This window comes from Hymenobacter monticola (genome assembly GCF_022811645.1).
GTDB lineage: Bacteria > Bacteroidota > Bacteroidia > Cytophagales > Hymenobacteraceae > Hymenobacter > Hymenobacter monticola.
On the sequence record NZ_CP094534.1, the window covers coordinates 2,811,359 to 2,869,029 of the forward strand.

General features: G+C 60.0%; 43 protein-coding genes and 1 tRNA gene (2 of these 44 running past the window's edge). 26 read left to right on the forward strand and 18 right to left on the reverse strand.

Features of this window, described 5'->3' with window-relative positions; translation table 11 throughout:
- The 6 genes from MTP16_RS11760 to MTP16_RS11785 form a co-directional block, all read right to left on the reverse strand.
- On the reverse strand, nucleotides 1-39 hold the 5' portion of the coding sequence (locus tag MTP16_RS11760) for an STAS domain-containing protein (RefSeq protein WP_243508662.1). It extends 372 nt beyond the left edge of the window; the window shows 39 of its 411 coding nt (coding positions 1-39); its start codon is at nucleotides 37-39; its stop codon lies beyond the left edge, outside the window.
- An 8-nt stretch (nucleotides 40-47) separates the two neighbouring features.
- Nucleotides 48-2,339 (reverse strand): xanthine dehydrogenase molybdopterin binding subunit, encoded by a 2,292-nt coding sequence (locus MTP16_RS11765; protein ID WP_243508664.1) that lies wholly within the window; start codon nucleotides 2,337-2,339, stop codon nucleotides 48-50.
- A 149-nt stretch (nucleotides 2,340-2,488) separates the two neighbouring features.
- Complete coding sequence (locus MTP16_RS11770; RefSeq protein WP_243508667.1) at nucleotides 2,489-3,226, reverse strand: Hint domain-containing protein; 738 nt, start codon at nucleotides 3,224-3,226, stop codon at nucleotides 2,489-2,491.
- A gap of 9 nt (nucleotides 3,227-3,235) precedes the next feature.
- On the reverse strand, nucleotides 3,236-4,777 hold the full coding sequence (locus tag MTP16_RS11775) for an FAD binding domain-containing protein (protein ID WP_243508669.1): 1,542 nt from the start codon (nucleotides 4,775-4,777) through the stop codon (nucleotides 3,236-3,238).
- A 132-nt stretch (nucleotides 4,778-4,909) separates the two neighbouring features.
- Nucleotides 4,910-5,386, reverse strand: a complete 477-nt coding sequence (locus tag MTP16_RS11780) for a nucleoside deaminase (RefSeq protein ID WP_243508671.1) — start codon at nucleotides 5,384-5,386, stop codon at nucleotides 4,910-4,912.
- Nucleotides 5,387-5,586: 200 nt separating this feature from the next.
- Entirely contained in the window at nucleotides 5,587-6,510 is a 924-nt protein-coding gene (locus tag MTP16_RS11785) for a hypothetical protein (RefSeq protein ID WP_243508673.1), read from the reverse strand.
- A gap of 124 nt (nucleotides 6,511-6,634) precedes the next feature.
- Here MTP16_RS11785 and MTP16_RS11790 point away from each other — a divergent pair, with 124 nt between their 5' ends.
- The 6 genes from MTP16_RS11790 to MTP16_RS11815 all read left to right on the forward strand — a co-directional run bounded on the left by MTP16_RS11790 (nucleotide 6,635) and on the right by MTP16_RS11815 (nucleotide 16,635).
- Nucleotides 6,635-7,129, forward strand: coding sequence for a redoxin domain-containing protein (locus MTP16_RS11790; RefSeq protein WP_243508676.1), 495 nt, complete (start codon nucleotides 6,635-6,637; stop codon nucleotides 7,127-7,129).
- Nucleotides 7,130-7,270: 141 nt separating this feature from the next.
- Entirely contained in the window at nucleotides 7,271-8,839 is a 1,569-nt protein-coding gene (locus tag MTP16_RS11795; protein ID WP_243508678.1) for a T9SS type A sorting domain-containing protein, read from the forward strand.
- Between the two features lie 103 nt (nucleotides 8,840-8,942).
- Nucleotides 8,943-10,052, forward strand: coding sequence for a glycosyltransferase family protein (locus tag MTP16_RS11800; RefSeq protein WP_243508681.1), 1,110 nt, complete (start codon nucleotides 8,943-8,945; stop codon nucleotides 10,050-10,052).
- A 175-nt stretch (nucleotides 10,053-10,227) separates the two neighbouring features.
- Nucleotides 10,228-12,282, forward strand: coding sequence for a peptidylprolyl isomerase (locus tag MTP16_RS11805; RefSeq protein WP_243508682.1), 2,055 nt, complete (start codon nucleotides 10,228-10,230; stop codon nucleotides 12,280-12,282).
- Between the two features lie 92 nt (nucleotides 12,283-12,374).
- A complete protein-coding gene (locus MTP16_RS11810; RefSeq protein ID WP_243508684.1) occupies nucleotides 12,375-13,190 on the forward strand; it encodes a mechanosensitive ion channel family protein in 816 nt (271 codons plus the stop codon).
- A 208-nt stretch (nucleotides 13,191-13,398) separates the two neighbouring features.
- Nucleotides 13,399-16,635: a PAS domain-containing hybrid sensor histidine kinase/response regulator gene (locus MTP16_RS11815; protein ID WP_243508686.1), complete on the forward strand. Its 3,237-nt coding sequence runs from the start codon at nucleotides 13,399-13,401 to the stop codon at nucleotides 16,633-16,635.
- Nucleotides 16,636-16,764: 129 nt separating this feature from the next.
- On the opposite strand, the gene MTP16_RS11820 is transcribed toward MTP16_RS11815, so the two are convergent.
- Entirely contained in the window at nucleotides 16,765-17,106 is a 342-nt protein-coding gene (locus MTP16_RS11820) for a cupin domain-containing protein (protein WP_243508688.1), read from the reverse strand.
- A 168-nt stretch (nucleotides 17,107-17,274) separates the two neighbouring features.
- Here MTP16_RS11820 and MTP16_RS11825 point away from each other — a divergent pair, with 168 nt between their 5' ends.
- From MTP16_RS11825 to MTP16_RS11835, 3 genes are all read left to right on the forward strand, one after another.
- Complete coding sequence (locus tag MTP16_RS11825; RefSeq protein WP_243508690.1) at nucleotides 17,275-18,108, forward strand: serine O-acetyltransferase; 834 nt, start codon at nucleotides 17,275-17,277, stop codon at nucleotides 18,106-18,108.
- Nucleotides 18,109-18,192: 84 nt separating this feature from the next.
- A complete protein-coding gene (gene cysK / locus MTP16_RS11830) occupies nucleotides 18,193-19,113 on the forward strand; it encodes a cysteine synthase A (protein ID WP_243508692.1) in 921 nt (306 codons plus the stop codon).
- A gap of 225 nt (nucleotides 19,114-19,338) precedes the next feature.
- The gene (locus tag MTP16_RS11835) at nucleotides 19,339-21,840 is read left to right on the forward strand and encodes a GEVED domain-containing protein (RefSeq protein ID WP_243508694.1); all 2,502 of its coding nucleotides are present in this window, start codon (nucleotides 19,339-19,341) and stop codon (nucleotides 21,838-21,840) included.
- Between the two features lie 181 nt (nucleotides 21,841-22,021).
- Here MTP16_RS11835 and MTP16_RS11840 read toward each other — a convergent pair whose 3' ends face one another.
- The 5 genes from MTP16_RS11840 to MTP16_RS11860 all read right to left on the reverse strand — a co-directional run bounded on the left by MTP16_RS11840 (nucleotide 22,022) and on the right by MTP16_RS11860 (nucleotide 29,435).
- Nucleotides 22,022-23,959: a peptide-N-glycosidase F-related protein gene (locus MTP16_RS11840; protein ID WP_243508696.1), complete on the reverse strand. Its 1,938-nt coding sequence runs from the start codon at nucleotides 23,957-23,959 to the stop codon at nucleotides 22,022-22,024.
- A 311-nt stretch (nucleotides 23,960-24,270) separates the two neighbouring features.
- A tRNA-Ala gene (locus MTP16_RS11845) sits at nucleotides 24,271-24,344 on the reverse strand.
- Nucleotides 24,345-24,609: 265 nt separating this feature from the next.
- Entirely contained in the window at nucleotides 24,610-25,155 is a 546-nt protein-coding gene (locus MTP16_RS11850; RefSeq protein ID WP_243508699.1) for a hypothetical protein, read from the reverse strand.
- Nucleotides 25,156-25,194: 39 nt separating this feature from the next.
- Entirely contained in the window at nucleotides 25,195-28,665 is a 3,471-nt protein-coding gene (locus MTP16_RS11855) for a TonB-dependent receptor (RefSeq protein ID WP_243508702.1), read from the reverse strand.
- Between the two features lie 164 nt (nucleotides 28,666-28,829).
- Nucleotides 28,830-29,435 (reverse strand): C40 family peptidase, encoded by a 606-nt coding sequence (locus MTP16_RS11860; RefSeq protein WP_243508705.1) that lies wholly within the window; start codon nucleotides 29,433-29,435, stop codon nucleotides 28,830-28,832.
- A 74-nt stretch (nucleotides 29,436-29,509) separates the two neighbouring features.
- Here MTP16_RS11860 and MTP16_RS11865 point away from each other — a divergent pair, with 74 nt between their 5' ends.
- Nucleotides 29,510-30,931 (forward strand): FAD-binding oxidoreductase, encoded by a 1,422-nt coding sequence (locus MTP16_RS11865; protein ID WP_243508708.1) that lies wholly within the window; start codon nucleotides 29,510-29,512, stop codon nucleotides 30,929-30,931.
- Between the two features lie 82 nt (nucleotides 30,932-31,013).
- On the opposite strand, the gene MTP16_RS11870 is transcribed toward MTP16_RS11865, so the two are convergent.
- Both MTP16_RS11870 and MTP16_RS11875 read right to left on the reverse strand, forming a co-directional pair.
- On the reverse strand, nucleotides 31,014-32,669 hold the full coding sequence (locus MTP16_RS11870) for an amidase (protein ID WP_243508712.1): 1,656 nt from the start codon (nucleotides 32,667-32,669) through the stop codon (nucleotides 31,014-31,016).
- 161 nt (nucleotides 32,670-32,830) lie between these two features.
- Nucleotides 32,831-33,325 (reverse strand): acyl-CoA-binding protein, encoded by a 495-nt coding sequence (locus tag MTP16_RS11875; protein ID WP_243508716.1) that lies wholly within the window; start codon nucleotides 33,323-33,325, stop codon nucleotides 32,831-32,833.
- Nucleotides 33,326-33,536: 211 nt separating this feature from the next.
- Here MTP16_RS11875 and asnB point away from each other — a divergent pair, with 211 nt between their 5' ends.
- The 13 genes from asnB (at nucleotide 33,537) to MTP16_RS11940 (ending at nucleotide 49,011) form a co-directional block, all read left to right on the forward strand.
- Nucleotides 33,537-35,441: an asparagine synthase (glutamine-hydrolyzing) gene (asnB, locus tag MTP16_RS11880; protein WP_243508719.1), complete on the forward strand. Its 1,905-nt coding sequence runs from the start codon at nucleotides 33,537-33,539 to the stop codon at nucleotides 35,439-35,441.
- 28 nt (nucleotides 35,442-35,469) lie between these two features.
- The gene (locus MTP16_RS11885; RefSeq protein WP_243508722.1) at nucleotides 35,470-37,020 is read left to right on the forward strand and encodes an ArnT family glycosyltransferase; all 1,551 of its coding nucleotides are present in this window, start codon (nucleotides 35,470-35,472) and stop codon (nucleotides 37,018-37,020) included.
- Nucleotides 37,021-37,193: 173 nt separating this feature from the next.
- Complete coding sequence (locus MTP16_RS11890) at nucleotides 37,194-38,537, forward strand: UDP-glucose dehydrogenase family protein (RefSeq protein ID WP_243508726.1); 1,344 nt, start codon at nucleotides 37,194-37,196, stop codon at nucleotides 38,535-38,537.
- A gap of 134 nt (nucleotides 38,538-38,671) precedes the next feature.
- Nucleotides 38,672-39,631 carry a UDP-glucuronic acid decarboxylase family protein gene (locus MTP16_RS11895; RefSeq protein WP_243508728.1) on the forward strand — a complete coding sequence of 320 codons (960 nt, stop codon included), beginning with the start codon at nucleotides 38,672-38,674 and terminating at the stop codon, nucleotides 39,629-39,631.
- A gap of 3 nt (nucleotides 39,632-39,634) precedes the next feature.
- A complete protein-coding gene (locus MTP16_RS11900) occupies nucleotides 39,635-40,042 on the forward strand; it encodes a sugar 3,4-ketoisomerase (protein WP_243508730.1) in 408 nt (135 codons plus the stop codon).
- 41 nt (nucleotides 40,043-40,083) lie between these two features.
- Nucleotides 40,084-40,986 carry a GNAT family protein gene (locus MTP16_RS11905; protein ID WP_243508731.1) on the forward strand — a complete coding sequence of 301 codons (903 nt, stop codon included), beginning with the start codon at nucleotides 40,084-40,086 and terminating at the stop codon, nucleotides 40,984-40,986.
- Between the two features lie 70 nt (nucleotides 40,987-41,056).
- The gene (locus MTP16_RS11910; protein WP_243508733.1) at nucleotides 41,057-41,995 is read left to right on the forward strand and encodes a glycosyltransferase family 2 protein; all 939 of its coding nucleotides are present in this window, start codon (nucleotides 41,057-41,059) and stop codon (nucleotides 41,993-41,995) included.
- Nucleotides 41,996-42,117: 122 nt separating this feature from the next.
- The gene (locus MTP16_RS11915; RefSeq protein WP_243508736.1) at nucleotides 42,118-44,061 is read left to right on the forward strand and encodes a hypothetical protein; all 1,944 of its coding nucleotides are present in this window, start codon (nucleotides 42,118-42,120) and stop codon (nucleotides 44,059-44,061) included.
- 198 nt (nucleotides 44,062-44,259) lie between these two features.
- On the forward strand, nucleotides 44,260-45,363 hold the full coding sequence (locus tag MTP16_RS11920) for a DegT/DnrJ/EryC1/StrS family aminotransferase (RefSeq protein ID WP_243508738.1): 1,104 nt from the start codon (nucleotides 44,260-44,262) through the stop codon (nucleotides 45,361-45,363).
- A 163-nt stretch (nucleotides 45,364-45,526) separates the two neighbouring features.
- The gene (locus tag MTP16_RS11925; RefSeq protein WP_243508740.1) at nucleotides 45,527-45,943 is read left to right on the forward strand and encodes a sugar 3,4-ketoisomerase; all 417 of its coding nucleotides are present in this window, start codon (nucleotides 45,527-45,529) and stop codon (nucleotides 45,941-45,943) included.
- Complete coding sequence (locus MTP16_RS11930) at nucleotides 45,940-47,148, forward strand: formyltransferase family protein (RefSeq protein WP_243508742.1); 1,209 nt, start codon at nucleotides 45,940-45,942, stop codon at nucleotides 47,146-47,148. The genes MTP16_RS11925 and MTP16_RS11930 overlap by 4 nt, the downstream gene beginning before the upstream one ends.
- A 25-nt stretch (nucleotides 47,149-47,173) precedes the next feature.
- Nucleotides 47,174-48,121, forward strand: coding sequence for a glycosyltransferase (locus MTP16_RS11935; RefSeq protein WP_243508743.1), 948 nt, complete (start codon nucleotides 47,174-47,176; stop codon nucleotides 48,119-48,121).
- A gap of 50 nt (nucleotides 48,122-48,171) precedes the next feature.
- Nucleotides 48,172-49,011, forward strand: coding sequence for a DUF5672 family protein (locus MTP16_RS11940; RefSeq protein WP_243508745.1), 840 nt, complete (start codon nucleotides 48,172-48,174; stop codon nucleotides 49,009-49,011).
- 792 nt (nucleotides 49,012-49,803) lie between these two features.
- Here the strand turns inward: MTP16_RS11940 and MTP16_RS11945 are convergent.
- The 3 genes from MTP16_RS11945 to MTP16_RS11955 form a co-directional block, all read right to left on the reverse strand.
- Nucleotides 49,804-50,832 carry a hypothetical protein gene (locus MTP16_RS11945; RefSeq protein ID WP_243508748.1) on the reverse strand — a complete coding sequence of 343 codons (1,029 nt, stop codon included), beginning with the start codon at nucleotides 50,830-50,832 and terminating at the stop codon, nucleotides 49,804-49,806.
- A gap of 192 nt (nucleotides 50,833-51,024) precedes the next feature.
- On the reverse strand, nucleotides 51,025-52,299 hold the full coding sequence (locus tag MTP16_RS11950; RefSeq protein ID WP_243508750.1) for an MBOAT family O-acyltransferase: 1,275 nt from the start codon (nucleotides 52,297-52,299) through the stop codon (nucleotides 51,025-51,027).
- A 51-nt stretch (nucleotides 52,300-52,350) separates the two neighbouring features.
- Nucleotides 52,351-53,409: a hypothetical protein gene (locus tag MTP16_RS11955; protein WP_243508752.1), complete on the reverse strand. Its 1,059-nt coding sequence runs from the start codon at nucleotides 53,407-53,409 to the stop codon at nucleotides 52,351-52,353.
- Between the two features lie 227 nt (nucleotides 53,410-53,636).
- Between MTP16_RS11955 and MTP16_RS11960 the strand changes: the two genes are divergently transcribed.
- The 3 genes from MTP16_RS11960 (at nucleotide 53,637) to fcl (ending at nucleotide 56,739) form a co-directional block, all read left to right on the forward strand.
- Entirely contained in the window at nucleotides 53,637-54,641 is a 1,005-nt protein-coding gene (locus MTP16_RS11960) for an STELLO glycosyltransferase family protein (RefSeq protein WP_243508754.1), read from the forward strand.
- A gap of 121 nt (nucleotides 54,642-54,762) precedes the next feature.
- Complete coding sequence (locus MTP16_RS11965; RefSeq protein WP_243508756.1) at nucleotides 54,763-55,737, forward strand: glycosyltransferase family 2 protein; 975 nt, start codon at nucleotides 54,763-54,765, stop codon at nucleotides 55,735-55,737.
- A gap of 48 nt (nucleotides 55,738-55,785) precedes the next feature.
- On the forward strand, nucleotides 55,786-56,739 hold the full coding sequence (gene fcl / locus MTP16_RS11970) for a GDP-L-fucose synthase (protein WP_243508757.1): 954 nt from the start codon (nucleotides 55,786-55,788) through the stop codon (nucleotides 56,737-56,739).
- Between the two features lie 192 nt (nucleotides 56,740-56,931).
- On the opposite strand, the gene MTP16_RS11975 is transcribed toward fcl, so the two are convergent.
- Nucleotides 56,932-57,671 (reverse strand): IS5 family transposase gene (locus MTP16_RS11975; protein ID WP_243508759.1). Its coding sequence is split into 2 segments (ribosomal slippage): nucleotides 56,932-57,353 and nucleotides 57,353-57,671, totalling 756 coding nucleotides (it continues 15 nt past the right edge of the window); the frame shifts between segments, so codons are not numbered across the junction.

Consider the following 57,671-nt stretch of genomic DNA (forward strand, 5'->3'; position numbering starts at 1 on the left):
GGGCGAAGGCAGCAGCCACTCTGTTAACCAGTGCCACATTAGGCTGGTTAATTAACAGATGCCACCGCAGGCGTGGGTTTGTGAGAAAACTCCGGATACAAGCTTACCAGCACCTTTTCCGGGGTGAGGGGCGCGGAAAACGGCAGCGCGGTGTGGCCCTGGAAGGCCCGCACCGCGTCGCGCAGGGCGAAGTAGGTGCCGATGCCGTACATGAGCGGCGGCTCGCCCACGGCCTTGGAGCGCAGGATGGCGTTGGGGTGTCCCGGCGTGTCGAGGAAATGCACGTCGAGCACCTTGGGCGCGGCGTAGATGTCGGGTATCTTGTAGCTGTTCAGGGAGTTGCTGAGCAGGCGGCCTTCGACGTTGTAGGCCACTTCCTCCATCGTCATCCAGCCGATGCCCTGCACCGCGCCGCCCTCAATCTGGCCGCGGTCGATGATTTCGTTGAAGCTCTGGCCGAAATCGTGGGCAATTTGCAGGGCGTCCACGGTGTAGGTGCCGCGCAGGCAGTCGACGGTGACGGTGGTGAGGGCCGTGCCGTACACGTGGTAGGCGAAGGGGTGGCCCTGGTTCACGGTGGCGTCGAAATGCAGGCCGGGCGTGGCGTAGTGGGCGTTTTCGGTGAGGGCCACGCGCTTCCAGAAGGCCGATGATACCAGCTTTTCCCAGTTGGTTTCGGCGGGCACGCCGGCCGCCAACACCTGCTCGTCGCGGATTTCGAGGCCCTCGTAGTTGAGCGTGTACTCGGTGCTGGCGTGCTGGAGCAGGCGCTCGCGCAGGGCGCGGCAGGCCATTTCGGTGGCCTTGCCGTTGAGGTCGGCGGTGGCGCTGGCGGCGCTGGGGGAGGTGTTGGCCACGCGCGTCGTGTTGGTGGTTTCCACCTTGATGCGGTTCACCGAAATGCCCAGCGTGCGGGCCGCCACCAGCGCAATCTTGGTGTTCACGCCCTGGCCCATTTCCACCGCGCCCGTGCTGATGCCCACCGAGCCGTCGGAGTAGATGTGCACCAACGCCCGCGTCTGGTTCATGGGTGTTTTGGTGAAGCTGATGCCGAAGCAGATGGGCATCACCGCGAAGCCTTTTTTGCGGAGCTTGTGGGTGTGGTTGAACTGCGCGACTTCGGCCCGAATGGCCGCCAGGTCGAACGTGCGGGCGGCCGTGTCCCAGGCCTGCTCGGCGTGGCAGCCCTCGGCCGCCTGCCGGTACGAAAACTGGTCGCCCTCGCGCAGCAGGTTTTTGCGCTGCAGCTCGTGGGTGGGCACGCCCAGCTCCTCGGCCGCTTTGGCCAGGGCCGACTCAATCACGAACATGCCCTGCGGCCCGCCAAAGCCCCGGAAGGCCGTGTTGGGCGGCAGGTTGGTGCGGCACGAAAAGGCCGTGGCCGTCACATTGGGCACGAAATAAGCGTTGGTGGCGTGGAAGAGCGTGCGCTCCATCACGGCCGGCGAGAGGTCGGCCGCCGCGCCCGCGTTCTGGAAAAACTGCACCTCGTAGGCCACGATTTTCAGGTCGTGGTCGAAGCCGATTTTGAAATCGGACGAGTAGGGGTGGCGCTTGCCGGTCATGCGCATGTCGGCCATGCGGTCGAGCACCAGCTTCACCGGCTTTTTGGTGATGAAGGCGCCCAGCGCGGCCAGAGCGCCCCAAGGCGTGGCCTGGTCTTCCTTGCCGCCGAAACCGCCGCCGAGGCGCGTCACGTCCACTTCTACCTGGTGCATGCCCAGGCCCAGCACCACGGCCGTGTGGCGCTGCACGGCCGTGGGGCCCTGCGTGGAGGAAATCATGCGCACGCCGCCCATCTCCGTCGGGAAAGCGTAGGCGCCCTGCGTTTCGATGTACAAATGCTCCTGCCCGCCGTTCTCGGCCACCCCCTCGAACACGTGCGCGCACGCCGCCCAGGCCGCCGCCGAATCACCGAGGCGGAAGGTGCGCGGCGGCACGATGAACTCGCCCTGCGCGGCGGCCACGCGCGGGTCGGTGATGATGGGCAGCGGGTCGATTTCGGCCTTGATGAGCTTGAGGGCGGCGTGGGCCTGCGCCTCGGTGCGGGCCAGCACCAGCGCCACCGGCTGCCCCCGGAAATGCACGTGCCCCTCGGCCAGCAGCGGCTCATCGGGCACGATGCCACCAATCTGGTTTTCGCCGGGAATGTCGGCCGCCGTGAGCACGCGCGCCACACCCGGTGCCGCCAGCGCCGCGCTGAAATCGAGGCGGCAGAGCACGCCGTGGGCCATCGGGCTTTCAAACACGGCCGCGTACAGGGTGCCTTGCTGCACGGGCACGTCGTCGAGGTACTGCGATTCGCCGCGCACGTGGCGGTGGGGGTCGAGGTGGTTCATGGTCGTTCTGGCGGGACCTCACCCCCTGACCCCCCCTCCAAAAAAGAGGGGGCACCGGTTCGTGAGGACTATTCTAATTATTGGGCTTCCTAAATAAAGAACACTGAATTCGGAGCAAACCCGGTGCCCCCTCCTTTTTGGAGAGGGGGTCAGGGGGTGAGGTTGACGCGGAGGGCGACCTTGCTTTTATCTCCTTCGACTCCTACAGCCAGTCCGTTTGCGAAAAATAGGCTGCCCCGGCTCAACCGGGTGATGGTATAAGTGGTGACTCCGCACGCTGTCAGCGCGGTGACATTGCGTAGAGTTGCTGGGATAAGCCGGCCCGACCCGCTGAAAGCCAAGCAGCTGTCGCCGGGGCGCAGAAGCAGAGCCGCCCCGTAGGCGTACCGCGCCATGGTCAATTCCGGCGCCAACGAAGCCCAGCCACCGTTGTTCACCCAAAACGGATGGTCAGCCGTTGCCGTCACGGTTCGGCCATCGGCGAATGCGAGGCGGCGTAGCGAGTCGTGAACGACGGTGGCAAGGGCTTCCACCTGCACGGTGTCAAGGACGTCCGTTGCCGGGTTCCAACTCAGCACCGCTTGCCCCACGCGCAACTCCTTGATGGTGCACGTGGTGCCACCAGGCAAGCTGATGCGGGTATCGGCTGGAAAACAGCATCCTCCTATCCGCAATTCTGCACGGCTCTTTTTAGCCAATCGAAGGGGCGTCACTTTTTCAACTGCCTTTCCAATGGGGCGGGTACGCCGGTTTACCCAGCGGCCAAATTTTCCTGGAGGCTGATTAGCTGCGGCGGCTACTTCAGCCTCGCACGGCGCAACAGCGGCCTGCAATGATTCCTGTAGCAGTGAGCTGCTCAGCGCAAGGGGTATAAGTAATGATTTCACAGCCATAAATTACAACAATTCATCCACCGCCAGCTCCGGCGCAAACTGTAGGAAATGCGCCCACAGCAGCTGCCGCAGCAAGAGCCGCTTGTAGTCGCTGGTGCCGCGCACATCGGAAATCGGGCTGATTTCGGCTTGCATCACTTCGTTGGCCGCCGCCACGGTTTCGGCCGTCAGCTCGCGGCCTTGCAGGAAGGCGCTGGTGCGGGCCAGGTACAGCGGCACCGGCCCCACGCCGCCAGCCGATACGCGGGCGGCTTGGATGAGGCCGTTTTCGACCCGCAGCCAGGCGGCGGAATTCACGCTGGCAATATCGAGGTGGGTGCGCTTGGATACTTTTTCGAAGTGGAAGAAGTCGCCGGCCAGCGGGGCGGGGAAGCTGATTTCCGTCACCTGCTCGTCGGCCGCTTTCGCCAGCTTTTTGTAGCCGAGGTATAGGTCGGGCAGGGCCAACTCGCGGGTGGCGCCGGCGGCATCAAGTAGCATGATGGACGCGCCCAGCGCCAGGAACATAATAGTGAGGTCGCCAATGGGCGAGCCGTTAATGAAGTTGCCGGCCACGGTGCCCATGTTGCGGATGGGCGTGCTCGATACCAGTTTAAGATAATGCGGCAGGTTGGGCAACAGGCCGCGCATCATGTCCGATTCGAGCAGCTGGCTGGCGGTGGTGGCGGCGCCCAGCACCACGCGGCCCGTGGTTTCGTGGCGGATGCCGCGCCGGCCGGGCTGGTCGAAAATCAATCGCACGCCGGGCTGCTCACGCAGCTCTTCGAGGCGCTGCACCAGCAGGTCGGTGCCGCCGCCCAGCAGCGCGTGGGCAAATGGTTTGGTGGTGCCTTCGTGGCCGTGGTCATTCTGATTTTGGGCGTGGCCGTTGGGCGAGGTCGACACCGCGCCGCCGTTGATGTGGGCTGTGGCCGAAGCTGCTGTTGCTGCTGAAGCTTCCGGCGCATTGGCTTCAGCGGGCCGCAGCCGGGCCAGCTTGGCCGGAACATCAGCAAAGTAGCCGGGGACGAACTGCTTCTCGCTGAGCCAGGCCAGGGCGTTTCCCATCGGGCGCTGCGCCAATTCAGCCGTGAGCTTAGCGGCGGCGCGCTCCAAAGATTTGTAGCCTGTGCAGCGGCAGATGTTGCCATCGATGGCCGCGATGGTGCTTTTCTCGGTGGCGGGCGCACTGCTCAGGCTGTGGCCCGTCAGCGACATCACGAAGCCCACCGTGCAAAAGCCGCACTGCGAGCCGCCTTCGTCCACTATGGCCTGTTGCACGGGCGTGAGCTGGTTGCCGGCCGCGTTGATGCCTTCTACTGTCACAATGTGCTTGCCTTGGGCATTGCCCAGCGGCGTGAGGCAGCTGGTCATGCTCTGGTAGTTCACGGTCTGGCCATCGGGGGCCAACTCGCCCACCAGCACGGTGCAGGCGCCGCAGTCGCCCTCGCGGCAGCCGATTTTGGTGCCCTTGAGCTGCTCGTGGTAGCGCACGAAATCGAGTAGCGCGCTGGCCGGGGCCTCGCTGGTGCGAATGGGCTGGTCGTTGAGGTAGAATTCAATCATGGTTGATGCTTTGGTACGTCTGTCATCCTGAGCGTAGCGAAGGACCTTATCACGGCCGCGCCAGTGGAATTACTGCAAATTGTGCTGGCGTGATAAGGTCCTTCGCTGCGCTCAGGATGACAGACGTTCTTGTTAGTACTCCGTCTTGCCTGCCAGTTCCGTCCACGCTTTAAAGCCAGCTAGAGCCTCGTCGCGCAACAGCTGCGTCATGGGCAGCTTGCGGCTGTCCATGGGCTGGTCCAACTCTTCGTAGATGAACTGGTCGTCGAAGCCAATGGCAGCCGCGTCGGCTTTCGTGTTGCCGTAGAACACGCGGCGGGGGCGGGCCCAGTAGATGGCGCCCAGGCACATGGGGCAGGGCTCGCAGCTGGTGTAGAGGTCGCAGTCGTCGAGCTGGAAAGTGCCGAGCTCCTTGCAGGCCTTGCGAATGGCGTCGACCTCGGCGTGGCAGGTAGGGTCGTGGGTGCTCGTTACCTGGTTGAAGCCGCGGGCAATGATGCGCCCGTCCTTCACCACTACCGCGCCGAAAGGGCCGCCGTGCCCGGCCTGCATTTTCTCAATGGACAGGCGAATGGCTTCGCGCATGAATTCGGGGTTGGGAGCTTCCATAGGGTGGGAGAGTGGCGCGGCCGAAGCGGCTTAAAGTTTTGAAAAACGGGCAACAAAGAAAGCCATAGAATAGCAGATTCGCAGCGACTGACCTGGCCAGCCCAAAGTGTGTAGCGCTAACACGCAAAAGGCCGGGGCGGTGCCACGCTTCTAAAAGTCGTGGCACCGCCCCGGTCTATTCTGTTTTCTTACCCCATTACTTATTTATTGAAGTTGGGAATGCGGAGTTGTAAGCCCAGCGAAGGCACTACCGTCACCCCGCTCAGCGAAGTGGTCTGGCCATTGAGCAGGGCAAAGTCGCCGTAGTTCTGGTAGAAGAGCGACACAGCCGGAATCACGTAGAAATACCGGTAGCCGAGTTTGAGGTTGACGAAGCCGCCGAAAGAAGAGAAGCTGCGGCGCTGCAGCGGCAGCTCCGGCACTTTCACCGAGCCGGTGTAGATTTTGTCGGGTGCGAAGCCGTAGCTCACCCAGCTGTGGGCGTACACCAGGCCGTAGCTGATGGCGCCAATTTCTTCTTCGGCCCCGAAGGAGTTGCTGAACGTGAGCGGGATGAGCAGGTCGTTGCGGGTGGCCCGGAAGTTCAGCAGCGAGTTGATGTCGGACAGGAAAGGGATGCTGGGCAGCTTGGCGCGCTGGGTGGCAAACTGCAGGCCCAGGCTGGCGTAGGTGGTGCCGGTGGTGGCGCCGGCGCCGGGGTTTTCGGGGGTGCCGGTGGGGCCCAGCAGCTGGTAAGCGGCATCGAAAACGTGTGAGCCGAAGGCGTACTTGTAGCCCGCGTCGAGGCGGGGCACGATGCCGTAGCGCACGTTCAGGTCGGCGGTGGGCTGCACGGGGTCGAGCACGTAGGCCAGGGCGGCGGCCTGCAGCTGGGTGGTGGCGTCGGTGTAGTCGACTTTTTGCTGCGTAACAGCTTGGGCGGCGGCCTCCTTCACGGCGCTGCCCACCTTGCTGAGCGAAGCACTGGCCACGTTGAAGCCCTGGTTGTAGCCCACCCGAAACTCGCCCTGCGGCGTGACTTTGCCGGTGGCCACAATGGCGCGCGGGGCGGTGCAGGAGGTGGCCAAGAGCAGGGCCGAAGCGGCCAATACGCCAGCAGGAGTGAGGAGAAAAGAGGTTTTCATAGAAGGCAACATTAGCGGAAATGCGCTAAAAACGAAAATCAGGCCGAAAACGCCGGAACCCGGCACCGGGCCGCTGTGTCTGGTTAGCATCCTGGCTTTCACGGCTGTTGTCCTATCTTCGCGTATGCCGCTGCTTTACTTGCTATTCAGTTATTTAAGCGCCTGGCTGTTGGGGCCGACGCCGCGGGCCACGGTGTACGTTTTTCTGGCCGATACCTGCCCCATCAGCCAGGCCGCTACGCTGCCTTTGCGCGAACTGCACGGGCAGTACGCGGCGCAGGGCATCCGGTTCGTGGGCGTGTTTCCGGCGGCCGACGCCACACCGGGTGCGCTGGCTGCCTTCGGCAAAACCTACCAAATTCCCTTCCCCCTGCAAGCCGACCCTGGCCATCAGCTGACTAAAAAACTGCACGCTCACGTGACGCCCGAAGCCGTGGTGCTGGCCCCCGACGGCAAAACCACGCTCTACCAGGGCCGCCTCAACGACGCCTACGCCGGGCTGGGCCAGCACCGCCCCACCACGCGCCACCACGAGCTGGCCGATGCCCTGGCCGCCGTGGTGGCCGGCCGCCCGGTGGCCGTGCCCCGCACCGAGCCGGTGGGCTGTTTTATTGAGTAGATTTGAAGATGATAAAAGGTTAATAAAAAGGCCGTCATGCAGAGTGCAGCGAAGCATCTTTACTGCGCTACCAAATCAAATTACTATTGCGGTAAAGATGCTTCGCTGCGCTCTGCATGACGTTCAAAATCGATTTTTAATATGAAATACCTCTTCTCCTTTTTTCTCCTCGCTGCCCTGCTGGCCGGGCCCCGCGCCCAGGCCCAGACCGGGGCGCAGGTCACGTTCAGCCAGCACATTGCGCCGCTGGTGTACCAGCACTGCACGCCCTGCCACCGCACGGGCGAAGTGGCACCGTTTCCGCTTACCAACTACGCCGAGGTCAGCAGCCACGGCCAGACCATCAAGTACGTGACGGGCACCAAATACATGCCGCCGTGGAAGCCCGACGCCAACTACCGCCACTACCTGGACGAAAACACCCTCACCGCTATCGAAATCCAGCAAATCCGGGATTGGGTGGACAACGGCATGCCGCAGGGCAATGCCGCCCAGACGCCGCCGGTGCCTACTTTCCCCAGCGGCTCGCAGCTGGGCACGCCCGATTTGGTGGTTCCGATGGCGCAGAAGTTCACGCACCAGGGTAACGGCCAGGACATGTACCGCATTTTCGTGCTGCCCGTGAACCTGCCCGCTGACCGCGACATCGCGGCCATTGAATTCCGGGCCGGCAACAAGCGCATCGTGCACCACGTCATCATCGGCATGGATACCACGCGGCAGGCCCAGGCCCTCGACGCGGCCGACCCCGGCTACGGCTACACCCGCTTCGGCGGCTTCGGCTTCAGCCCGCTGGAAGAAGTGTTTGGGGCCTGGGTGCCGGGCATGCAGGCGCGCTTCTACCCCACGGGCATGGGCAAAAAGCTCTACCGCCGGGCCTCGCTGCTGCTGCAGGTGCACTACGGCCCCAACTTCGTGACGCAGACTGACTCGTCGGTGGTGAACATCTTCTTTGCCCGCCAGCCCGTTACGCGCTTCGTACAAACGCTGCCGGCCATCTCGCCCCAGGTCCTCACCAACGGACCGTTTGTGATTCCGGCCAACCAGGTGAAAACCTTCCACGCCCAGCTCATCGTGCCCGTTGACGCCACCGTGCTCAGCGTGTCGCCGCACGCCCACTTGCTGAGCAAAAGCTGGAAGGTGTGGGCCGTGAAGCCCAACGGCGACACCATCCGGCTGGTGAAAATCAACGATTGGGACTTCCGCTGGCAGGGCACCTACCGCTTCACCGGCCTGCAGCGCATCCCGGCCGGCTCGCGCCTCATGGCCGATGCTACCTACGACAACACCGCCAACAACCCGCGCAACCCCAACACCCCGCCCCAGCCCGTGACCTGGGGCGAGAGCACCACCGCCGAAATGCTGCTCACTTACTTCGAACTGCTGCCCTACCGGGCGGGCGACGAGAACATCGTCCTCAGCACCCTGCCGGGCGTGGCCACCACCCCCGGTACCGTGCAAATGGCCGTGTTCCCCAACCCCAGCAGCGGCAGTGCCGCCGTCAGCTTCCAGCTCGGCAAGCCCGGCCCCGTCACCGTGTCGCTGCTCGACGCCACGGGCCGCGTGGTTCGGGTGCTGACGCGTGAAAAAGCGTACCCGGCGGGCCCGCAGCAGGTGCCGCTGCCGCTGGAAAACGTAGCGGCTGGCATCTACTTCGTGAAGCTGGAATCGAACGAAGGGACGCGCAACGAGAAGCTGGTAGTGAAGTAGAATTGTTCTGGCGGGCGCCTCCCCCCCCGGCCCCCTCTCCTTTGGGAGAGGGGGCCGGGGGGGGAGGCGCCACGTCTGCGCGGGTCTGCACATCTTTGCGCCCATGAACATCCTATACGGAGTGCCCGGCGAGGGCCTGGGCCACGCCACCCGCAGCAAAGTCGTCATTGGCCACCTGCTGGCGCAGGGCCACCAGGTGTGCGTGGTGAGCAGCAGCCGCGCCTACAAGATGCTGGCCGCCGCCTTTCCGGGCCGGGTGCATGAAATTCGGGGCTTTCATTTGGCCTACAATGGGCTGGCCGTGAGCAAGCTGCGCACGGCCGCCCTCACGCTGCGCACCGCGCCCGAAGACCTGCGCATCAACTTCGCCAAGTACCGCGAGCTGCTGTGCGACTTCGAGCCCGAGGTGGTGGTGTCGGATTTTGAATCCTTCACTTACTTGTTTGCCAAGCTGCACCGGTTGCCCGTGGTCAGCATCGACAACATGCAGATTATCAGCCGGGCCAAGCTGAACGTGACGGTGCCCAAGGCCGAGCGCGGCAACTTCAACCTGGCCAAAAGCATTGTGCGGGCCAAGCTGCCGCACAGCCGTCACTATTTCGTGACGACTTTCTTCGACCTTCCCCTGCAAAAGGAGCGCACCACACTGGTGCCGCCCATCATCCGGCCTGAAATCCTGGCGGCCCGGCCCACCAAGGGCCAGCACGTGCTGGTGTACCAGTCGGCCACCACGCAGCAAAACCTGGTGCCCCTGCTGCAGCAGCTGCCCGACCAGGAATTCCGCGTCTATGGCTTCAACAAGCAGGAAAGCCATGGCAACGTGCAGCTCTGCGCCTTCTCCGAGGCCGGCTTCATTGTCGACCTCGCCAGCGCCCGCGCCGTGGTCACCAACGGCGGCTTCTCGCTCATTTCGGAGGCCGTGTTTCTACACAAGCCCGTTTGCGCCATTCCCATTCCCGCGCAGTTCGAGCAGTGGCTGAACGCGGCCGAAGTGGAAAAAATGGGCTACGGGCGCCATTTCGAGGCCATCACGGCCGACAACCTGCGCGCTTTTCTATACGGCCTGACTGATTTTGAGAAAGCGCTGGCCGGCTATCAGCAGCAGGGCAACGAAGTGCTGTTTGCCCGGCTCGACGAGGAGCTGAAGGATATCAGCCGCCACCACCTGCCGGCTGAGCCCGCAGCGCAGGAAGCTTCCTGGGGCGGGGAGTAATCGAAGGACGTATTCCCGGTTCGACGGCGCAGCCGTCCGACCGGTTGTCGCGAGAACGATTGCCGTTGCACGATGACGTAGGGGGAGCACTTAGCGGCGCACTTGACAACCGGCCGGACGGCTGCGCCGTCGGACCGGGGCCAATTCGCTCCGAACTTCGCGCTACATTTACCGCATGCCCCACCGCTCCCTTCGCTGCTGGCCGCTGCTGTTGCTGCTGGCCGCCTGCACCCGCACGCCCCACCCCAGCGCCGGCCTCGCCAACAAATACCACGACGCCACCATCCGGCAAATCGGCACGGCGCAGGACGAGCGCAACACGCCCGCGCTGCTGCCTTTTCTAAGCAATGCCAACCCCAGCTACCGCCGCGAAGCCGCCCTGGCCTTCGCCTCGGTGCAGGCGCCGGCCGCCTTACCCGGCCTGCTGCCGCTGCTGCGCGATGCCGACCCCGAAGTGCGCCGCGCCGCGGCCTACGCCCTGGGGCAAATCGGCGACAGCACGGCCGTGGATACCCTACGGGTGCGCGTGCTGAAGGAAAACGACCCCGTGGTGCGGCGCTACGTGCACGAGGCGCTGGGTCGCACCGTCACGCGGCGTAGCCTGCCCGAACTCTGGCGCGTCGAAACCCTGACCGATACCGCCCGGGCCGCCGCCCTGGCCTGGGGCCTGAGCCGAGCCGCCCTGCGCGGGCTGACTTCGCCGGAAAGCATCCGGCGCACGGTGGCCGTGCTGAACTCACCCAAGCTACCCATGCGCGGTCGGCTGGCGGCCGTGGTGGGGTTGTCGCGCACGCGGGGACTCGATGCCGATTTGCAGCGGCTGGCCGGTGCCACGCTGATGCGGGTGGCGCAGAAAGACCGGTCGTATGCCGTGCGCGCGGCTTCGGCGGCCACGCTGGGCAAGCTGGCGACGCTTGGGGCGGCACCAACTGCTGGTGCCACTGCAGCAACTCCGGTGGCCTCCGCAACAGCGCCGGGCAACGGCAGCCCCGCAGCGGTGCTGGCCCGGCTGGCCACCAAAGATGCCGACTACCGGGTGCGACTGAGTGCCATACGGGCCCTGCCGTTTGGTGCCGAAACCTATGCAGTGAGCCGCAAAGCCGTGTTCACGGCGCTCAACCGCGACCAGCCGGCTGTGGCCCTCACGGCGGCCGAGTGGCTGCTGGCCCACGCGAAAGGGGAAAATGGCGCGGCGCTGGCTGCCTTGGCCGATGGCAACAAGCAGGCCTCGCCGCGGGTGCGGGCCGCTTTGCTGCAAGCGGCCGTGCGCCACGCCAGCCCGGCGGCCCGGCCCAGCCTGGTCGAAACGCTGCAAAAGCGGTTCAACGCGGCCGCTGATGCCTACGAAGGCTCCTTCCTGATTCAGGCCATGGGCGAAGACCCGACGGCGTTCGACTTCGTGCGGACGCAGGCATTTGCGCCCCAGCAAGTGCCGGTGGTGGCCGGGGCGGCCACAGCGGCCCTGCTGGCCATGCGCCGCAACCCTGATTTCCCGGCGGCCCGGCAGGCCGATTTTGCTGCGGCCATGCGCCAGGCACTGGCCGGCGGCGACGTGGCCCAACTCGGCACCGCCGCCGAAGCCTACGCCGATGCCAAGCTCTTCCCCGAGCCCCAGCCGGCCGATGTGGCGGCCCTGCGCCAAGCCCAGGCCAAGCTGCGCCTGCCCCGCGAGATTGAAGCCTGGCAGGGCTTGCAGCAGGCCCTCGACAAACTGGAGAAGAAGGCTACACCCACGCCCTCGCCCGTGGCCACGGCCCAGCAGCACCCCATCGACTGGGCCGTGGTGCAGAGCGTGCCGCTGGGCCAGCAGGTGCGACTGCGCACCAGCAAGGGCATTATTCTGCTCGAATTGAAGCCAAATGAGGCGCCCGGTGCGGTGGCCAGCTTTGTGGCGCTGCTTAATGAGCATTTCTACGACAACCTGTTTTTCCACCGCGTGGTGCCCACTTTCGTGGCCCAGGGCGGCGACCCGCGCGGCGACGGCAACGGCAGCGCCCCCTACAACCTGCGTTCCGAGTTTGGCGACCTGCGCTACCAGGAAGGCAGCGTGGGCCTGGCCTCGGCCGGCAAGGACACCGAAAGCTGCCAGTTTTTCATCACCCACACGCCCACGCCGCACCTGGATGGGCGCTACCCCATCTTTGCCCAAGTGGTAGGCGGGATGGACGTGGTGCACAAGCTCGACATCGGCGACCGGATTTTGGGCGTGGAGTTGGTGAAGGGACTATAGATTTACGGCGCGTGATGCCGAGCGCAGCCGATGCGTGACCGTTTCACTCTCGCCACCCAATACTTTCTACTCAGTTCTGACTTCTCCCATCCATGAATCAAGTTGCTACCTACGCCCAACAACTCCAAACCCTCGTTATTCTCTACTTGCCGCGCGTGCTCATGGCCGTGGTGGCGCTGGTGGTGGGTTGGTGGCTCATTGGCTGGGCCAGCCGGCTGATTGCGGCGGCCACCGCCCGGCTGGACGTGTCTTTGGCGTCGTTTCTGACCAGCCTGGTCAACATCGTGCTCAAAGTGCTGCTGCTCATCACAGTCGCGGGCATGGTGGGATTCGAGACGACGTCGTTCGTGGCCATTCTGGGAGCAGCGGGCCTAGCGGTGGGGCTGGCCTTGCAGGGCACGCTGGCCAACTTCGCGGGCGGGGTGCTGATTCTGATTTTTAAGCCCTACGTGGTGGGCGACACCATTGAATCGCAGGGCAAGTCGGGCGAGGTGAAGGAAATCCAGATTTTCAACACCATCCTCGTGACGGCGCAGGGCGACACCATCATCCTGCCCAACGGCGCCACCTCCAACAACGTCATCATCAACAAAACGGCCCAGAACAAGGCCCTGGTGGAAATTGTGGCCGAAGTCGACAACAACACCAAGCTCGATGAGCTGCGCGCCTGGGCCGTGCCCCTCATGCAGGCCGATGAGCAGGTGCTTGATATGCCCGCGCCGCAGGTGGTGGTGACCGGCCTCAAGCCCGGCGGCATGACGGTGGCCTTCCGCGCCTACACCGCGGCCGGCCAGAACGGCGGCGCTCAGAGCCGCCTCATCGAGCAGCTGCAGCAGGGGCTGTCCCGGCAGGGCGTGGGCAGCCCGGTGCCGGTGCAACACAGCTACGTGCGCAATCTGCCGAATTGAGGGCGGGCTCAGGGCCGGGAAACGTGCTTTGCGACGCGGAACCGGCACCTGCCTTGAGGCAGCGGATAGAGGGGCAAATCCGCTGCCGCGCTTTGCGCGTATTCCGCTATGTGCGCGTAACCGTTAGGGTTGCGCATCGGGGCCCGATTTGAGTTGCACGAAGCAGGGCCGCCCCTGTTTTGAGCAGTACCTAGCATCTATCATCGCCATGACCCCAGCAGAGCTAGAACACGCGCTGGCCGAACAGCAAGCGGAAAACGCAATCCTGCGTTCGGCCCTGGCCGGGACCGGCATCTCGCCGGGCCTGCCGGCCCCGGCCCTGCCCCGCCAGCAAGAGTTGCTGCAGCTGATGCAGGAGATGTATACGGCCGTGGTGCTGACCGACACCGAAGGCCGAGTGGCGTGGGTGAACAAAGGCTTTACCACCCTGTGCGGCCTGGAGCCGCACCAGGTGCTGGGGCGGCGGCCAGCCACGCTGCTCCGCCCGAATCTGGACGACGAAAAGACGCTCGCATACATCAGGGAAAGCCTGGCGGCGCAGCTACCGTTTCATTATGAAGTGCGCAACCCCGGGCCTGCTGCCACCGGCTGGATTCGGGTGAAGGTGCAGCCCCTGCGCAACGAGCGGGGCGAGGTGGTGATGGCCGGGCTGCTGGAGGATATTTCGGAATGGAAAGAAATCCAGTCGAACCTGGCCGACAGCGAAAACCGGTTCCGGGCGCTGGCCGAAAACGTGCCCGGCGTGCTCTACGAGTGGCGCAAGAACCTCGACGGCAGCTTTCAGTTCATCTACGTCAGCCCCAAGCTGCGGGAGATATTTGGGATGCGGCGTGAGGAACTCGAGCGCATTCCGGAGTTCATTCACCCCGACGACCGGGCCGGGTTTATGCAGTCGATGGCCGAGGCCACCGGGGCTCGCAAGCCGTGGGCGTTTGAGGGGCGGGTAGTGGTGCCGGGCCAGCCCCTGCGCTACCTGCAGGCCAATTCAATGGTGACCGGCGTCGATGCCGCGGGTGTTATCTACAGTGGCATCCTGCAGGACGTTACTGCCTTGAAGCAGGCCCAAACCGCCCTGCGCGAAAGCAACCTGCGCTGGCACCTGGCCGTGGAAGGCTTTGGCGATGGCACCTGGGAGCGGGACCTGCGCACCAATGTCTCGTTTTATTCGGCCGACTACCGGGCCATGCTCGGGGGCTACACCGAGGAAGAGTTTCCCAGCGACCATAGCAGCTGGCTCGCCCACATCCACCCCGACGACCTGGAGCACACCATGCGCACCGCCTCGGCGTGCATGCGGGGCGAAACAAGGCTGATGACCGCCGAATTTCGGATGCGCTGCAAGGACGGCAGCTATAAATGGGTGCTGAGCCGCGCGCTCGTCACCAAGCGCGGGCCCGACGGCGAGCCCCTGATTCTTACAGGCACGCACACCGATATTTCGGAGCTGAAAAAGGCCCAGGCGGCGCTGGATGCATCCAACCACCGCCTGTCGGCCGTGCTGTCGAACTTCCACGAGGGCGTGGTGCTGGAAGACGAAAACCGGCGGATTGTGCTCACCAACCAGGCATTTGGGCGCCTGTTGGGCGTGCCTACACCTCCGGCCGAACTGGCGGGGCGCGAGGGCATCGCGCTGGCCGAGGGGGCGCGCGACTTGATGCGCCACCCCAACCAGTACGTGGCACGCATCACGGCCCTGCTGCGCCGCCGCCGCCCCGTGGTGGGCGACGTGCTGACCCTGCGCGACGGCCGCATTTTGCAGCGCGACTTTGCCCCGATTTACGACCAGCACCACTACATCGGCCACTTGTGGAAATACGAGGACATCACGGCCCGCACCCGCGCCGAGGAAGACCTCAAGCGCCGCGAGGAAAAATACCGCGGCATCATCGAAAACATGTCGCTGGGCTTGGTAGAGGCCGATTTGGACGACCACCTGCTCTACGCCAACCAGAGCTTCTGCGACATGACCGGCTTCTGCACCGACGAGCTGCAGGGGCACAAGCTCTCGCCGCTGCTGCTCACGGGCGACGATTTGGAACTGGTGGAAAGCAAGCTGCAGTCGCGCCAGCAGGGTATTTCCGACTCATACGAAATAGCTGTGACCACCAAAGGCGGCGAGGTGAAGTGGCTGCTGGTGAGCGGGGCCCCGCTCTACGACGACGACCAGCAACTGGTGGGCTCCATTGGCATCTACCTCGACGTGACGCCCCAGAAACACCTCGAAACCAGCCTGCGCGAGGCCAAGGCCCTGGCCGAAATCAGCACCCGCGCCAAGCAGGACTTCCTGGCCAACATGAGCCACGAAATCCGCACGCCCATGAACGCCATCCTGGGCATGAGCCAGTTGCTGGCCAAAACCGAGCTCAGCTCGCCGCAGGCCAGCTACCTGCACGCCATTACGGCCTCAGCTGAAAACCTGCTGGTCATCATCAACGACATTCTGGACCTCTCCAAAATTGAATCGGGCCGGCTGGCCGTTGAGAAAATCGGCTTTAGTGTGTGCGGGGTGTGCGAGCAGGTAGAAAAAACCCTGCGCTACAAAGCCGCGGAAAAAGGCCTCGATTTTGTGACACAGTGCGACCCGGCTATGCCCGCCGTGCTACTCGGCGACCCCTACCGCATCACGCAAGTACTGCTCAACTTGGCCGGCAACTCCGTAAAATTTACCGAGCGGGGCACCGTGCATACCTCCTGCGCACTGCGGGGCCTCACGCCCGGGGGCGAGGCCATCGTGGAATTCACGGTGGAAGACACCGGCATCGGCATCGACGCCGAGTACCTGGCGCGGGTATTCGACGAGTTCAGCCAGGAAGATTCGTCGGTGACGCGCAAATTCGGCGGCACCGGCCTGGGGCTGGGCATCAGCAAGAAACTGGTGGAACTGCTGGGCGGCGAGCTGCACATCGAAAGCGAGAAGCACCACGGCACCACCAGCCGTTTCGTGTTGCACCTGCCCGTGGGCACCGGGCACGACGTGCCCCGGAAGGAAGGCATCGACGTGACTGGTTTGCAGCATGCCCTGCGCGGCAAACGCGTGCTGCTGGTCGAAGACAACGTGTTCAACCGCATGCTGGCCTCTGTTTTTCTCAGCAATGCCGAGCTGGAAGTGGTGGAAGCCAACAATGGCGAAGCCGCCGTGGAATTGGTCCGCTCCCAGCCTTTCGACCTGATACTAATGGATGTGCAGATGCCCATCATGAACGGCTACGAGGCCACCCTGCTCATCCGGCAGGCGCTGGGACCGGCGGTGCCCATCATTGCCCTCACGGCCAACGCCATCCAGGGCGAGCGCGAAAAATGCCTCGCCGCGGGCATGAACGATTACATCACCAAACCCTTCCAGGAAGCGTCGCTGGTGAAAATGGTGTGCGACTGGATGCTGGGCCCGCTGAAGCCGCAGGCGGCGGCGGGGGAGGAGAAGCGAATAACACTAGAGGAAAAATAAACAACAACGCCTGTCATCCTGAGCGCAACGAAGGACCTTATCACGCTTGAACGAGTTGTTCTGGCTTGATAAGGTCCTTCGCTGCGCTCAGGATGACAGGCGATTTGCAGGCCCCTAAACGAGAGCGCCTTACTTGTCCTCCCGCCCGTGCACCTGCGCCGGGGGCGAAGTGGCTTCCACAGCCGTAAAGGCTTCGAGGATTTTATAGGTATGCTCGGCGTCTTTGGGCACCACCCAGGAGTTGCCGGGCTCGAGCAGCACCATTTGGCCGGCCAGGTGGAACTCGGCGCGGCCGCTGAGCACGTAGCCCACGGTTTCGTAGGGGCGGGTGGCGGGGGCTTTAGCCTCGCCGGGCTGCTCGTTTTCCCACATGCGCATGGCCACGGACTTGCCCGAGGCGAGGTGTTTTTCGCCGTCGGCGCCTTTGGGCGAGTGCTGCGAATCGACTTTGATGATGGTGGTATCGGCCATGAGATGGTTGGATTAAGAAAGGGGAGAAGTATCTTTTGGCCGGAAGCCGTGCGGCCGCCGGCCTTTTTCCTAACGGCCAACTTAGCTCCGCCGTTGCTGCAGCGTCCGAAAACCTTCGCCGGCCGGTCTGGTTGGTTTCCTCTGTTCGTCACCTCTTTTTCTGTTCCTGTGCTTCCCGAATCTTTTGCTGCCGAGCTGGCCCAGGCCCACGCCTCCGTGCCCGACGCCCTGCCCGGCGCCGCCTTCTGCGACCTGGCCGACGGCCTGCTGGCGCTGTTGTTCCCTTACCGGGCCGAGCGGCCCCTGCCCAACGTGGACGTAGTGGCCGCCGAGCTCTACCACTTCCGCTCCGAGCTGGCCGCGCTGCTGGCCAAGGTGCCCCAGCTGCCGGCCCCCGCCGCCGAGCTGGCCAACGAGTTCGCGGCCCAGCTGCCGGCGTTGCGGGCCGCTTTGCTGCGCGACGCCACCGCCATTCTGGCCAGCGACCCCGCCGCCCTGGGCCTGGCCGAAATCATCGGCTCTTATCCCGGCTTCTACGCCACGGCCCTCTACCGCATTGCCCACGCCTTGTATGAGCGCGGCCTGCCCCGCCTGCCGCGCCTGCTGAGCGAGCACGCCCACCAGCGCACGGGCATCGACATTCACCCCGGCGCGCAAATCGGCCCGGCCTTCTGCATCGACCACGGCACGGGCCTCGTCATCGGCGAAACGGCCATCATCGGCGCCAACGTGCAGATTTACCAGGGCGTGACGTTGGGCGCCATGAGCGTGACCAAGGGCCTGCAGGGGCAGAAGCGCCACCCCACCATCGAAGACCATGTGGTGATTTACGCCGGGGCTACCATTCTGGGCGGCAGCACGGTGGTGGGCGCGCACAGCGTCATTGGCGGCAACGTGTGGCTGACCGAGAGCGTACCCTCGCACTCGCGCGTGTACCACCGCGCCCACATCAACATTTCCCGCTCCGTGGACCCCGCCGCGGAGCTGGTGTTTTCTATTTAATAAGAAGAACGGAACGCCATGCAGCGCACAGTGAAGCATGACGTTCCCATAACTCGCCATTTCACCAACTCACTATTTCACCGAATGAAAGCCAATACCATTCTCGATACCATTGGCAACACGCCGCTGGTGCGCCTCAACCGCCTGTTTGCCAACCGCCCCGATGTAGAGGTGTGGGTGAAGCTGGAACGCGCCAACCCCGGCGGTTCCATCAAAGACCGCATTGCCCTGAGCATGATTGAGCAAGCCGAGCGCGACGGCCTGCTCACCAAAGACAGCTTGATTGTGGAGCCCACCTCCGGCAACACCGGCGTGGGCCTGGCCCTGGTGGCCGCCGTGAAAGGCTACAAGCTGACGCTGGTGATGCCCGAGAGCATGAGTATCGAACGCCGCCGCCTCATGGCGGCCTACGGCGCCAACCTGGAGCTCACGCCGCGCGAAAAAGGCATGAAGGGCGCCATTGAGAAAGCCCAGGAGATTGTGAAAAACACGCCTGGTGCCTGGCTGCCCATGCAGTTCTCCAACCCCGCCAACCCGAAAATCCACGCCGAAACCACGGCCCAGGAAATTCTGCGCGACGCGCCTGAGGGCTTCGACTTTCACATCACTGGCGTGGGCACCGGCGGCCACATCACGGCCGTGACGGAGGTGCTCAAGCCCCACTTCCCCAGCATGAAAACCTTCGCCGTAGAGCCCGAGGCCTCGCCCGTCATCAGCGGCGGGGCGCCGGGGCCGCACCCCATTCAGGGCATCGGGGCCGGCTTTATTCCCGACAACCTGCACGTGAACGTGCTGGACGGCGCCATTCAGGTAGGCCAGCAGGAGGCGTATGAAATGACGCGCCGCGCCGCCCGCGAGGAAGGCCTGTTCGTGGGCGTGTCGTCGGGGGCTTCGCTGGCGGCCATTGCCAAAAAGCTGCCCGACATGCCGCAGGGCAGCCGCGTGCTTACCTTCTGCTACGATACCGGCGAGCGGTACCTGTCGGTGGAAGGCTTGTTTGTGTAGCAAAGTGTTATCGTTGTAGAAAGAACGAGAGGCCGCCCCTAATGGAGCGGCCTTTTTTCGTGTGGGTTCAAAAAAACGCAGCAGCCCTGGGAGGGGGGGAGCAGAAATTAGCTGCTGGCTCAGCTGCACGCAAGTTTTTCTGCGCGTGCTACTTGCCTGCCTGGCTTGCCTGCCTGACCTTTGGTCTTAACCTCTTCTAACACCAACCCTTTTTACCAACACCCGATGAAACAAAGATTTACCAGATATGCGAAGCTGGCGCTGTGCGCGCTGGGGCTGGGCGCGGCCTCGCGGGCGCAGGCCGCCTATGTGCCGGTGGCCCTCACGGGCTACAACCACGACGTGGTGGCCAACGGCACCGGTGTATCCACCAACTCAACCACGGTGGGCGTCGACGACAGCAACTACGTCTTCATGGCGCAGGACTACAACCCCACGGGTACCTCGTTTCTGCCCAACAACGGCCTCATCAACAGCGCCGCCACTGCGGGCCTGACCTACCAGTTGGCGCCGTACTCCGGCAACAACTCGCTGCGCATGCCCTCCACGCCCACGGGCACCGGCACCGGCTCGGGCACCGTCACGCTTGTGACGCCGCAGGCGGCGGGGGAGGTGTACGTGCTGGCCACTTCCGGCAGCGGGGCCAGCACGGTGAACATCACCGTCGCCTTCACCGACGGCACCACGCAGGTATTCAACGGCCAAACGGTTTCGGATTGGTACGGTGGCGGCAACTACGCCATTCTGGGTTTGGGCCGGGTGCAGCGCGGCGTCGAAAACCGGGAGAATAACGCCACTAACCCCCGCTTGTATCAGCTGATGCTCACCCTCGCGCCGGCCAACTTTGGCAAGCTGGTGCAAAGCGTGGGCTTCGCCAAAACGTCGGCCACCGGCGTGCTCAACGTCATGGGCATCACCATCAACTCGGTGTGCAGCGGCACGCCGGCTGCCGGGGTGCCCGCCGCCAGCACCCCCAGCGCCTGCACCAACAACAGCTTTACGCTCAGTCTCACCGGCGCCGCTTCCGGCTCGGGCGTGAGCTACCAGTGGCAGAGCAGCCCGGCCGGCGCCAACACTTTTACCAACATTACGGGTGCTACCACCGTGCCCTACACGGTGGCCAGCCAGACGGCTGCCACCGACTACCGCGTGGTCGTCACCTGCTCGGGCAGCGGCATCTCATCCACGTCGCCGCTGGTGAGCGTAACCCAAAATTCCTTCCTGAATTGCTACTGCACGCCCGCCGGCGGCAACTGCGCGAATGAGTGGATTCGGGGCGTGACCCTGGCGGCGCTGGGCAACACCGGCACCACCTGCAGCACCGGCGGCTACGCCAGCTACACCACCAGTGCGGCCCTCACCACCAACCTGAGCCAGGGCGCTACCTACCCCGTCACACTCGATTTGCGCGTGAATGCTGCCAGCAGCGCCGCCGGCCTCTGGATAGACTACGACCACAGCGGCACCTTCGACGCCAGCGAGTACACGCTCGTCGGCACCGGCCCGGCCACGGGCTTCGCGGCCCTCAACCTGAGTCTGACCGCCAACGTGACCATCCCGGCCACCGCCCTCACCGGCCCCACCCGCCTGCGCGTGCGCTCCAACAACGGCGGCGTGGTGGGCAACCAGGGCTGCTTCAACAATTATTTCGGTGAGGTGGAAGACTACCTCGTGACCATCGTGGCGCCCACGGCCTGCACCGGCACGCCCACCGGCGGCACGGCCACGGCCTCCAGCACGTCGGTGTGCCCAGGCACGGCCTTCACCCTGCGCGCCAGCGGCTACTCCAGCGGCGCCACAGGCCTTACCTACCAATGGCAGAGCAGCCCGGCCGGGGCCAATAATTTTACCAACATCACAGGCGCTACCACCGTGCCTTATACCGTGGCCAGCCTCACGGCGGCTACCGACTACCGTCTACAGGTGACCTGCGCGGCCGGTAGTACACCGGCCCTGTCGTCGGTGGTGAGCGTAACGCCTTCGCCGTTCCTAAACTGCTACTGCACGCCCACCTACGTGAGCGGCGGCAACAACGACATCATCAAAACCGTCAGCATCGGCACGTTCAGCAACAACACCAGCACGCTGGGCAACGTGGCGCCCTACTACCAAGACTACAGCACCCGGCAGCCCGCCACGCTGGCCATCCCGACCCTGGCTGCCAACGCGTTGAATAATGTAGTGCTGACGCTCGGGGCCGACAATTTTCAATACAGCGCCCTGTGGGTTGATTTCAACCACAACGGCAGCTTCGACGCCAGCGAGTACTTCACGCTGGGCACCAATGCGGGCAGCAATGGCACTGCCACCATTCCTGTGGCGGTGCCCGCTGCAGCTTTGCTGGGCCAAACCAAGATGCGCATCCGCGGCGGCGACGACCTCGTGCCACTGGCTACGCAAGCCTGCGGTGCCTCGCAGTCCGATTACGGCGAAGCCGAAGACTACCTCGTGAACATTGCCATCGTCAGCGCCAACCGCGCAGGGCAGCAGGGAGTAGCCCTCAGCGCCTTCCCGAACCCCGCTGCCAACGCCCTCACCGTGACAGTGGGCAGCACTGGCCTTCGCGCCTACCTCAGCCTAACCGACCTCACCGGCCGCGTGCTCCAAACCCAGCCCGTCACGGGGCAAACCGCCCGCTTCGACCTGAGCAGCCTGGCCGCCGGCATCTACCTGGTGCGCTACCAGGACGACAGCCGCACGAGCACCATCAAGGTAAGCAAGCATTAACAGCTTAGTCGATGGACAACAAAAAGCCCCCGCAGCACGCTGCGGGGGCTTTTGCATTTAAGGTGTGAAGGGTATGGAAAGAGGGAAGTGGTTTTGGGTGTTAGGTATTCGGTATTCGGTTTTTTGGGGAGTCTGGGAGCGGAGCCTTATTCTTTCTACTACCCACCCCTGTACCAAATACTTAATCAATGACCAGGCGGCGGTTTAGGGTGGTGCCGTCGGCTAGGCGCACTTCCAGGGCGTAAACGCCGGGGGCCACGCCGTCGAGGGCCATCTGCTGCACGGTGGCTTTCACCTGCGGCAGGGCACGGGCCCACACGCGGCGGCCCAGGGCATCCACCACATGCAACTGCACGTCCTGGGTGCTGGGCAGGTTGAGGTCGAAGGTGAAGCGGCCGTCGTGGCTGGGGTTGGGGTACACGTCCAGCGCGTTCAGCAGTTTCTGATTCGCGGCGCTTGCCAGCGGGCCGGCTACCTGGAAGTTGAGCGTGTACTCGCAGCCAAAGTCGCCGTTGATGGTGTTCAGCACGCTGCCGGCCGAATTCAGGATGCGCATGCTGCCCACAGTGGCCGGCGAGGCCCACCACGAGAAACCGTCGCAGCCCAGGTCGGTGAGGCGCAACGAGTAGCAGCCCGGGGTCAGGCGCACGTTGTCGTTGTAGGTGGTGCTGGCGGCGGCATTTACGCGCTGGCCCACCACATTGCCGGCCACGTCCACAATCTGCCAGCTGGTTTCGTTGTAGAGGCCGTTGCGGGCGTTGTTGGTCACCATGTTCACGGTGATGGAACCGGGCAGTTGAATCGAGGGCGCGAAGCGCGTAGTCAGCGTGTCGTTGTAGGCGTTCTGGTCGCGGGAGCCGTTGGGCGTCGTCGTCCAGGCCTGGAAGCGGCCGCCGGTGGTGTTGTTCATCAGCGTGCTCAGGGGGGGCAGCGCCACCAGCGTGTCGCGGCCGTAGGCCAGGCTGCCGGTCCAGTTATAGGTCTGCGTAGGTCCGCGGCCTTTCACGCGGTAGGCAATGGTGACGGCCGTGAGCGGGTTGCTGCCCAGGTTGCGCAGCCGCACCTGCGGGCCGCCACAAATCGGGTTTTCGCGCACGTAGTTCTCATTCGAGTTCGGCGCGATGATTTCGTCCAACGAGGCATCGGTGCGAAAATTGATGGCACCCGCCGTAACCAGTTGGCTGCTCCAGATGTACTGCGCCGAAGCCGACGTCTGGTTGTTGGCTACGTAGCCCTGCATGTTGATGTCGAGGCTGAAGGGCTGCCCGGGCGTGGTCAGGCCATTAAGCGGCTGCACAATGCGGCGCACCACGGCGCCGGGGCACCAGTTGCCACGGTCATACACCCAGGTGCCGGTCTGTGGGTACACCTCGTTCTTGCCGCAGTCGTCGCGCCAAAGCGAGGTGGTGCTGGTCCACTGGTTGTTAATCAGCAGTTGGTAAAACTTGCGGCAAAACTCGGCGCAGTTCGCCGGGTCGGAGCCGTGGCCCGAAATCAGGCTTTTCAGCGCGATGGTACCGGCCGAAGGCGCCACCAGCGTGCGGGCCGGCAGGTGGGCCTCTATGGGGTCGGACGTGCGGCCGTAGGCAAACGTGCCGTCGTACACGTTGCGGACATCGATGGGGTCCTGCGGGGGCGTGCCCTCAATAAAGTCGAGCCGCACGGTCACCGTGAAGCCCCAGGAGTAGCCTTGGTAGTCGAAGCGGAAGCCGGGGTTGCCCACCAGCAGGGGGGCGTAGTCGGTCACGTCCACCACGTAGTCGTGGGTTTTGTTGCGGGTCAGCCAGTCGGTGGCGTAGGGCGTCATAATGCGGGCCATTTCCACAGAATCGTGGGCCTGTGGCATCAGCGTCAGGCGGGTGGTGTAGTCCCAGGAGCCGCAGTACTGCGTGCCCGGCGGGCAGGGGTAGCGGCCCAGAATGTAGTGCATCAACACCTTGCGGTAGCGGCGGCCAGCCGCGGGCATCACCGCCGTGGTGTCGTAAAACCCATAGTGCGTGAGCTTGCGCTGGTTGAAAATGGTGACGCGGGTGGTGTCGCCCGGCGCGGCTTGGGCATGCTCCGCCAGGGCCAGGCCCGCCAGCAGCAGCAATACCAGAATGCGTAATCGTTTCAGCATAGAGCAGAGGGTTGATTTCCTGCTCAATATAAAGCCGGAAAACGTCACCAGCCTATTTTGAAGTTGACTTCCGCGCAACGTTGCCATCAGGCCGCAACGAAACTACCTGCTCAAGCTGTCGAGCTTTGCCTTCTTTGCCCCGCTTTTGCGGCAAGCTGGCAACGATTCGGCGCGCTGACTGCTAATATTTAAATTCGGCCCGCCGCCAGGTTTCTTTCCCGGCCCCAGCTTTTCACTTCGAAACCCGATGACCTAAAACAGAACAGGCAGCCGCGACCGAAGTCACAACTGCCTGTTTGTAGGTGTATCAGTGGAGAATATCGGAGTCGAACCGATGACCTCTTGCATGCCATGCAAGCGCTCTAGCCAGCTGAGCTAATCCCCCTGATTTTGGTGTTACCGCCGTGCCATTTGCGCTTTGGTTCGACAAAAGTACAGCTCGCAGCCGGTTTGGCAAGGCCTAATGCTGATTTTTTCTGCCAAAAAACGCAACGCGCATGAAGTCAGCCACAAAAATTAATCCAGTTGAAAGAATGCGACGCGCCTGCGGAAATATTTCGCCTGCCAATACGCAAAACGCCCGCTGCCGGAAGGCAGCGGGCGTTTGATTTCAGTCCATTAAAAGGGCGGTGGACTACCGGGGCGTGACGCTAGAAGGCGTACCCCGCCAGGTTGGCATCCAACGAAGTGGTGTAGAAACCACCCGTGGGCACCGCCGTGCGCGAGAAGTTCGTGCCTTGGTGCGTGGCCGTGGCCCGCGAGGTCCCGTTGATGAGCAACGCAGCCGTGAGGCGCTGCGAGCCCGTGCGACGACCGGGGCGGTTGGTGGTGCGCAACACGACGCGTACGCTGTTGCTGGGCGTATTTTCCGTGATGACCAGGTTGGTAGCCACCGTGTACGTCTGCGCTGTAGCGGCCGTGCCGGCCGTTACGGGCGTGGTAAAGGTCGGCGTCGTGGCAGCGGTGATGGCCGGATAGGTGAGCGTGCCGTCGGCGTTGACGGTGGGCACCAGCACGTAGGCGTTCATTTCCCCCACCAGCAAGGTGTCGTTGGCGAGCGTGCTGGCCGTTTTGGCGAAGTTGATGGTGACCGTCTGGGCTGTCCGCGTCAGGCGGGTCGGCGCCGGGTCGGTGCTGATTTCCGAGCAGGAAGCCAACGTCAGACCCGCCAGCATGGCAAAAAATAACTGTTTCATATCTGGATTGATTACGAAGTGAATGCGAGCACCGAAACCTTAGTTGAAGGTGTAGCGCAGGCCCAGCTGGATGCGGTAGCGCGAGGATTCCGTGGTCACGTAGCGCGTGGTCGTGTTCAACGTTTGCACGCTGGTCGTGGTCGAGCCATCGGGGAACACCGTGCGCGAGTTCACGATGGGGTTGAAGTTGAAGCGCGGCTGACCCGAAGCCTGGTCGTAATCCACGAACGACAGCGGCGAGTTGCGCTGCTGCGTCTGGGACACTCCCCAGTTGCGGTTGATGAGGTTGCCGATGTTGAACACGTCGAGGCTGAACTGCAGCGAGTTGCGGTTTTTGCCGATGTTCGTGAACACGTCTTGCAGCAAGCGGGCATCCACAAAACCAACCCAGGGCAGCACGGCGCCGTTGCGCTCGGCAATCTCGCCGCGGTGCTTGCTCAGATAGTCGTCCTGCTTAATGTAGTTGTCGAGGTCGGTCCACTGCTGCTCGGCCGTGTAGATGGTCTGCTGGGGCGTGTTGTTGAACAGCGTGAGGTTGGTCAGGTTAATCTCGCTGCGGCTGCGCGGGATGTACATCAGGTCGTTGGTGTTCACGCCGTCGCCGTTCATGTCGCCGTTATACACGTACGAGAAGCGGCCGTTGGGGCCCAGGTCGAGGAAGGCCGACAAGGTGGTGGCCAGGTGGCCGAGGTACTCCTTGCGGTACGATACCGAACCAATGACGCGGTGCGAGCGGAGGAAATCCGAGTAGCCCAGCGTGTTGGCGTTGGGGTCGCCCGAGATGGGGCGGGCCGACCACAGCGAGAACGGCGTCGAGCCGCCGATGGCCACGTCGCGGGCATCGGAGTAGGTGTAGCCGGCGCTGGCCGAAATGCCGTTGCTGAACGACTTCTGCAGCTGCGCCGTGAGGTTGTAGGAGTAGCCCTTGTTGGTGTTGCGCATCACAATGGCACCGTCGTTGAACACAATCTTGGGGCTCACCTGGTAGGTGGGGCTGGCCGTGTTGGCCGCGCGGTTCAGCGCCAGCGGGTCGCGGTAAATCTGACGGGTATCGGCACCCTTGGCGTTGGCCATCGGGTTGGGCAGGTTCACGTTGTCGAAGTACACCGCGTTGAGGTCCTTCGTGAAAATAGCGTCCAGGGTCAGCACCACGTCGCCGGGCAGGCGCTGGTCAACACCGATGTTGGTGCGCCACACCTGCGGGAACTTGAAGTTATTATCCGTCACGGCCAGGTTGTAGGTGGCGGGCAGGGTGGTCTGGTTGATGGGCGAGCCGTTTACCAGGGGCAGGAAGCCGGGCGTGGGGTTGAAGGCCACACCGGCGCCGGTGAACACGCCGCCCAGCAAACCGTTGTTGCTGGCCTGGTTCGAAATCCACACGAAGGGCACGCGGCCGGTGAAGATGCCCGTGCCGCCGCGCAGCTGGGTTTTGCCGTCGTTGTTCACGTCCCAGTTCATGCCGATGCGGGGCGAGAACATCACCGACGTCTTCTGCACGCGGTCGGTCAGAATCTGGTAGCCGTCGCGGAAGCGGATGCTGGCCGCGTCGTTGTTGCGCTGCAGGTCGCTGAGGATAATCGGCACGTCGATGCGCAGGCCGGTGGTCACCTTCAGGTTGGTCTTGATGTTCCACTCATCCTGGGCGTAGAAGCCCAGCTGAGCGGCTTTGGTTTCGGCCAGCGGGAAGCTCAGGCCGGGGTTGCCGTTGTCCACGTTGAGCGGGTAGCGCACCGTATAGTTGTTGGTGGCCGAAGCCAGGGGTACTGGCGTGCCATTGAGGTCAGGGTTGGGCAAGCCATTGGCCAGGCGCGGGGCGGGCACGCCCTGGTCGTTAATCACATAGCCCGCGGAAGCGTAGAAGTCGGTCAGCGAGTTGAAGCGGTAGCGGCCGTACAGGTCCGGTGCGAAACCGTTCTGGAACTTGTAGTACTCGTTGTAGGTACCGAGCGTCAGCGAGTGGTTGCCGATGGTCTTGCTGATGTTGTCCGACAGCTGGTAGATGTCGGAGTTCAGGATGTTGATGGGCGAGAACAGCTCGTAGCCAAACGAGGTGAACTCGTTGTTCACGGCGCCGGGGCCAGCCGCGCTGTACAGAATGTCAACAAACGGGAATTGCGAACCGCCGAGCGAGGAGCGGAAGTCGCGCTGGGCCGTGAAGCCGGCCTGCAGCTGGTTCGAGATGCCGTTGCCGAAGTTGGAGTTCAATTCGGCGATGAACGAATTGAGGTTGTTGTTGATGCGGTAGTAAGACGCCAGGAAGGGCAGGGTGTTGGTCGACATCGAACGGCCGCCCGTTACCGTGGGCGAACCCGAGCCCGAGGGCGACACGTCGCGGTACGACTTCAGGTAGTTGTATTTGATGGAGAAGGTATTGCGCGAGTTGATGTTCCAGTCAATCTTGGCCGTAATCTTGTCCGAGTTCTGCGCCAGCTTATAGCCTTCGTAGGGGCCGGTGCTGTAGTTGTACTTGCTCTGCAGGAAATTCGACAGCACGTCCAGGTCGGCGGCAGCGGCCGATGAGGTGGTGCTGTTCGGACTGGGGATGGGCAGGCCGGGGCGGTTGGCCACGTAGGTGCCGGGCGGGTCGTCGCGGCGCTCGCCTTCCACGCTCAGGAAGTAGAACAGCTTGTCTTTGATGATGGGACCGCCCACGCGGGCACCCAGCTGGGTCAGCGAGAAGTCGGGGAACGCCTGGTCGAGGTCGCGCACCTTGCTGCCCACCAGGCTGCTCGAGCGGCGGAAGCCGTAAATCGAAGCCGAGATGTCGTTGGTGCCTGAACGGGTGATGGCGTTGATGCCGGCACCCGTGAACGAGCCCTGGCGCACGTCGTACGGGGCTAGGTTCACTTGAATTTCCTGCACGGCGTCCAGCGAGATGGGCTGGGCATTGGCTTGGCCGCCCACCGTGCCGCTCAGGCCGAAGGAGTTGTTGAAAATAGCACCGTCGATGGTGATGTTGTTGAAGTTGCCGTTGCGGCCGCCGAAGCTGTTGTTGCCGGTGCCGCTGGCCTGGGGCGTGAGGCGGGTGAAGTCGGCAAACGAACGGCTCAGCGAGGGCAGGCGCTCGATTTGCTCGCGCTGCACGGTGGTGGCGGCGCCGGTGCGGCCGGCGTTAATCACCGGGTCGCGGCGGCCGCTCACCGTCACCTCGCTCAGCTCGGTGGTGGCGTCGCTCAGCTGCTGGTCGAAGCGCAGGTTCTGGCCCAGGCTCAGGAACACGCCTTCGCGCACCAGGTCCTTATAGCCCACGAAAGTCACTTTCACCGTGTAAGGACCGCCCACGCGCATGTTCTGCAGGTTGAAGCGGCCGTCGGAGTTCGTCGGGGCCACATACTGCGTGTTGGTGGGCGTATGCACGGCAATCACCGTAGCGCCGGGCAGGCCCGCGTTGGTCTTGTCCGTAATCAGGCCGCTCATGGCTGCCGTGGTAGCGCCTTGGCTCCAGCCCGCGTGCGCGCCAAGGAGCATCAGCGCCAGCAGAAAGAAGTGGCGTAATCGTAAATTATTCATACAAAAAAGAGTTGGTGAAACAGTGGGACAAGAGAAATACAAGTGAGAGCACAATGCAAAGGCAAAGGTACAACCCGGCCGAAAGAGCCAACATTACGCAAGTTTTACCATTCTTCCGATGAGGCACACCGGACCATTACGACCACAAAGGTAACGGCGGAATATTACAAATGCGGCCGAACCGCCCGAATAAAGCGGCTGAGGTAATAATCCGATTCCAGGCTGTTTTCCACCACCCCTAACGAGGTGGACGCGTGGATGAAATCGACGCCTTCTTCGTCGGCCACCGTCACCAGGCCCACGTGCGTGATGGTGCGGCTGCCGGGTGCGGCTCCGAAAAAAATTAAATCGCCGGGCCGCAGGTCGGTTGTCTTCACCGGTTCGCCCCACACGGCTTGTTCGTTGGACGAGCGCGGGATGCTCACCCCGGCTTCGCCAAACGCCAGCTGCAGCAGCCCGGAGCAGTCGAGGCCCAGGCGCGTGGTGCCGCCGTAGAGGTAGGGGGTGCCCTGGTAGGAGCGGGCCGCTTCGATGACCGAGGCCAGCGTGCCGGTGGCGCTGCCGGCGCGGGCCGGGCGCTTCACCACTACTTTGGTTTTGGCGCCGCTGGGGCTGACGCCCACCGCTTTCACTTTATTGCCGGGGCGGGTGGGGGCCGCGCGGCCGCCCTTTTTCAGCCGCACCATTTCGCGGGCCGAGCGGTATTGACCGTCGCGGTAGTTGAGCTTGCGGTGGCAGCTGGCCAGGCCCAGCAAAGTCAGCAGCAGCACCGGTAGTATCTTCGTTGTCGCCCTCCTCATTGGCCGCAAAGATAGTTTGCGCGGCCTGTTCCGTTTAACCGCTCATGACCTTCAACGCCCTCACCCCCGAATTATTGGTTGCCTTCGAAGCCATCGTCGGGCCCGCGCACGTGCTCACGGCCCAGCGCGCCGAAGCCGCCGCCACCGCCGATGCTTACGCCGACTACGGCCGCGACCACACCGAAGACTTCCACTTCGCGCCCGACGTGGTGCTGCGCCCCGGCTCGGCCGAGGAAATCGGCCGGATTATGCGTCTCTGCCACGAAAACCGCCTGCCCGTGACGCCCCGCGGCGCCGGTACCGGCCTCAGCGGCGGTGCCCTGCCCATCCACCACGGCGTGGTGCTGAGCACCGAGCGGCTGAACCGGATTATCGAAATCGACGAGCGCAACCTGCAAGCCACCGTGGAGCCGGGCGTCATCAACGAGGTGTTTCAGAACGCCGTGAAAGAGGTAGGCCTGTTTTACCCGCCCGACCCGGCCAGCAAGGGCAGCTGCTCGCTGGGCGGCAACCTGGCCCACAGCAGCGGCGGCCCCAAGGCCGTGAAATATGGCACCACCAAAGACTACGTGCTGAACCTGCAAGTGGTGCTGCCTACCGGCGACATCATCTGGACGGCCGCCAACACCCTCAAAAACTCTACCGGATATAACCTTACCCAGCTCCTGGTGGGCTCGGAGGGCACGCTGGGCATCATCACCCAAGTGGTGTTCCGCCTGCTGCCCTTCCCCAAGCAGAATATTCTGATGCTGGTGCCCTTCCGCAAAGAAGAGGAGGCTGCCGACGCGGTGTCGGCCGTGTTTCGGGCCGGCATCATTCCCTCGGGCATGGAATTTATGGAGCGCGAGGCCATTGCCTGGTCGTCTGATTACCTCAAAATTCCGCTCACACTGCCCGAAGACATCAAGGCCCACCTGCTCATCGAGCTCGACGGCCAGGATTTGGACGAGCTGTATAAGGAAGCCGAGCAAGTGTACGGCGTGCTGGAAAGCTACGACGTGGGCGAAATCCTGCTGGCCGATACGGCAGGGCAGAAGGATGACCTCTGGCGCATTCGCCGCAACATCGGCAATTCGGTGCGCTACAACTCGGTCTATAAGGAAGAAGACACCGTGGTGCCCCGCGCCGAGCTGCCCACGCTGCTCAAAGGCGTGAAGGAAATAGGGGCCCGCTACGGTTTCAAGAGCGTGTGCTATGGCCACGCCGGCGACGGCAACCTGCACGTCAACATCATCCGCGGCGAACTCTCCGACGAGATGTGGAACGTGGGCCTGCGCCAGCCCATCACAGAAATCTTCGAGCTCTGCGTCAAGCTCGGCGGCACCATTTCCGGTGAGCACGGCATCGGCCTGGTGCAGAAAGGCTACATCGGCATTGCGCTGAAAGAGGCCAACCTGAACCTGATGCGCGGCATCAAGCAGGTGTTCGACCCGCACGGGATTTTGAACCCGGGCAAGATTTTTTAGCACGAGTACCTTGAAGCTTCCGCTTCGGTACACGTTGAACGACTACAACGCGAGCCGAAGCAGGAGCTTCGGGGTACCCGTGCTATACAGCCACCGTGGTCAGAAACTTCGGCGCCTCCCGCTTGTGCGTGGCCTGCTCATAGGCATAGCCCAGCCCCAGCAGACGGCCTTCTTGGTACGCCCCGCCCACAAACGACAAACCCACTGGCAGCCCCAGCACCGGCCCCATGGGCACGGTGAGGTGCGGGTAGCCGGCCATGGCGGCGGGGGAGGAGAAGTCCACGCCCGTCGAATAGTCCCCATTAGCCCAATCGATGCACCAGGCCGGTCCGGTCGTCACGCCGATGATAGCCGCGAGCTGATTGGCTTTCATCAATGAATCAATGGCCTGGCGGGCGCCTGTTACAGTTTTTTGCACGGCAGCCTTGTACTTGGCATTGCCCAGCCCGTCGGTGGCCTCGGCCCGGATAAGTGTTTCCTGCTCAAAGATGGGCATGGTCTCGGCGGCGTGGGCTTTGTTGTAGGCAATAACGTCTGCCAGATTTTTCACGTTGGCCCCGGCGCCGGCCAGATACTTGTTCACACCGTCTTTGAACTCGTAGAGCAGCACATCAAATTCCGCCTCACCCAGGGGATTTACCAACTTGTTTAACTCGATTTCAACCACCTCAGCGCCCTGGGCTTTAAGCGCGGCCAACGCGCCGCGCAATAGCGCAGCTACTTTAGGCGGCCCGTTCAGGTGCGATTTCTCAACCCCCAGCCGCTGGCCTTTTAAAGCATCCACTTCCAGAAACGATGCATAATCAGTAGGCGTGCCGGCCGGAATGGGCAGCCGGGCCGGGTCGGCGGGGTCGGGACCTTGGATGGCGGCCAGCAGCAGCGCCGCGTCGCGCACGGTGCGCGTCATGGGGCCGGCCGTGTCCTGCGTGCTCGAAATGGGGATGATGCCGCTGCGGCTTAGCAGCCCCACCGTGGGCTTGAGCCCCACGAGTCCGTTACAGGAAGAAGGTGACACCACCGAGCCGTCCGTCTCCGTCCCGATGGCGATGGCGCACAGGTTTGCCGCCACCGCCGCGCCCGAGCCGGAGCTGCTGCCGCTGGTGCTGCGGTCGAGCGCATACGGGTTGCGGCTCTGGCGACCGCGGCTGCTCCAGCCGCTCACGGAATGCGAGGAGCGGAAATTGGCCCACTCACTCAGATTGGTTTTGCCCAGCAACACGGCCCCGGCCGCCCGCAGCTTCTGAACAATAAAAGCGTCCTGCCTGGCTTTGTTCCCAATAAGGGCCGAAGCGCCGGCTGTGGTCATCATCTGGTCGCCGCTGTCAATGTTGTCCTTGATAAGCACCGGAATGCCGTGCAGCGGCCCGCGCAGCTTGCCGGCCTTGCGCTCCTTGTCTAGGCCGTCGGCAATGGCCAGCGCGTCGGGATTGGTCTCGATGACGGCGCGCAGCATCGGCCCGGCCTCGTTCAGGGCCTTGATGCGGGCCAGGTACTTTTCGCAGAGGCTGCGGGCGGTTTCGCTGCCTTTGGCCATGCGGTCCTGCAAGTCGTCCACGGTGGTTTCGTGCAGGGCGAAGGGTTCGTCGGCCGGGGCGCCAGCCGTTGGCGGGCCCGCCACTTCAGCGGCCTCCCGGGTCATTTTTTTATCGGTAGCCGATTGGCAGGCTGCGGCTGCGGGCAGCAGCGTGGCTGTGAGGGCAGCGCGCGTGCCCTGATGCAGGAAAAGACGACGATTCATCAACACGAATAGAGTAGGAGTGGGGCAGCCCGAAAGGCAATTGGCAATGATACTGCTACCCGCCTGCCCAACCAGCGGCTTGGCGCACAACATTGTGTTCAATAAAAAAAGCCGGCCCCTGACGGAGCCGGCTTTTATCAGGTTTTTATAACCAAGCGAGGCTACTCCTGCGCGCCTTTCAGCTTGTCCTCGCCGCCATACGGCGCGCCAGCCGTGATGTCGCCGCGCAGGCCGCCGGCCGTTTGCTGGCCGGGGCCGTGGTCGGGCTGGCGGGCCGTGGTGGTATTCTCAGTGTCTGAATCGGTGGAGCCGGTAGGAGCGCCGGTCTGACCATCGGTGGGTACTTGGCTGGCTTCGGTGGCAGTATTATCCTGGCCAGTTATTTCGTTGGCTTTGGCCACGTAGCGGCGCTTGGCTTCGTCTTCCGATACGCCCTTGAACTGGTTCCACGAATCCCATTGGGCCTGCGAGAGGCCGGCGGGGCCGCTGGCCTTGTCGGCGGCGTTGGGGTCCACTTCGCCGGGCTGCATGTTCACGTCGCCCTCGGTGGCCTGCTTGTAAAGGCCGTAGAACTCGGTCATGTGCTTGGCGGCTTGGTCGCCGGGCAGGTTGTTTACTTTATCGGCCGCGGCCTGAAATTGGGCATTAAGGTCCATGATGATGGGGTGGGATGAAATGAAGAAATGATGGCAAGAAGAAGCGTGGCGTCCGCAAGCGACTGGTGTTTCGGGCTTTATTCAAACCCAAACACCGGAAGCCGCGCCGCTCACAAAATCAGCGAAATCCGATAAATCCGCCGAATCCGTGGTTCAGACAATACCCCGGGGGTGGGCTTTAGGTTGCGGGGTCGTACTTTTGCGCGCGACTATGTGTGGAATCACCGGACTATTTGCCTTTACCGAAACGGGTCGCCAGTCGCTGGCCAACCTGCAGGCGTCAACCGACGCCATCATCCGCCGCGGCCCCGACTCGGAGGGCCACTTCATCTACGACCAGTGCGGGCTGGGCTTCCGGCGCCTGGCCATCCTCGACCTCTCGGCCGACGGCAACCAGCCGATGACCGACGAGTCGGGCCGCTATACCATTGTGTTCAACGGTGAGATTTTCAACTACCGCGAGCTGCGTGAAAAGCTCCTCAAGCGCGGCTGCAAGTTTCATTCCCAGACCGACACGGAGGTCATTCTCCAGCTCTACATCACCGAAGGCCGCAGCTTCATCAAGAAGCTCAACGGTTTCTTCGGCTTCGCCATCTACGACAAGGAGGAAAACTCCCTGCTCATCGCCCGCGACCGTTTCGGCGTGAAGCCCCTGCTCATTTACCGCGACGAAGACAAGCTGTTCTTCGCCTCGGAGATGAAATCAATGATGGCGCTAGGCGTGCCCCGCAAGCTTGATTACGTGGCCCTGAGCCAGTACCTGCAGCTCAACTACATCCCCGGGCCGGCCAGCATTTTTAAGGGCGTGAAGAAATTACTGCCCGGCCACTATCTCTATATTAAAGACGGAAAAGTAGTCGGCAAGGCTTGGTACAAGATTCCCTACGACCCCAAGAAGGTCGCCAAAAACAAGCTCAGCTACGAGCAGCAGCAGAAAAAGCTGGTCGAGCTGATGGACGGCGCTGTGCAACGCCGCCTCGTGGCCGACGTGCCCCTGGGCGCCTTCCTCAGCGGCGGCATTGATTCCAGCGTCATCACCGCGCTGGCCGCCCGCCACACCCCGCACCTGAACACGTTCAGCATCGGTTACAAAGACGAGCCCTTCTTCGACGAAACCAAGTACGCCAACCTCGTGGCCGAGCGCCACAAGACCAACCACACGGTTTTCTCGCTGACCAACGACGACCTCTACGAGCACATCCACGACATGCTGTCGTACCTCGATGAGCCGTTTGCCGACTCCTCGGCCCTGGCCGTGTACATCCTCAGCCAGCGCACCCGCCAGAAGGTGACCGTGGCCCTGAGCGGCGACGGCGCCGACGAGATGTTTGGCGGCTACAACAAGCACATGGGCGAGTTCAAAGTGCGGCAGGGCGGCGTGGCGGCTGAAGCCGTAACGGCCCTCGGCTTCGTGTGGGACGCCTTGCCCAAGTCGCGCAACGGCTTCTTCGGCAACCGCGTGCGCCAGCTCCAGCGCTTTGCGCGCGGCATGACCGCCGGCGTGAAAGACCGGTACTGGGACTGGGCCAGCTTCGCCTCGGCCACCGACGCGCGCAACCTGCTCAGCGCCGACAGCCGCCGCAAGGTGGGCAAGAAAGCCGCCGCCAAGCGCCGCAAAGACATTCTGGAACACCTGCACGCCGACGGCGACCTCAACGAGGTGCTGCTCACCGACATGACGCTGGTGCTTCCCTACGACATGCTCACCAAGGTCGACCTGATGAGCATGGCCAACTCGCTGGAAGTGCGCACGCCCTTCCTCGATTACAAGGTGGTGAACTTCGCCTTTTCCATCCCCGTCACCAGCAAAGTAGACGCGACGATGAAAAAGCGTATCGTGCAGGACGCCTTTCGTTCCGAACTGCCGGCCGAGCTCTACGACCGGCCCAAGCACGGCTTCGAAGTGCCACTGCTGAAGTGGATGCGCGGCGAGCTGCGCGGCCTCATCGAAAACGACCTGCTGCGCGACGACTTCATCGAAGCCCAGGGTATTTTCGACGTGGACGCCATCCGTGGCCTGAAAACCCAACTGTTCTCGCGCAATCCGGGCGACGTGCACGCCCGCATCTGGGGCCTCATCGTGTTCCAGACCTGGTGGAAGCAGTACATGGCTTAAGCTCTTGACAGCGAATACACGTTGGCGCTTGCGCCATTGGTGGCACCAAGTGGGCCGGCCGCAACGGCTGGCCCTTTTGGTTGGCGTGGTGGTCACGCTGGTGCGGCTGAGCCTGGTGGGCAAGGGCACTATGGCCTTTATTGATGAGCGCCGCTACATCACGGCCATGCTGGGCCTGCGCGAACTGTGCGCCGGCCACGGGCTGGCGTTCCTGCAAGCCATCCATTCGATGGGCGCCCGCCCAGGCGACGGCCTCTGGCGCGTCATTCCCGGGCTGGGGCAAGCCGCGCTGCTGCTTGGCTTAGGCCTAAACCCCAATGCGCCGCCGTCGTTGCAAGCGCCACAGGCGTTCAACGTGCTAATCATCAGCGCCAACGCGCTGCTGCTGTACAAAATTTACCGGCGCTTTTTCGGAGTGGGGCTGGCCTTGCTGGGCGTAGCGCTCTATTCCAGCCTGGTCAACACCAACGTCTATCTGCGGCACTTGCTGCCCTACGACCACGCCCTGTTCTTCTTTCTGGGGGCACTGTGGCTGTTGCTGTCGGCTCCCAAGGACCGTCTGCTGCGTCGCTACGCGCTGGTAGGATTCTTGGCCGGCATCAGCTACGCCGTGTACCCGGGCTATTTTATGGGGCCGGCGCTGCTGTTGGTGGTGGGTGCCGCTCGCCTGCTTTCCCCCCAGGCCGAACTGCGGCAGCCTTACCGCTTCTGGCCGGTGGCCGGACTGCTACTTGGCTTTCTGGCCGTGCTGGCTTTTTTAGAACTGTCTGCCCGGGCCGCGGGCACTTCCTATTTTGCCAGCAGCCGCTACATCGCCGGCACTATTTTGCAAGGCAGCTTTGCCGAGGGCTTCAGCTTTATCGGGCAATATTATTGGGCGGTGGAAAAGTGGCTGGGCGCGGGGCTGTTGCTGCTATTCGGCGCCGGACTGCTAAGGTGCGGGCGGGCCAGCTTCTCTTCGGCTGGCCACATTTCGGTGGTTTCAATAGAGCTACAGAGCCTGGTGATAGGGGCATTTGCGGCGTGGCTGGGCTATGCCTGCTTGGTTGCGCTCGGTCACCAACTGGTTTTTTACGGGCGCATTCTCCACTTTTTCGCGCCGTTCGTGGTCCTGGGGGCATTGGTGGCGCTGCAAGCCATCACAACTCGGCCGCGGCTGGCCCGGTGGACGGTGGGGCTGGGCTTGGTTGTGGCTGTTGTCAGCTTTGCCGATTTCGTGCGGGCGTACCGCCAGGTCGACTACCCCTGCGATGTGGCCTACCGGCACGGAATTTTAGACGTCCGCCAAATTGCGGCCATTCAAACCACTGGTTGTGAGCCGAGCGTACTGAATTACCGGCTGTTCGGCCCGGCCATCCGTAACCGGCCCACCCGGCCCACGCCCCGGTACCGGCTGGTAAACTTTGCCTACCTCTACCCCCTGACCTGTTACCGGCCGGTGCCGTTGCCGGCCGGGCGGGTGGTAGCCACCACGCCCTATTTCATAAAGTACGCGCCCTATCAGTTTGAAGGACACAGCGGGGCAGAGCGAGCTTTGCTTCGGCAGTATGCCTTTGACTTTGTGATAGTTGGCGAGTAGCGCTGTGCCGGGCATCGGCGTGCTGCCGCCGAGCCGAAAGGCGGACGCGCCTATGCGCCCGATAGATTGTTTGCCGGCGCGCTACCGGTCGGTCACCGATGATTACCTAAATTTGCCGCTAATTCATCTTGCACCAAACCGGCTAAGACCAGAGGTTACTATTTCCAAAAAATATGAAAATCGCAATTGTAGGCACTGGCTACGTGGGCTTGGTGACGGGTACGTGCTTTGCTGAGGTCGGCATTGACGTGACGTGCATCGACATCGACCAGAAGAAAATCGACAACCTGCACCAGGGCATCTTGCCGATTTATGAGCCGGGCCTCGAAGAAATGGTGACGCGAAACGTAGAGAAGGGCCGCTTGCACTTCTCCACCAACCTTGGCGAAGCCATCAAGGATTGCGACGTGGCCTTCATCGCCGTGGGCACGCCCCCCGGCGAAGACGGCTCGGCCGACCTGAAATATGTGCTGGCCGTGGCCCGCGGCATTGGCGAAAACATGAACAGCTACGGCGTCATCGTGACCAAGAGCACGGTGCCCGTGGGCACGGCCGCCAAGGTGCGCGCCGAAATTGAGCAGGCCCTGGCCAAGCGCGGCGCCGACATCGAGTTCGACGTGGCGTCCAACCCCGAGTTCCTGAAAGAGGGCGCCGCCATCGACGACTTCCTCAAGCCCGACCGCATTGTGGTGGGCGTGTCGTCGGAGCGCGCCGAGGACGTGATGCGCCGCCTCTACAAGCCCTTCCTGCTCAACGGCCACCCCATCATCTTCATGGACATTCCGTCGGCCGAGATGACGAAATACGCGGCCAACTCCATGCTGGCCACCAAAATCAGCTTCATGAACGACGTGGCCAACCTGTGCGAAATCATGGGCGCCGACGTGAACAAGGTGCGCCAGGGCATCGGCTCCGACGCCCGCATCGGCACCAAGTTCATCTACCCCGGCATTGGCTACGGCGGCTCCTGCTTCCCCAAAGACGTGAAGGCCCTCATCAAAACCGCCGCCGAAAACGGCTACCAGATGCAGGTGCTCCAAGCCGTGGAAAGCGTGAACGACAACCAGAAGTCGGTGCTGTTCAACAAAGTAAGCCGCCACTTCGGCGGCGACCTGCGCGGCCTGAAAATTGCCGTGTGGGGCCTCTCGTTCAAGCCCAAAACCGACGATATGCGCGAGGCGCCGTCGCTGGTCATCATCGAGAAGCTGCTGGCCGCTGGCTGCACCGTGACGGCCTACGACCCCGTGGCCATGAAGGAGGCTGAACACTCGCTGGGCGACCGCATCACCTACGCCAAAGACGAATTCGCCGCGTTGATTGACGCGGATGCGCTGCTGGTGGTGACGGAATGGCCCGATTTCCGCTCGCCCAATTTTGAAGTGGTGGCCCGCCTCATGAAGCAGAAAGTCATCTTCGATGGCCGCAACATCTATGAAGCCAGCGAACTGAAATCTCTGGGCTTTGCCTACCACTGCATCGGCGTAAAAACCGACCACCAGGAGCCGGTAAAGGCCTAACCACAATACATCATCTGTCATCCTGAGCGCAGCGAAGGACCTTATCACGGCTGCTATTGAAAGGATGACCATTCACTCATGCGACGCGAACGTGATAAGGTCCTTCGCTGCGTTCAGGATGACAAGAAAAATATATGACCAACAATACCCCCGACGATAAAAAGCGCGTCCTCATCACCGGCGGCGCCGGGTTTCTGGGCTCGCACCTCTGCGACCGGTTCCTGAAAGAAGGCTACCACGTCATTGCCATGGACAACCTGATTACGGGTTCGCTCCAGAACATTGAGCACCTGTTCGGCCGGCCCGATTTCGAGTTTCACCAAGCCGACGTGAGCAAGTTCGTGTTCGTGCCCGGCAAGCTCGATTACATCCTGCACTTCGCTTCGCCAGCCTCGCCGATTGACTACCTCAAGATTCCGATTCAAACCCTGAAAGTGGGCTCGCTCGGCACACACAACCTGCTGGGCCTGGCCCGCGTGAAAGGCGCCCGCATGTTGATTGCCAGCACGTCGGAAGTCTACGGCGACCCGGAAATTCACCCGCAGGTGGAGGAGTACTTTGGCAACGTGAACCCCGTGGGCCCGCGCGGCTGCTACGACGAGGCCAAGCGTTTCCAGGAAGCCATTACGATGGCCTACCACAACCACCATGGCCTCGAAACGCGCATCATCCGCATCTTCAATACCTACGGTCCCCGGATGCGCCTCGACGACGGCCGCGTGCTGCCAGCTTTCCTCTCGCAGGCCCTGCGCGGCGAGAACCTGACCGTATTCGGTGACGGCTCGCAAACCCGCTCGTTCTGCTACGTCGATGACTTGGTGGAAGGCATTTACCGCTTGCTGCTCAGCGACTACCACCTGCCCGTGAACATCGGCAACCCGTCGGAAATTACCATCAAGGAGTTCGGCGAAGAAATTGCCCGCCTCACCGGCGTTGAGTTCAAGCCGACATACCAGGCCTTGCCCGAAAATGACCCCATGAAGCGCCGGCCCGATATCACCAAGGCCAAGGAAATTCTGGGCTGGGAGCCCAAAGTGGACCGCGCCGAAGGCCTGCGCCGCACGCTGGAATACTTCAAAGAGCACGTGAAGTAGCGCATGACCGAGCCCTACCTAATTCAGTTTCCAAAGCTAGGAGCTCCGGAAATTGGCTATATTTCTGTGACGGAACAGCAAAAGCTGGTGCCATTCGAAGTACAGCGTATTTTCTGGACATACTATACCCCTGAAAGTATCGTGCGCGGCCGACACGCGCACCACTCTACCCAACAGGTGCTGATTGCTGTGGCGGGCCGCATCATCGTGACCACCGAGCTGGCTGATGGCCGCCTCGAATCTTTCCGACTTGAAGACCCTAATATGGGGCTGTACGTGCCGCCGAATGCTTGGCATACCATGCAATATTCGCACTCGGCTGTGCAGTTGGTATTTGCTTCGGCGCCCTACCATGAAGCCGACTACATCCGGTCGTACGAAGACTTTAAGCGCATATGGCAGAGCAACTAGCCACCGCGCCCGACCCCAGCCTAATTGCTGCCCGAGCGGATATGCTAGCATGGCATTCGCCGGTCAGCTTCCTCCGAAATATTCCGGTGGCGGTGCAGCAGGTACGCTACGGCACCGGCACGGCCGCGCGTTTCGGTGCCCATGCGGGCGAGCAGGTGCTGCCCATGGCCGCGCCGGCCACGGGGCAGTGGCTGCTACGGCATTTGCCGTGGGATACCCAGTTTTTCGGCACCGATACCTACCGGTTGTTTACAGGGTTGTTTGACCGTGAATCCGCAGCCAACTTGGCTGCGGCGGCAGTTGGCCTTCGGGTCGAACTCGCACGCCGTGGACCGTATTACGCCTTTGGAATGGTGCCGGCCGAAGACACGGCCCTGCTCCAGGCCCTGACGGCGGGCGGATGGCAACTGGTAGAAACGCGACTGAATTTCTACCGGCCTACGGCCGACCCGTTGCCGGTGCCTCCGCAGGCCGTGCGCTTCGCCCGACCCGAAGAAGCCGAGGCTATCGGCCGGGTATCGGCATCGGCGCGCAATGATTACGACCGGTTTCATGCTGACCCATGGTTCGGTGATGCCCGCGCGGATGCCATGCTGGCCCGCTACGCTGAAGCCGCTGTGAGGGGAAACTACGCCGATGCCGTGCTGGTGCCGGCCGAAGCTGGACTTCCCGTCGATTCATTTTTAGCCATTGGTGATGCACCGGCCGAGGAAGGTGTGCCGGGCAGCGCTACATCGCGCGTATTGCTTACCGCTGTGGGACCGCAGAACCGAGGCTGGCACCTGAAGCTGGTGGCCGAAGCCATCCGGCGCGCCGCCCAGACCGATGCTTCCTACGTGCTGATGACGACGCAAGCGACCAACCGTGCAGTGTTTCGGACCTGTGAAAAGCTGGGCTTCTGCCTAGGCAGCACCACGCACGTTGTGGCCTGCCACGGCCGCTAAGCGGTGTGGCCCTTACACGTCGCGGTTGGCGCAGCATCAATAAATTTGAATCAGAATTTAGTCAACCGATATGCCGAAGCTTTCCGTCATTGTTCCCTGCTATTTCAACGAGGAAAATATTCCGGTCACCGTATCCGGCCTAATCAGCAACGAAGCTAATTTCCCCGCCGAAGTATCTTTCGAATATGTCTTTGTCGACGATGGCTCGGGCGATGCGACTGTGGCGGCCCTGCGGCGCGAGCAAGCCCGCTACCCCGACCGGGTGCGGGTGGTGGAACTAGTGGCCAATGTGGGTTCCTATAATGCCATCGTGGCTGGGATGGAGCACGCTACCGGCGACTGCATGTCTATCATTACAGCCGACCTGCAGGACCCGCCTGAGCTGATGATGCAGATGTATGATTATTGGACCAAAGGCTTCAAACTAATTATCGGCAACCGGCAAGACCGTGAAGAGGCCGGTTTGAACCAGACCTTTGCTAAAATATTTCATTGGTTAATGAAGCATCTGGCGTTGCGCAATATTCCCGACGGCGGCTTCGATTTTGTCTTTTTCGACCGGCAGGTGTGCGACGAAGTAGTGCGGATGCAGGAGCGCAACAGCAATCTGTTTTACCTCATGGTATGGCTAGGGTATGCCTACGTGAACATCCCATATGTGCGTCGCAAACGCGAAATAGGAAAATCGCGATGGACCCTGCAAAAGAAAATCAAGCTATTGCTTGATTCGCTGTTGTCTTTCTCTTATTTCCCCATCAGGGCCATTTCGGTACTTGGACTGGGCCTGGGGGGCGTGGCGTTCCTCTACGGTATTTATATAATCGGGCTGAGACTTTTGGGCGGTAGCGGTCCAACTGGCTGGACCGCACTGATGGTTGTTATTCTATTTGTCGCGGCCTTTCAGATGGTTGCGCTGGGAGTAATTGGGGAGTATGTATGGCGGGGGTTAGACGCTGCCCGCCGTCGACCTCTGTATGTGGTGAAGCAGTATGACGGAGCAATAAAGTAGGTGCACAGAAGCCAATCCCCATTATCAATGAAAACGCAGTGCCAACCCAAGATTGCGCCATGCAGTGACATGCGTTTGCTACTGCCACGCCATGGCGCGTTTCACAGTTTCTTATTGTCTCAATGAATCTGTTCTTACCGAATCTAGTGTTGACCTTACTGGTCCTGGTTATTGCTTACGCTTTGGGCCGGTTATTGTTAGGGCGTGCTGCCGAAGCGTCCGAGCCTTACTTTGGCGTCATGCTGGCTCTAACCTGTGGACTGAGCTTGCTGGTCGGCCTCTACGCGGTGTTCCGGACGGCCGGACACACCATTTTACTGCCTGTGCCCTTGCTGCTAGGATGGGTGGTGTGGAAGCAACGGGGCAGGGCTCCCGGGCAGGCGCCCGCAGTGTCACGCGCTTTCGTAAATGTATTGCTAATGGGGGGACTGCTCTACACGGCACGTTTTCTCTGCTTCTACAATCCCAGCTCTTCTTATCTGCTGACCCCATTTGAGGATTTCATCTTCTACGCCCGAGTGAGCGTGGCCCTAAACCAGATGGGGGTCGAAAGCATCGCTTTAGAGTCGGTATTCCCGCAGTTTATTGCTGCTCAGCCATACCACTACTACGAGTTATGGCTGAATGCATTGTTGGTGCAACTGACAGGATGGTCGGCGCTGTGGTGCCTTTGCCTGACTAGCTACACCGTGCTGCTAACAATCGTGGTACTGGGTATTCGAGCCATTGTGGCCCACTTCGGGAAGTCGGCGCGCTGGGCTTGGGGACTGACGTTACTGCTTTCGCTGAGCAGCGGGGTCAACTGGCCGGTCTTTACGCGCTTTGCATTCACAAGAAACGGTAGCCTGCTGGCTGGCAGCCGTCTTTTTCTCATGGAGCCCAAACTGGCGCCCATCGCCGTATTCATCGCTCTTGGCACGCTGCTGCTGGTTAGGCGTCGCTACGATTTAGCTGGGTTGGTGCTGGCCGTTATTCCGTTGGTATATGTAGCAACGGGGCCAGCCATTGGGGGCAGCGTGGTCATGCTAGCCGGGTACCTGCTACTAAGCCGGCGGGCCACCCTTGCAGAAGTGCTGGCGCTTTTGGGTCCCATCGTGCTGGCCGTAGGATACTTCGGCCTGTTTTACGCGTTGCAACCTGCTCCTGTTGAATTGCCACAGGCTGGAAATACGCTGTTTGACGAAATTGTGCCAAAGCTTTCGCAAGCCCGGACGTTGCTCAATCTGTTTATCGGCACTCTGCTGCTGTATGGCTTGTATTTCAGCCTGCCATTGGCGGCGTGTGCCGTGGTGGCTACCCGCCTCACGCGCTTGCGCCAATGGCAAGCGCTGCTTCCCGTGCTGGTGTGGATGGGCGGTGGAATGTTGCTGGCTGCGGCGGGGTACAGCCTGGCATCGCGCTTCATCGATGCGTTTCAGTTCTCGGGTAACGTTACGGGCGCGTTGCTACCGGTTGGGTTGGCCGTGCTATTGGCCTCGGCTTTCCCATTGGTATCTGCTTGGCGGCGGGCAATAGCACTGCTGTTATTATCTGTTGCCGTAGTCGTCAATTATTATCCGCTGTTCCAAAACAAAATCCAGGCGCAGCAGGAGAGAACCTACGCTGATGGGTTTCTGCGGCAGGTACAGGACGCCTTACCTGACAAGAACGTGCGGGTTGGCTTCTTGCTGAGCGACAATGACTACAAAAACACCTATATGCTTTCGGAGGATACATACGCAGCAGGAACCTACGTAGCCGGGCTCAGCAATAAATATGACTTGATAAGCCTTTCGCTCTTTGCGGTCGACAGCTTGACTACCGACCCGCGGTTTCAACGAGATTCTGTGCAGGCCCGCCAGCGCCTGCACAGTGCCAGCCTGTACCGTTACTCCCGGCTGAGGCCCGCGGCACCGGCGGCGACGTTGGAAAGCATGCAATACCAGTTCGTTAAGCAGTTTGATATTGCATTCATATGCGTGTCCGCAACGGCCACGTTGCCAAATTCCTTGCGACAGCTGGTTGAACGAGAAATCAGGGACCCAAGGTCCGGCGAAAAATTCTATGTGCTCAACCACCCACAGTAAATAAAAAGGAATCGCATTGTACCCTTGCTGCCGTAAAATGAAGCGGAGTGCTATTGGCCGAGTTCATGCGTCATTCCGAGCTGAATGAGCGGTTTAAGGAGCAATGGCGCGCCTTGAGCGCCGAAACAGACTTTTCTGCCGCTGTTCCCAACTGGCAGTGGCTATCTTTGTGCCCCGACCCCCTTTGCCTGTTATCGCATGATTGTTCCTTTTCTTTCTTTCGCTCCGCAACACGACCCCATCCGTTCCGAGGTATTAGCCGCAATGGCCGATGTTTATGATAAGCAATGGTACGTGCTGGGCGACCAGGTGAAAAACTTCGAAGCGGAGTACAGTGCCTTCAACGAAGTGCAGCACACCATCGGTGTGGCCAACGGCCTCGATGCGCTGCACCTAGCTCTCAGGGCCCTGAATGTAGGTCCCGGCGACGAGGTGATTGTCCCGAGCAATACGTACATCGCTACCTGGCTGGCAGTCTCCTACGTGGGTGCCACCGTTGTGCCAGTTGAGCCCAACCTGCAGACGTATAATCTCGACCCCGCCCGTCTCGAAGCGGCCATCACCCCTCGCACTAAAGGTATTATGCCTGTGCACCTCTACGGCCAAGCCTGCGAGATGGAGCCCATTATGGAAGTGGCCCGCAAGCATGGCCTGTGGGTAGTGGAAGACAATGCCCAGGCCCAAGGCGCAGCTTGGGCGGGCGGCCTCACCGGCACTTTTGGCGCAGCCAACGGCACCAGCTTTTACCCCGGCAAAAACCTTGGAGCCTTAGGCGACGCCGGGGCCGTGACCACCAACGATGAAGCGCTGGCCACCAAAATTCGCACCCTGCGCAACTATGGTTCGCAACAGAAGTACTACAACGAAGTAATCGGCCAGAATTCCCGCCTCGACGAGTTGCAAGCCAGTGTGTTGCGGGTTAAACTCCAGCACTTGGCCGACTGGACAGCCCAGCGTCAGCAAGTGGCCGCCTGGTATGCCCAGCACCTCGCCGAGCTGGGCGACCTCGTACTTCCCACCGTCGCGGCTGGAGCCACTCACGTTTACCACCTCTACGTAGTACGCACCGCCCGGCGCGAGGCCCTGCAGCAGCACCTCACAGCCCAAGGCGTTGGCACACTCATTCACTACCCCGTGCCGCCGCACCGGCAGCAAGCCTACGCTCACCTGCACATGCCCGCTGGTGCTTTCCCCATTGCTGAGGAAATTGCTAACACCGCGCTGAGCCTGCCCATGTGGCCCGGTATGCAGGAAGATGACGTCGTCCGGGTAGCCGCGGCAATGCGTTCTTTTTTTGAATAATTGCCGCTGGAGTTGCCGCTTCGAATATTTTTTGCCAAGATGTTCGAGGCGGCAATTATTGCTAATTACGGGAAAGTAGGATTGAAAACAACGCTGTTGCAAATCAGATTTAATTTGAATCGCGTTGAGCGGAAATTATTGTTGATTTTTTAGATACGTAGTAATGGAAGGCCCTAGGTTTATTGACTTTCCCAAAATAGGCTCCTCTGCCTTAGGATATATTTCGGTGGCCCAGAATAGTGCGCTTCCTTTCGAAATTAAGCGGGTGTATTGGACCTACTTTACCCCCGATTCTATGATAAGGGGCCACCATGCGCATCACGAACTGCAGCAGTTGATATTTGCTACCAGCGGTATCATTGAGTTCACGTTAGAGGATTTGGATGGTAATCAGCAAACGTATCTATTGGATTCACCCAATAAAGGCCTATACATTCCACGTCTGTATTGGCGCACGATAAAATTTTCGCACAACGCAGTACTGTTATGTTTGGCGTCTATGGAATACGAGGAATCCGATTACATTCGTAGCTATTACGAATTTACAAAGTTGCGTGCCGACAGTTCCGATTTATCATGAAGCCGATAATCTGTATTGCCGGTAAAAACGATATCGCGGCTAACGTACTCACTTTTGTAGCAAAGCACTATGACGTGGCGCAGGTATTTGCGGTCGCCAACCGAGATGATACCGGGCATTCTACTTGGCAACAATCACTCACTGCTACTGCGCAACGGCTAGGCGTTGAACTCATTATCTTAGAGCAGGCATACGCCATACCTCAACTACATTTTTTTTCGGTAGAATTCGACCGGATTGTATTACCTCAAAGGTTCAGTAGCGGTGCGCAGCTCTACAATATTCACTTCTCATTACTACCACGTTACAAAGGCGTGTATACGGCCATCTGGCCAATTTTAAACGGTGAAACAGAAACCGGTGTGACACTACACCGCATGGAAGCCGGAATCGATACCGGGCCCATTATTCATCAGCGCAAAATAACGCTCGGTCCTAACGATACTGCGCGTGATGTATATCATAGCTGTCTTGCGCTTGGCCACGAGGTCCTATGCGAGTTTATTCCGCAGTTGGTGGCTAAACCGCTCGCCGGTACGTTGCAGCCTGCAATGGGCTCTACCTATTATGGACCTAAGTCAATAGATTTCGCTAATCTGCCAATTGACTTGCGCCAAACGGCTTTTCAGGTTCATAACGCAGTGCGCGCCTTTACATTTCAGGAATACCAATTGCCCAGCGTGCTGGGGAGGCGGGTTCGGGCATCGCATATTACAACCACCGCCAGTACGGCCAAGCCTGGTACGATATTGGCAGAAGATGCCGAATTCTTTAGCATTAGCACGATAGACTTTGACCTTCAGCTGGTGAAGGATTATTCGATAGAGCTTTTGCAGGCGATTGACGCTGGAGATGAAAAGCAGGTAGAAGCCGTGTTGCCCTATGTACCTGATTTGGAAGTGCGCACCCGGCAAGGATGGACGCCTTTGATGAAAGCGGCTTACGCCAATCATTTGCCAATAGCCAAAGCATTGCTCGCTGCTGGTGCCGACGTGAACGCCACGACAAAAAAGGGAACAAGCGTGCTCATGTACGCCAAAACGGCCGCTGCCCAATCAGGCAATTTAGCGTTAGTAGAGTACCTGCTGCTAACCGGTGCTGATGTCAATGCAAAAGACATAACTGGTAAGTCGGTGCTGGATTATGCTGAATTGGAAGGTAATCCAGCGGTTGTGGCGCTGTTGGCTAGCAGAATAACCTCTTAGCTTATTTAATTGCGTAATAATTTAGATGAATAGCAATTTTCCTTTAGTATCCGTATTTGTTGCTTCGTATAATAATGCTCGGTATATACAGCAGTCACTAGAGAGCGTACGGCAGCAAACCTACCCATCCATTGAACTCATCATTGTGGATGATGCTTCGACCGACAGTTCGGTAGAGGTAATTCGGGAATGGCTGACCCAAACTGGCTATGAGGCTAAATTTATTATCAACGAAACTAATTTAGGCGTATGTAAGTCGAGCAATGTTTTTCTAAGTCACGCCACTGGGACTTACATCTCATGGCTAGCTTCTGATGACATTATGCTGCCGCAGAAGCTGGATACTCAGGTTACATTGCTGGAAAATAGTCCTCAAAAGGTTGGGGTTGTGTACAGTGACGCCGTGGTGATTGGAGCTGATAGTAAGCAATATTTCAGTCGCTTCATTCAAATGCACCGGCAGTTTGTCGATGTTCCGCAGGGCTATATCTTCCCTGTGCTGCTGCAAGACAATTACATTCCGGTGATGACGGCACTGTTTCGCCGCAGCTGTTTTGATGAATGCGGCTGGTACGATGAAGACTTGAACTACGAAGATTGGGATATTCTACTACGCTTTGCCCGTAAATTCGAGTTTATATATTCTGATTATGTAGCAGCCCAGTATCGCGTCCATAGCGCTAGCTTAAGCCAGAAGTTACAGAGCCTAACGTCTCTGGAAAGCAGTTTTAAACTGCTATACAAACATATAGCCATCAATGCCGAATGTGATGCGATTATCAAGGGCAAACTTCGGCACCTGCTTGACCGGATGTATTATCTGAAGTCGCCCCGGCAACGGGAGTATATGGAGAAATACTACGCCTACTTCAACGACGAGTGGCTATTCAAATTTGCTCTAAAATCGGGCCTGCCTTACTTCCGATTGCTGCGCATTCAGCGTTTGCTGGGTCGCTTCACGGGCAAAGCTTAGTCTAACCAATCATGTTGGGCCGAACGTACCTTTCCTATAGTTAAACCGCCATGAACCAGCCCGTTGCCATCGTTGTGCCCGCCTACAAACGATTCGCGGACCTCACCGAGAGCGAGCGGATTTCCTGGCGACAGTTCACGGACGTGTACCGTGCATATCCTTTCGTGCTGGTTTGTCCAGACTCGCTGGATGTGAATGGGTACACAAATTCTGCCTTGGCGCACCCGGTGCAACTCGAGCGGTTTGCCGACAGCTACTTCACCGGTACGGCTTCTTACAACAAACTGATGCTGTCGCTGGATTTTTTTCAGCGTTTCGCCGACTACGAGTACATGCTGCTGTGCCAGCTCGATGTATTCGTGTTTCGCGACGACCTGCCCGAATGGTGCGCCAAGGGATATTCCTATGTGGGACCGCCTTGGTTTGCGGGCTTTGAGCCACCGCTGGCCGAGGCCCGGCTATGGGCAGTGGGCAATGGCGGCTATTCGTTGCGCAAAGTGGCCGACTGCTTGCGGGTGCTACACACCCGGCAGGCTATTTTTTCGTGGTCCACGCTGCTGCGCGAATGTTTCTCGCCAGGACTGAAGAAGGGGCTGCTACAGTTGCCTGCCTTCCTGCGGCGCGGGCTGCTAGCTAACCAAACCCATCACACCCGCAATGACTACCCTGCTCAAGAAGATGTATTTTGGAGCATCATCTGTGCCGACCGGTTTGCTTGGTATACCGTGCCCACGCCAACCGAAGCCTTGATGTTTGGCTTCGACTACCATCCTACATTGATGCTGGAGTTAAACGGCGGACGCCTGCCCATGGGGTTCCATGCCTGGGACCGGCACCGCAATGAATTTTGGACAAAGCTGTTTGCTGAGCGAGGATATAACCTGAGGTAAGGTTAATTACGGTATAGCTATTGACTGGTGCGATATTTTTTGGTGATGGTCTGCCAGGCATGATTAAGGCAATGGCGTTTTATAGTCACGAACCAGCTATGGGGGCGGTGTGCCAGCGACCAATTGCGCAAGAATGGCAGCAACGGTGGGCGGACCAAGTACTAGTGCAAGGATTGTCCTTACCAAGACTACCTGCACCCGGCCAGGCCGAACGGGCGGCGCGCTAATCGCTAGTGAAAAATCTCTTAATCGAACGCAACTTATAACGCAGCATTGTTCGGACTGCCAGCGTTTCGCGCATGCCGTGGCAAAGCTGGCAAAAAAAAAGCATGGTAGCCAAGCCCATTCTTGCCGCGCCTGCGGCCGAGAAATGTCTAGCGCCGCATCTGGGAGGCGCTTGGACCGGATGAAATGTGAACATTTCTGGGCCGCCAAAACGCAAGGTTTGGCTTAATCTTACCGTTGAGTGGACCAGCCGGCGTGAGCACTAAGCCGAAGCCACAATGCGGCCACCGCCCTGAGGCTCTCGCAGGCCATGCCAACTGCTATAGCCGACACTTCGCTGACCTATTCCCCGCATATATATATGCTTCCGAGTTAGCAGCATCGACGCTGCCCCAATGGCGACGGCGGCACGAACATCGTCGAAGCCATCAATTGTTCCTTGCGCCAGCGCTGTGGGGTGCTCGTCTGCAAGTCCTTCGCCTTCAGTGAATTGTTGGCTGTGCACACCACATAAATTAAAATTGTGGTTGATAATCATAACCTCATGTTACCTTGGAGCACCGCCGTTTATTTTGACGAGTCTATAGGCTTTGAAGTATATATTTCACGCATGATTTCCCGGCCAACCGATGGACGGTAGTGCATATCTTCATAATAATTACCCACGACCTGAGTGAATTTATTAACACCGCTGAAATCATGAACGTGCTCAGCACCGAATATGCGTTGCATACAGGACAAATCAGCTGGATTAAATACGACTTGTTCATACATAGGACTGATGACAATTTGATATTTGGTGTGGTGCTTCTTAAAAATATTGTGAATAGCTACTAGTTGTTGAATCTGTTCAGCTCCTGTAACCGATTGAGCAACAGTTGGCTTCGCATTTCTAGGCCATAAGCGCTTATTTCGATTGTAGAAGCCAATTGAATCAGCATGAATTTCCTGTTCGATGTCAGGTAGAGACATATCATTGGTTACTGGGTCGAAATGAACGCGGCGGCTTTCGAACATTTCATCCATTTCCGATGTGGATTTATGAAGAAAGCGCTTTTGATAATAGCTGAAAAAGAATAGGTCCGAAAAATAAGCCTTGAGGAAAGAGAAGTGAAATGCAAAAGGCCATTCCCCAGTAATACGCGGGTCTTTACGTCGGAAGTGAGAGTCAAAGTCTTTGACTTCTGCTAAGAGTTCTGAGTCAACTATTAGCAGCGCATTATTTATTTCTTGGCTGTGTTGCTCTATGAATAGCAATTTCTTCCATATTCCGAATAAAGACTCACCAGATGCATCGTAGTGGAATGAAAGACTATCATTTGTGTACTTACGCCAATCACGAATGGAAAAAGCCATAGTTCGTGAATTGCCCAAGATGAATGATGTATATTTTCGTTTGGCAGAAGTGTTTATATACATCTCTGTGCTGACATAGTCTCGATTAGGAATAGTAATGAGATTGTCAGCAAAATCAGGATATTGGTAAAGAACCCAGAATGGGTCAAATATAATGTAAGAAGCAATTAAGAGTAGAAAAGGAATGCTTAGTAAAAATATTTTACTAAGTAATTGCTTTGCTTTGAATAAATAGCCCATTTAGAATTGAAAATAAATGAATTGTACATGCTCAAACGCGCCTAACAAAGCGATATAAAGGACTATTCCATAGTATAGGCTCCAACGTAGTGCAGTAGGTTGTTGAGTCACCCAGGTGCCTATATTAATTTGAAAACGGCCTTGCATCGTTTCGACGAACAGTAATATACTCAAACCTCCTACTAGAGAAATTCACTCAATTGGCTTGTAAAATATCAGCAAAGAGGAAAGACCTGTAAAGCTAGTGCCATGCCAGTTGGACTTGGCGCTTTCGGCCATGCTGCGTATAATTAAAAAGGCGTCGGAAATTGTGTTAGCACGGAAAAATATCCAAGCAAAAGTGACTAAGATGAAAGTGGTTGAAATAGTGATTACAGAATGATTCAAAAAGGAGAGTCGAGTTTTCTGAATTATAAGTTGGCGCGTATCCTTTGTCAGCCTGCCAAATATTTGATAAAAACCGTGTAAAGCACCCCAGGCTATGAATGTCCAATTTGCTCCATGCCACAGACCGCTGACCATAAATACGAAAAATAAATTGAAATACCCCCGTGGAATAGAGACGCGGTTGCCTCCGAGGGAAATATAAAGGTAGTCTTTAAACCAAGTGGATAGTGAAATATGCCAACGCCGCCAAAACTCCCCTATGCTTTTGGAAAAATAGGGACGGTCAAAGTTTTTCATTAGCTCAAATCCCATTACGCGGGCTGTGCCTAATGCCATATCAGAGTAGCCGGAAAAATCGCAGTAGATTTGGATGGCGAAAAAGACAGTAGCTATTATAACTGGCAGCCCATGAAAATAATTCGGTTTATTGTATACCTCATTTACCATGAAAGCAAGTCGGTCTGCTACAACAACCTTTTTGAATAGTCCCCAAGCCATCAAGCGAAGTCCACTTGTGACATTATCGTAATTAAATGATTTTTTCTCGTGGAATTGGTAAAGAACATTTTGGGGACGTTCTATAGGGCCGGCAACTAACTGCGGATAGAACATTACATAAAGAGCATAAATACCGAAGTGCCTTTCTGCTGGATAATTACCGCGATACACTTCAATAGTGTAACTCATAGCCTGGAAAGTATGAAACGAGAGTCCGATAGGAAGGATAATATTCAGTAAGGGCAGTGATGCATGGTAATTACTTATATGAAGTAATTCGTTTAAGTTAGCAATAAAAAAATTGTAGTATTTAAATACGGCAAGTACACCAATATTTGCAACCAAACTCATTGCCAAGTAAAACTTGCGCTGATTCCCTCTTGCATTCTCGATGAGGATACCGGCATAATAATCAATAATAATAGTTAAAATTAAAATTAATAAGTAAATAGGAATAAACGCCATGTAAAAGACACAGCTTGCTATTAATAAATGAATCCATCTGTGTCGATGAGGTAAGATGAAATAGATAGCTGTAACGATAGGAAAAAAGACTAAAAATTCAAAAGAATTGAAAAGCATGGACTTGACTTGTTTTAATTGAGACGTTAATTACTGTTAGCTATAGGATTTCTATATTTTAAAATTGTTCAGTATGTTCAATAATTCTTCAGCCCGCACCGAAGTGTAATGTTTATCCAGAATAGCTCGATGCGCATCAAAAGAAGGAGACTGCTGCTGAAGATAACCGCCGAGGGTTTGCGCAAACTCTTCGTAAGACGTAACGTTCGGACACACCTTGTTCAGCTCATAATAGCGGGTTTCGGCATTGTCGGGGTACTTGCCCAGTAGCAGGCACTGCGCCGCCAGTAGTTCCAGGTAGCGGGGCGTGACGGGGTTGAAGCCGCCGGTGCGAATTTCACCACCATCGATGCCGGGGGTGCTGTAGAACGATATTTTGCTGGCCCGCAACAGGCTAATGTAGTCTTCGCGGCTCTGAAACTTCCCTACCAGGCCGCTCTTGTTCGAGGCGTAGTAGTATTCGCCATCAATCTCCTGCTGGTAGAGGTATTCCGTTTCGGGGTGTTGACGGACGTACTCGTCCAAGTAATCGCGCAGCACCTGGTTGGTCCGGATGTTGAGCCGGCCGGCCAGTAGAATGTCGTATTTTTTTTCGTAACGCGTTTCAGGCAGCAGTCGGTAGCGGTCGGATAGGCTAAGGGCCAGGTGGGCCAGGTTGAGCGGGCAATTGTGCTCTTGCATATATTGCAACGCCTCCAAGCTGGAAATGAGCACCAGCGGGCAGCGGCGGTACGTGCGGCCAAAGTCCTGCGCTCCGGCGGGCGTGGGCGGTTTCCACAGGTCGATGAGCAGCGGAATGGTCTTGGCGGCCGTGGTGAAGTTGGGCTCGCGCGCCGGGTATAGCTCGTGCGCTAAGCTATAGGCATCGGCAGCCTGCACCGAGGGCCGGCCCAACTCCAAACGGTTGTTGATGTAGTCGAGGAGGTCGCCGCTCAGCTTGTTGTAGGCCGGCTTGGTGTACCGGTTTATCAAGGCCTTGCGAAGGGGCGTTTTAGCGTCGATAACGGGCACCCCTAACGCCGCCGCTAGGTCATCTTCCCACTCGTAGATAAGATGAAAAGGCGGCGATAGCTCGTAGGCACGGGTAGAAAGGATATTCGCAATTCGCATAAAAACTAACCTGGCAGCAAAAGGAGATGGCCAAACAAAATCCAAAAGTAGCGCATCGGGTGGGATAAACAGGCCTTTTATATTCAATGAGCCGCCGCATTCATGCTAAGGCCGGCATTCGTCCATATGGAAGTAACCTCTCTAAAACTTACGCCGTATCTTTGCGCCGCCGTCTGCATCCCGGCAGGTTTGGTCCAACATCCGTTTTTTTCGCTAGTCATTTCTCAATGTCGAATCCACGTACCAGTATTGTCATCACTTCCATCTTTGCGCCCACCGAGGCAGTGGTTAAGTTCGCCAACCTGCCTGATTACAAACTGGTAGTAGCCGGCGACCGAAAGTCGCCCGCCGATTGGAACGCGGCCAATACCACCTATCTCGACGTGGCAGCACAGGAAGCCGCTGGCTTTCGCATGAGCGAAAAGCTGCCTTTCAACCACTACGGCCGCAAAATGATGGGCTACCTGCACGCCATTCGCGAGGGCGCCGAGGTGATTGTGGATACCGACGACGACAACATTCCGTACGATGACTGGGCTTTCCCGGCCATGGAGGGCCAATTTGCGACTGCGCCAGCCGGCAAGGGGTTCGTTAATATTTACAAAAACTTTACCAGCCACCACATCTGGCCGCGCGGCTACCCGCTCGACCTGATTCTGAACCAGGACCACAACCTGAAAGAGGAAGAGTTGCAGCCCCAAGAAACCAAAATCGGTATCTGGCAGGGCCTTGCCGACTCGGACCCCGACGTGGACGCCATCTACCGGCTGGTAGACAACACCGAGATTTTCTTCGACAAGCGCGACCCCATCGTATTGCCCGAAGGCACACTTTGCCCCTTCAACTCGCAAAACACGCTGGTGCGGCGCGAACTGTTCCCGTTGCTTTACCTGCCGGCTTACGTCACATTCCGCTTCACCGACATTCTGCGTGGGCTGGTGGCCCAGCCCATTATGTGGGCGCATGGCTACCGGCTGGGGTTCACCCAGGCCACGGTGCTGCAGGTGCGCAACCCGCACGACTACGTGAAAGACTTCGAGTCGGAAATTCCCTGCTACCTGCACCCCAACCGGGTAATTGCGGCCGTGCAGCGCGCGCTGAAACCCGGCCATTCGGTGGCCGAAGACCTGCGTGCGGCCTACGCTGAGCTCGCTGCAGAAAACATCGTGACGGCCCAGGAAATCGAGTTGCTCGACCTGTGGCTGGCCGATATGGCCGCCCTGACCGCTTAAATGGCATTTGGAAGCAACCGGTGGTAGCGCGCGTGTGCACCACCAGTTGCTCCGCCGCCGACTGCTGATTTCAGCCCTACTGCAGGCGTCCGATGCCCGCGGCAACACGTTCGTTTTTCTCATGCAAAAGTTTCCTTCTGTTTCCGTTGTCATTCCTTCCTGGAACCAGGGGCGTTTCATTGGCCGAACCCTCGACAGCATTCTGAAACAAGACTACCCCGGCCCGATACAAATTATTGTGTCAGACGGGGGCTCTACCGACGAAACCGTGGAGGTTCTGCAGCGCTACGGCGACCGCATCACCTGGTGGTCGGCCCGCGACGAGGGCTTTGTTGATGCCGTTACCAAGGGGGTGGCGCGTGCCACCGGCGAGATTCTGGCGGTGCAGAGTTCCGATGACTATTACCTACCCGGGGCATTCCGGGCCATGGCAGCCGGCTTCGCTCAATATCCTGAAGCCAGCTTCATCTCCGGGGGCGAGTATGCCATTGACCTGGCCGGCAACGTGGTGAGCAGCGGCAACCCGAGCGGCGAGATTACGCCCCGCACCATTCTCTTTAGTACCATTCCGCCACAGCATGCCACGTTTGTTAAGCGGCGCTACTTCGAAGAAACCGGAGGCATGCGCCGCGCCGTGGATATGTGCGCCGACATCGACCAGTGGTACCGCATTGCGCACCTAGCCCACGGGCACTACATTCCCCAGATGTTGGCCGTGTACCAACTGCATCCCGACCAGCGCACCGTCACTTCCGATAAATGGTTTCCGAATCTGGTAAAGATGGTAGAAATAACTGAGGAGGAGCCCCGCTACGGCAGCGTATTCCGACTGAATGACGAGGAGCGGCGCAACCTGTATACCTACTGGGAAATCAACTGGACCAGCAAGCGCGACCCCGCCGCCGGGCGTGCCATTGCCTTGCGCCATCTGCCCAACTTGTTGAGCTTCACTACCCGCACCCGTCGCATGATACTTGGCAACACTGTGAATCAGGTAGCCCGTAAGGTGCTGCCGCGGGGCCTGGTGAGCGCCTTAAGGCCAACAGCACCTGTCGTAGAGGCTGCACGGCCGGATTTGGACTGGTGGCGAGCCTAAGCAAACTGGTTTAGACACCATCAATTACTATTTTCTGGACATAATCTGATGAATAAAGAAGCCAAGATATACGTGGCCGGACACCGCGGCATGGTCGGTTCGGCCATGATGCGCCGCTTGCAGCAGGCCGGATACCACAACCTGATTACGCGTACTTCGCAGGAGTTGGACCTGCGCAACCAGGCGGCTGTGGCCGATTTCTTCGCTGAGGAAAAGCCAGAATATGTGGTGCTGGCGGCGGCCAAGGTGGGAGGTATTGTGGCCAACAACGTGTACCGGGCCGATTTCCTGTATGAGAACCTGATGATTGAAGCCAACGTCATTCATCAAAGCTACCTGCAGGGCGTGCAAAAGCTGCTTTTTCTGGGTTCTTCGTGCATCTATCCCAAGATGGCTCCGCAGCCTTTGCAGGAAAATGCTCTGTTGACCGGCCCGCTCGAAGAAACGAATGAGCCTTACGCCGTAGCCAAAATCGCCGGCATCAAGCTTTGTGATGCTTACCGTGCGCAGTATGGCTGCAACTTCATCTCGGCCATGCCCACCAATTTGTATGGCCCGCACGACAATTACGACCTGAAAAATTCGCACGTGCTGCCGGCCCTTATTCGTAAGTTTCACGAGGCCAAGGCCAGCGGAGCTCCCGAAGTAGAGGTGTGGGGCAGCGGTACGCCGCGCCGCGAATTTCTGCACGCCGATGACCTGGCCGACGCCTGCCTCTGGCTGCTCGAAAATTACAACGAGCAGGGCTTGGTGAACATTGGCACCGGCGAAGACCTGAGCATCCGCGAGCTGGCCGAACTGGTTAGCCGTACGGTGGGCTACGAAGGCCAGATTCGCTTCAATACCGACTACCCCGATGGTACCCCCCGCAAGCTCATGGACGTGAGCAAGCTGGCCGGGCACGGCTGGAAGGCCTCCATTGGGCTGGAAGAGGGAATAGCGGCCGTGTACGCGGCCTTCCAACAAGGCGACGCCAAAAACAGCGCTTTGGCAACAGCGTAACGGTGCGACAGGGGGCGGCCGCCACCCTTTTCGTTGGCAAAGCCGTCCGGCCATTGTCTCGGTCCGGGTATCGGGGCCGCCCTGTGAGCGAATAGGGCGTGCCCAGTTGGCTGCGTGAACCAACTCGTTGGTACTGCCACGCGTCGTTCGCGTCTGTTCAGACGCCAATCATCTCTTATTGCCTAGGAAGTGTTAACAATCGCGCAGCCAGAGCACAGTTGCTGCTAAGTGAATAAAAGCCAGAAAATGCCGGTCCAACTTGTCGTAGCGCGTGGCCACGCGTCGAAATTGCTTGAGGCGGCTGAAGAGTCGCTCGATGGGGTGGCGCTGGGCGTAGCGGGCCGGGTCGTAGGCCCGCGGGTGCCGGCGCTTGCGCCGGGGCGGAATCACGGCGTGGGTGCCGCGGGCAGCCAAAGCGGCCACCAGCGGGTCGGAATCGTAGCCCCGGTCGGCGATGAGGTGGACCGGGGCCAAGCCCTCGAGCAGGGGCAAGGCTTGCGGGGCGTCGTGGCGCTGGCCCGCCGTGAGGCAGCAGCGCACGGGCCGGCCGCGGGCGTCGGCCACGGCGTGCAGCTTGCACGTCAGCCCGCCGCGGCTGCGGCCGAGGGCCTGCGGTCCGTTTTTTTGCGCGCCCCGGACGCGTGCTGGTGGGCCCGCACGGTGGTCGAATCCACCAGCAGCGTGTGCAGGGCGGTTTCGTCCTGCACGGCCTCGAACACGCGTTGCCACACACCCGCGGCCGCCCAGCGCTGGAAGCGCGTGTACGTCGTGTGCCAGTTGCCGCGTTCCGGCGGCAGGGCCCGCCACCGCGCCCCGTTGCGCGCCAGCCAGAGCACGGCTTCCACGAACTGGCGGTTGTCGCGCCCGCGCCCACCGCTCGTGCCTTCCCGACCCGGCAAGAGGGGCGCCAACCGCGCCCATTGCGCATCCGT

What these genes read in the sequence shown, in the direction of transcription:
- MTP16_RS11935 (WP_243508743.1), top strand. Translation starts at nt 47,174, where the DNA reads ATGAATAGCAATTTTCCTTTAGTATCCGTATTTGTTGCTTCGTATAAT.
- MTP16_RS11930 (WP_243508742.1), top strand. Translation starts at nt 45,940, where the DNA reads ATGAAGCCGATAATCTGTATTGCCGGTAAAAACGATATCGCGGCTAAC.
- asnB (WP_243508719.1), top strand. Translation starts at nt 33,537, where the DNA reads ATGTGTGGAATCACCGGACTATTTGCCTTTACCGAAACGGGTCGCCAG.
- MTP16_RS11820 (WP_243508688.1), bottom strand. Translation starts at nt 17,106, where the DNA reads ATGGCCGATACCACCATCATCAAAGTCGATTCGCAGCACTCGCCCAAA.
- MTP16_RS11815 (WP_243508686.1), top strand. Translation starts at nt 13,399, where the DNA reads ATGACCCCAGCAGAGCTAGAACACGCGCTGGCCGAACAGCAAGCGGAA.
- MTP16_RS11850 (WP_243508699.1), bottom strand. Translation starts at nt 25,155, where the DNA reads ATGAAACAGTTATTTTTTGCCATGCTGGCGGGTCTGACGTTGGCTTCC.
- MTP16_RS11915 (WP_243508736.1), top strand. Translation starts at nt 42,118, where the DNA reads ATGAATCTGTTCTTACCGAATCTAGTGTTGACCTTACTGGTCCTGGTT.
- MTP16_RS11810 (WP_243508684.1), top strand. Translation starts at nt 12,375, where the DNA reads ATGAATCAAGTTGCTACCTACGCCCAACAACTCCAAACCCTCGTTATT.
- MTP16_RS11835 (WP_243508694.1), top strand. Translation starts at nt 19,339, where the DNA reads ATGAAACAAAGATTTACCAGATATGCGAAGCTGGCGCTGTGCGCGCTG.
- MTP16_RS11950 (WP_243508750.1), bottom strand. Translation starts at nt 52,299, where the DNA reads ATGCTTTTCAATTCTTTTGAATTTTTAGTCTTTTTTCCTATCGTTACA.
- MTP16_RS11920 (WP_243508738.1), top strand. Translation starts at nt 44,260, where the DNA reads ATGATTGTTCCTTTTCTTTCTTTCGCTCCGCAACACGACCCCATCCGT.
- MTP16_RS11865 (WP_243508708.1), top strand. Translation starts at nt 29,510, where the DNA reads ATGACCTTCAACGCCCTCACCCCCGAATTATTGGTTGCCTTCGAAGCC.
- MTP16_RS11875 (WP_243508716.1), bottom strand. Translation starts at nt 33,325, where the DNA reads ATGGACCTTAATGCCCAATTTCAGGCCGCGGCCGATAAAGTAAACAAC.
- MTP16_RS11840 (WP_243508696.1), bottom strand. Translation starts at nt 23,959, where the DNA reads ATGCTGAAACGATTACGCATTCTGGTATTGCTGCTGCTGGCGGGCCTG.
- MTP16_RS11890 (WP_243508726.1), top strand. Translation starts at nt 37,194, where the DNA reads ATGAAAATCGCAATTGTAGGCACTGGCTACGTGGGCTTGGTGACGGGT.
- MTP16_RS11900 (WP_243508730.1), top strand. Translation starts at nt 39,635, where the DNA reads ATGACCGAGCCCTACCTAATTCAGTTTCCAAAGCTAGGAGCTCCGGAA.
- MTP16_RS11870 (WP_243508712.1), bottom strand. Translation starts at nt 32,669, where the DNA reads ATGAATCGTCGTCTTTTCCTGCATCAGGGCACGCGCGCTGCCCTCACA.
- fcl (WP_243508757.1), top strand. Translation starts at nt 55,786, where the DNA reads ATGAATAAAGAAGCCAAGATATACGTGGCCGGACACCGCGGCATGGTC.
- MTP16_RS11785 (WP_243508673.1), bottom strand. Translation starts at nt 6,510, where the DNA reads ATGAAAACCTCTTTTCTCCTCACTCCTGCTGGCGTATTGGCCGCTTCG.
- MTP16_RS11780 (WP_243508671.1), bottom strand. Translation starts at nt 5,386, where the DNA reads ATGGAAGCTCCCAACCCCGAATTCATGCGCGAAGCCATTCGCCTGTCC.
- MTP16_RS11960 (WP_243508754.1), top strand. Translation starts at nt 53,637, where the DNA reads ATGTCGAATCCACGTACCAGTATTGTCATCACTTCCATCTTTGCGCCC.
- MTP16_RS11765 (WP_243508664.1), bottom strand. Translation starts at nt 2,339, where the DNA reads ATGAACCACCTCGACCCCCACCGCCACGTGCGCGGCGAATCGCAGTAC.
- MTP16_RS11775 (WP_243508669.1), bottom strand. Translation starts at nt 4,777, where the DNA reads ATGATTGAATTCTACCTCAACGACCAGCCCATTCGCACCAGCGAGGCC.
- MTP16_RS11905 (WP_243508731.1), top strand. Translation starts at nt 40,084, where the DNA reads ATGCTAGCATGGCATTCGCCGGTCAGCTTCCTCCGAAATATTCCGGTG.
- MTP16_RS11805 (WP_243508682.1), top strand. Translation starts at nt 10,228, where the DNA reads ATGCCCCACCGCTCCCTTCGCTGCTGGCCGCTGCTGTTGCTGCTGGCC.
- MTP16_RS11800 (WP_243508681.1), top strand. Translation starts at nt 8,943, where the DNA reads ATGAACATCCTATACGGAGTGCCCGGCGAGGGCCTGGGCCACGCCACC.
- MTP16_RS11795 (WP_243508678.1), top strand. Translation starts at nt 7,271, where the DNA reads ATGAAATACCTCTTCTCCTTTTTTCTCCTCGCTGCCCTGCTGGCCGGG.
- MTP16_RS11955 (WP_243508752.1), bottom strand. Translation starts at nt 53,409, where the DNA reads ATGCGAATTGCGAATATCCTTTCTACCCGTGCCTACGAGCTATCGCCG.
- MTP16_RS11940 (WP_243508745.1), top strand. Translation starts at nt 48,172, where the DNA reads ATGAACCAGCCCGTTGCCATCGTTGTGCCCGCCTACAAACGATTCGCG.
- MTP16_RS11910 (WP_243508733.1), top strand. Translation starts at nt 41,057, where the DNA reads ATGCCGAAGCTTTCCGTCATTGTTCCCTGCTATTTCAACGAGGAAAAT.
- MTP16_RS11790 (WP_243508676.1), top strand. Translation starts at nt 6,635, where the DNA reads ATGCCGCTGCTTTACTTGCTATTCAGTTATTTAAGCGCCTGGCTGTTG.
- MTP16_RS11895 (WP_243508728.1), top strand. Translation starts at nt 38,672, where the DNA reads ATGACCAACAATACCCCCGACGATAAAAAGCGCGTCCTCATCACCGGC.
- cysK (WP_243508692.1), top strand. Translation starts at nt 18,193, where the DNA reads ATGAAAGCCAATACCATTCTCGATACCATTGGCAACACGCCGCTGGTG.
- MTP16_RS11925 (WP_243508740.1), top strand. Translation starts at nt 45,527, where the DNA reads ATGGAAGGCCCTAGGTTTATTGACTTTCCCAAAATAGGCTCCTCTGCC.
- MTP16_RS11965 (WP_243508756.1), top strand. Translation starts at nt 54,763, where the DNA reads ATGCAAAAGTTTCCTTCTGTTTCCGTTGTCATTCCTTCCTGGAACCAG.
- MTP16_RS11945 (WP_243508748.1), bottom strand. Translation starts at nt 50,832, where the DNA reads ATGGGCTATTTATTCAAAGCAAAGCAATTACTTAGTAAAATATTTTTA.
- MTP16_RS11855 (WP_243508702.1), bottom strand. Translation starts at nt 28,665, where the DNA reads ATGAATAATTTACGATTACGCCACTTCTTTCTGCTGGCGCTGATGCTC.